This window comes from Streptomyces sp. CRN 30, assembly GCF_034105845.1.
Genome location: NZ_JAVRHI010000215.1, coordinates 1 through 46855, shown reverse-complemented (window position 1 = coordinate 46855; position 46855 = coordinate 1). Strand labels below are relative to the sequence as shown.

38 protein-coding genes, 1 pseudogene and 1 riboswitch are annotated in these 46855 nt (G+C 72.0%); of the genes and pseudogenes, 26 read left to right on the top strand and 13 right to left on the bottom strand.

The genetic code is table 11. The features are described from left to right. Positions 1 to 345: maltotransferase domain-containing protein (locus tag UW392_RS23160; protein WP_320777005.1), on the bottom strand; the 345-nt coding region annotated here is incomplete at its 3' end. 210 nt (positions 346 to 555) lie between these two features. Then, positions 556 to 1758 carry a S8 family peptidase gene (locus tag UW392_RS23155; protein ID WP_320777004.1) on the bottom strand — a complete coding sequence of 401 codons (1203 nt, stop codon included), beginning with the start codon at positions 1756 to 1758 and terminating at the stop codon, positions 556 to 558. Between the two features lie 343 nt (positions 1759 to 2101). Between UW392_RS23155 and glgP the strand changes: the two genes are divergently transcribed. After that, on the top strand, positions 2102 to 4720 hold the full coding sequence (gene glgP / locus UW392_RS23150) for an alpha-glucan family phosphorylase (protein ID WP_320777003.1): 2619 nt from the start codon (positions 2102 to 2104) through the stop codon (positions 4718 to 4720). 64 nt (positions 4721 to 4784) lie between these two features. Here glgP and UW392_RS23145 read toward each other — a convergent pair whose 3' ends face one another. Further along, positions 4785 to 5375 carry a DUF1990 domain-containing protein gene (locus UW392_RS23145; protein ID WP_320777002.1) on the bottom strand — a complete coding sequence of 197 codons (591 nt, stop codon included), beginning with the start codon at positions 5373 to 5375 and terminating at the stop codon, positions 4785 to 4787. A gap of 234 nt (positions 5376 to 5609) precedes the next feature. On the opposite strand from UW392_RS23145, the gene UW392_RS23140 reads away from it, so the two are divergent. Next, complete coding sequence (locus tag UW392_RS23140) at positions 5610 to 6653, top strand: terpene synthase family protein (RefSeq protein ID WP_320777001.1); 1044 nt, start codon at positions 5610 to 5612, stop codon at positions 6651 to 6653. A 10-nt stretch (positions 6654 to 6663) separates the two neighbouring features. Here the strand turns inward: UW392_RS23140 and UW392_RS23135 are convergent, their stop codons facing one another. The 3 genes from UW392_RS23135 to glgX form a co-directional block, all read right to left on the bottom strand. After that, on the bottom strand, positions 6664 to 8532 hold the full coding sequence (locus UW392_RS23135) for an ABC transporter ATP-binding protein (protein WP_320777000.1): 1869 nt from the start codon (positions 8530 to 8532) through the stop codon (positions 6664 to 6666). Next, positions 8529 to 10388, bottom strand: coding sequence for an ABC transporter ATP-binding protein (locus UW392_RS23130; protein WP_320776999.1), 1860 nt, complete (start codon positions 10386 to 10388; stop codon positions 8529 to 8531). The genes UW392_RS23135 and UW392_RS23130 overlap by 4 nt, the downstream gene beginning before the upstream one ends. A 73-nt stretch (positions 10389 to 10461) precedes the next feature. After that, a complete protein-coding gene (gene glgX, locus UW392_RS23125; protein WP_320776998.1) occupies positions 10462 to 12714 on the bottom strand; it encodes a glycogen debranching protein GlgX in 2253 nt (750 codons plus the stop codon). A gap of 280 nt (positions 12715 to 12994) precedes the next feature. Here glgX and UW392_RS23120 point away from each other — a divergent pair, with 280 nt between their 5' ends. From UW392_RS23120 to UW392_RS23090, 7 genes and pseudogenes are all read left to right on the top strand, one after another. Then, positions 12995 to 14221, top strand: a complete 1227-nt coding sequence (locus UW392_RS23120; RefSeq protein WP_320776997.1) for a L,D-transpeptidase — start codon at positions 12995 to 12997, stop codon at positions 14219 to 14221. 114 nt (positions 14222 to 14335) lie between these two features. Beyond that, positions 14336 to 15553 carry a L,D-transpeptidase gene (locus UW392_RS23115; protein WP_414496627.1) on the top strand — a complete coding sequence of 406 codons (1218 nt, stop codon included), beginning with the start codon at positions 14336 to 14338 and terminating at the stop codon, positions 15551 to 15553. Between the two features lie 43 nt (positions 15554 to 15596). Beyond that, positions 15597 to 16364 (top strand): enoyl-CoA hydratase/isomerase family protein, encoded by a 768-nt coding sequence (locus UW392_RS23110; RefSeq protein WP_320776996.1) that lies wholly within the window; start codon positions 15597 to 15599, stop codon positions 16362 to 16364. A 276-nt stretch (positions 16365 to 16640) separates the two neighbouring features. After that, positions 16641 to 17144, top strand: a complete 504-nt coding sequence (locus tag UW392_RS23105) for an ATP-binding protein (protein WP_320776995.1) — start codon at positions 16641 to 16643, stop codon at positions 17142 to 17144. 76 nt (positions 17145 to 17220) lie between these two features. Further along, the gene (locus tag UW392_RS23100) at positions 17221 to 18447 is read left to right on the top strand and encodes a YncE family protein (RefSeq protein ID WP_320776994.1); all 1227 of its coding nucleotides are present in this window, start codon (positions 17221 to 17223) and stop codon (positions 18445 to 18447) included. 116 nt (positions 18448 to 18563) lie between these two features. After that, positions 18564 to 18776 carry an EF-hand domain-containing protein gene (locus UW392_RS23095; RefSeq protein WP_320776993.1) on the top strand — a complete coding sequence of 71 codons (213 nt, stop codon included), beginning with the start codon at positions 18564 to 18566 and terminating at the stop codon, positions 18774 to 18776. A 137-nt stretch (positions 18777 to 18913) separates the two neighbouring features. Next, positions 18914 to 19597 (top strand): annotated as a pseudogene (locus UW392_RS23090) (NADPH-dependent F420 reductase); the annotation flags it as partial. 65 nt (positions 19598 to 19662) lie between these two features. On the opposite strand, the gene UW392_RS23085 reads toward UW392_RS23090, so the two are convergent. The 5 genes from UW392_RS23085 to gcvT form a co-directional block, all read right to left on the bottom strand. Beyond that, the gene (locus tag UW392_RS23085; protein WP_320776992.1) at positions 19663 to 20220 is read right to left on the bottom strand and encodes a glycoside hydrolase family 25 protein; all 558 of its coding nucleotides are present in this window, start codon (positions 20218 to 20220) and stop codon (positions 19663 to 19665) included. A 108-nt stretch (positions 20221 to 20328) separates the two neighbouring features. Continuing rightward, positions 20329 to 21696 carry an L-serine ammonia-lyase gene (locus UW392_RS23080; protein WP_320776991.1) on the bottom strand — a complete coding sequence of 456 codons (1368 nt, stop codon included), beginning with the start codon at positions 21694 to 21696 and terminating at the stop codon, positions 20329 to 20331. 93 nt (positions 21697 to 21789) lie between these two features. Then, positions 21790 to 23055 (bottom strand): serine hydroxymethyltransferase, encoded by a 1266-nt coding sequence (gene glyA / locus UW392_RS23075; protein WP_320776990.1) that lies wholly within the window; start codon positions 23053 to 23055, stop codon positions 21790 to 21792. A 17-nt stretch (positions 23056 to 23072) separates the two neighbouring features. Continuing rightward, a complete protein-coding gene (gcvH, locus tag UW392_RS23070; protein ID WP_320776989.1) occupies positions 23073 to 23450 on the bottom strand; it encodes a glycine cleavage system protein GcvH in 378 nt (125 codons plus the stop codon). A 150-nt stretch (positions 23451 to 23600) separates the two neighbouring features. After that, on the bottom strand, positions 23601 to 24719 hold the full coding sequence (gene gcvT, locus UW392_RS23065; RefSeq protein ID WP_320776988.1) for a glycine cleavage system aminomethyltransferase GcvT: 1119 nt from the start codon (positions 24717 to 24719) through the stop codon (positions 23601 to 23603). Positions 24720 to 24876: 157 nt separating this feature from the next. Beyond that, a riboswitch (glycine riboswitch) is annotated at positions 24877 to 24988 on the bottom strand. A 220-nt stretch (positions 24989 to 25208) separates the two neighbouring features. On the opposite strand from gcvT, the gene UW392_RS23060 reads away from it, so the two are divergent. The 11 genes from UW392_RS23060 to UW392_RS23010 all read left to right on the top strand — a co-directional run bounded on the left by UW392_RS23060 (position 25209) and on the right by UW392_RS23010 (position 37520). Continuing rightward, positions 25209 to 25895 (top strand): AAA family ATPase, encoded by a 687-nt coding sequence (locus UW392_RS23060; protein WP_320776987.1) that lies wholly within the window; start codon positions 25209 to 25211, stop codon positions 25893 to 25895. Between the two features lie 67 nt (positions 25896 to 25962). Continuing rightward, on the top strand, positions 25963 to 26739 hold the full coding sequence (locus tag UW392_RS23055; RefSeq protein WP_320776986.1) for an enhanced serine sensitivity protein SseB: 777 nt from the start codon (positions 25963 to 25965) through the stop codon (positions 26737 to 26739). 260 nt (positions 26740 to 26999) lie between these two features. Further along, complete coding sequence (locus UW392_RS23050) at positions 27000 to 27791, top strand: enhanced serine sensitivity protein SseB C-terminal domain-containing protein (protein ID WP_320776985.1); 792 nt, start codon at positions 27000 to 27002, stop codon at positions 27789 to 27791. 484 nt (positions 27792 to 28275) lie between these two features. Beyond that, positions 28276 to 29274, top strand: a complete 999-nt coding sequence (locus UW392_RS23045) for an ABC transporter permease (RefSeq protein ID WP_320776984.1) — start codon at positions 28276 to 28278, stop codon at positions 29272 to 29274. A gap of 69 nt (positions 29275 to 29343) precedes the next feature. After that, positions 29344 to 31095: an ABC transporter substrate-binding protein gene (locus UW392_RS23040; protein ID WP_320776983.1), complete on the top strand. Its 1752-nt coding sequence runs from the start codon at positions 29344 to 29346 to the stop codon at positions 31093 to 31095. A gap of 69 nt (positions 31096 to 31164) precedes the next feature. Continuing rightward, positions 31165 to 32172 carry an ABC transporter permease gene (locus tag UW392_RS23035; RefSeq protein ID WP_320776982.1) on the top strand — a complete coding sequence of 336 codons (1008 nt, stop codon included), beginning with the start codon at positions 31165 to 31167 and terminating at the stop codon, positions 32170 to 32172. Further along, on the top strand, positions 32169 to 33263 hold the full coding sequence (locus UW392_RS23030; RefSeq protein WP_320776981.1) for an ABC transporter ATP-binding protein: 1095 nt from the start codon (positions 32169 to 32171) through the stop codon (positions 33261 to 33263). Before UW392_RS23035 ends, UW392_RS23030 begins: the two co-directional genes overlap by 4 nt. Beyond that, positions 33260 to 34609 (top strand): dipeptide ABC transporter ATP-binding protein, encoded by a 1350-nt coding sequence (locus tag UW392_RS23025; RefSeq protein WP_414496620.1) that lies wholly within the window; start codon positions 33260 to 33262, stop codon positions 34607 to 34609. Before UW392_RS23030 ends, UW392_RS23025 begins: the two co-directional genes overlap by 4 nt. A gap of 71 nt (positions 34610 to 34680) precedes the next feature. Then, positions 34681 to 35388, top strand: coding sequence for a trimeric intracellular cation channel family protein (locus UW392_RS23020; protein ID WP_320776979.1), 708 nt, complete (start codon positions 34681 to 34683; stop codon positions 35386 to 35388). 26 nt (positions 35389 to 35414) lie between these two features. Continuing rightward, positions 35415 to 36260, top strand: coding sequence for a thioesterase family protein (locus UW392_RS23015; protein WP_320776978.1), 846 nt, complete (start codon positions 35415 to 35417; stop codon positions 36258 to 36260). A gap of 90 nt (positions 36261 to 36350) precedes the next feature. Then, complete coding sequence (locus UW392_RS23010; RefSeq protein ID WP_320776977.1) at positions 36351 to 37520, top strand: cysteine desulfurase family protein; 1170 nt, start codon at positions 36351 to 36353, stop codon at positions 37518 to 37520. A 100-nt stretch (positions 37521 to 37620) separates the two neighbouring features. Here the strand turns inward: UW392_RS23010 and UW392_RS23005 are convergent, their stop codons facing one another. After that, the gene (locus tag UW392_RS23005) at positions 37621 to 38283 is read right to left on the bottom strand and encodes a peptidoglycan recognition family protein (RefSeq protein ID WP_320777006.1); all 663 of its coding nucleotides are present in this window, start codon (positions 38281 to 38283) and stop codon (positions 37621 to 37623) included. Between the two features lie 60 nt (positions 38284 to 38343). On the opposite strand from UW392_RS23005, the gene mnmA reads away from it, so the two are divergent. Further along, positions 38344 to 39480 (top strand): tRNA 2-thiouridine(34) synthase MnmA, encoded by a 1137-nt coding sequence (mnmA, locus tag UW392_RS23000; RefSeq protein ID WP_320776976.1) that lies wholly within the window; start codon positions 38344 to 38346, stop codon positions 39478 to 39480. 3 nt (positions 39481 to 39483) lie between these two features. Here the strand turns inward: mnmA and UW392_RS22995 are convergent, their stop codons facing one another. After that, a complete protein-coding gene (locus tag UW392_RS22995) occupies positions 39484 to 39816 on the bottom strand; it encodes a DUF427 domain-containing protein (RefSeq protein WP_320776975.1) in 333 nt (110 codons plus the stop codon). Between the two features lie 51 nt (positions 39817 to 39867). Between UW392_RS22995 and UW392_RS22990 the strand changes: the two genes are divergently transcribed. From UW392_RS22990 to UW392_RS22970, 5 genes are all read left to right on the top strand, one after another. After that, complete coding sequence (locus UW392_RS22990) at positions 39868 to 40407, top strand: TIGR00730 family Rossman fold protein (protein WP_320776974.1); 540 nt, start codon at positions 39868 to 39870, stop codon at positions 40405 to 40407. A gap of 28 nt (positions 40408 to 40435) precedes the next feature. Further along, the gene (locus UW392_RS22985) at positions 40436 to 41134 is read left to right on the top strand and encodes an SDR family oxidoreductase (protein ID WP_320776973.1); all 699 of its coding nucleotides are present in this window, start codon (positions 40436 to 40438) and stop codon (positions 41132 to 41134) included. 30 nt (positions 41135 to 41164) lie between these two features. Next, positions 41165 to 42199 (top strand): methionine synthase, encoded by a 1035-nt coding sequence (locus UW392_RS22980; RefSeq protein ID WP_320776972.1) that lies wholly within the window; start codon positions 41165 to 41167, stop codon positions 42197 to 42199. A 15-nt stretch (positions 42200 to 42214) separates the two neighbouring features. After that, a complete protein-coding gene (ligA, locus tag UW392_RS22975; protein ID WP_320776971.1) occupies positions 42215 to 44410 on the top strand; it encodes an NAD-dependent DNA ligase LigA in 2196 nt (731 codons plus the stop codon). A gap of 229 nt (positions 44411 to 44639) precedes the next feature. Further along, on the top strand, positions 44640 to 46855 hold a 2216-nt coding region (locus tag UW392_RS22970), incomplete at its 3' end, for a bifunctional diguanylate cyclase/phosphodiesterase (RefSeq protein ID WP_320776970.1).

The window sequence follows — 46855 nt, the reverse complement described above, 5'->3', positions numbered from 1 at the left end:
GGGCAGCGCGACGGTGGCGCCCCAGCGGTCGGTACCGGGCGCCAGCTCCCGCATCGGCGTCCACGGCCCGGTACGCCCCTGGGGATCCGTCAGGACCACGTCCGCGGCGACCGCGTCGTGCCCCTCCCGGAACACCGTCGCGGAGATCTCGAACTCCTCACCCGCCACGGCCTTGGCCGGCCGCCGCCCGTGCTGGACCATCGGCCGGACGTCGAGGACGGGTATCCGGCCGATCAGGGGGAGGGCCGGCTCCGCGGAGGGCGGGCCGGCACTCGCCCGGGGCACACGCGGCCCCGGGGTGGTGCTGGTCGTCGGAGGTGCTGCCGAGTGGTGCGTGGCGGGCATGACCGCTCCTGTCCGCGTCAACGTCGTAACCGGCGAGGGGGTGGGGAGATGGCACCTGGGGGCGTACCGGAGGAGCCTTCCCACCCTATGCGGGTGGGCATTCCGGCACTTTGTTAACTACTCACGCGTATGTCTACACACAAGACCGGCCTCGTCCGTGCGGACGAGACCGGTGTCGCCTACCCCGTAATGCGTGGAAATCCCCAGGCGTTACGGGCTGTTCACCTGGAGCAGTCGATCCGGTGATCCGATGCCGCGAGCCGTTACCTTCCCCGCCACGGCGGCGTTTGCGAGCGCATCGCTCACCTCCGCCGGGGTGTCACCCGGATGGGCGGCTAGGCGGAGCGCGGCAGCGCCCGTGACGTGCGGGGTCGCCATCGACGTACCGGCGTGGGTGGCCTTCGCCGTGTCGCTCGTGTTCCACGCGGAGGTGATCGACACGCCCGGCGCGAAGACGTCCAGGGACGGTCCCCAGTTGGAGAAGGGGGCGCGCCGGTCCCCGTCGTCGGTGGCGCCGACCGTGATCGCCTCCTTGACACGGGCGGGCGAGTAGAGGTCGGCCGCGATGCCGTCGTTGCCGGCCGCCACCGCGAAGGTGACACCCGACGCGATCGAGGTACGGACGGCCGCGTCGAGCTGGGCGTTGGCGAAACCGCCCAGGCTCATGTTGGCCACGGCCGGCTTGCGCGCGTTCCGGGTCACCCAGTCGATGCCCGCGATGACCTGGGCGGTGGTGCCCGAACCGGCGTCGTCGAGGACGCGCACCCCGACCACCCGCGCCTTCTTGGCGACGCCGTACGTGGTGCCCGCGATGATGCCCGCCACATGGGTGCCGTGCCCGTGGCCGTCCTGGGCGGTCGCGTCGTCCTCGACGAAGTCCCAGCCGCTGCTCGCCCGGGAGCCGAAGTCCTCGTGGGTCGCCCGGATGCCGGTGTCGATGACGTACACGGTGACGCCCGCGCCCTCCGGTTCGGGTGCGTCGTAGCTCTCGTCCAGGGGCAGGTCCGGCTGGTCGATCCGGTCGATGCCCCACGAGGGCGGGTTCCTCTGGACGTGGTCGTAGGCCACTCGGGTGTCCTGCGTGACGGAGGCGACGCGGGCGTCCGCCGCGAGCTCCCGTGCCTGCCGCTCCCCGGTCGTCACGGAGTAGCCGTTCAGGACCGAGCTGTAGGTGTGGCCTATTCGCGCTCCGTACGCCTCGGCGACGTCGTGGCCGGCCGCCGAACGGGCCCGGGTCCCGCCCTTGAGCGTCACGATGTAACTGCCGCTCACGGATCCGGGGTCGCCGGTGCCGAGTATCCGCCCCTGGGGCGCGGCGTACGCCGGCGGAGTGACGGCCGAAAGCGCCGCGGCCAGGGCGAGCGCCGTCAGGCCCGCCGCCCGGCGTGGACGCCGGATTCCGGTCTTGGTCATATGGTGAGTTCCCCTCCTCAACTCGGCGTACCGACGGCGCCTTTCACCGGACTCCGGTCAAAACGGCCGGTACGCCACTGGGCAGCCTCTCGTGCGCTGTGGGGCCCCACAAGGCCGGGTGGCGGGGCGGAATCGGCCATATCCCTGGTGAAAGCCGTGTGAAGGTTGCGGCGACATCCGGACGAAAAAAGCACCGGGAAGCTGGCCGGGCGGGAACACGGGGTACGGATGCGCCGTGGTTGTGGAGGCGCTCGCGCCGCTACGGTCGACAGTGACGACGAAGGGGCACACAGCGGTGTGGGCCCCTCGGCCGCGCACGTCCTCCATGAAGGTGGAAGCTTAAGTGAAGGCGATTCGCAGGTTCACCGTACGACCCGTCCTCCCCGCAGCCCTTCACCCGCTCAGCGAACTGGCGCGCAACCTGCGCTGGTCCTGGCACGCGGAGACCCGTGATCTCTTCCAGTCCGTCGATCCCGACCGCTGGACCGCGTCCGGCGGCGACCCCGTACGGCTCCTCGGCAGCGTTCCGGCCGACCGCCTCGCGGAACTCGCCGAGGACCGGCGTTTCCTGCGCCGTCTGGGTGCCGCGGCCGACGACCTGCGGGACTACGTGGGCGGGGACCGCTGGTACCAGGCGCAATCCGGCGGCCTCCCGGCCGCCGTCGCGTACTTCTCCCCCGAGTTCGGCATCACCGCGGCCCTGCCGCAGTACTCCGGCGGTCTCGGCATCCTCGCCGGCGACCACCTGAAGGCGGCCAGCGACCTCGGTGTCCCGCTCATCGGCGTGGGCCTGCTCTACCGGCACGGCTACTTCCGCCAGTCGTTGTCGCGGGACGGCTGGCAGCAGGAGCACTACCCGGTCCTGGACCCCAACGAGCTGCCGCTGGTGCCGCTCAGGGAGGCCGACGGCACACCGGCCCAGGTCTCCCTCGCGCTGCCCGGCGGGCGCAGCCTGCGGGCCCGGATCTGGCAGGCCCAGGTGGGGCGCGTACCGCTGCTGCTCCTCGACTCCGACGTCGAGGAGAACGACCTCGGCGAGCGGGGCGTCACCGACCGGCTGTACGGCGGCGGCAGCGAGCACCGGCTGCTCCAGGAGATGCTGCTCGGCATAGGGGGTGTGCGGGCGGTCCGGACGTACTGCCGGCTCACCGGCCACCCGGAGCCCGAGGTCTTCCACACCAACGAGGGCCACGCGGGCTTCCTCGGCCTGGAGCGCATCGCCGAGCTGCACGACCAGGGGCTGGACTTCGACGCGGGGCTGGAGGCGGTCCGGGCGGGCACGGTCTTCACCACCCACACGCCCGTCCCCGCCGGCATCGACCGCTTCGACCGTGAACTGGTCGCCCGCCACTTCGGCCCCGACGCGGAGCTGCCCCGCATCGACGTGGAACGCATCCTCCGGCTCGGCCTGGAGACCTACCCCGGCGGCGAGCCGAACCTGTTCAACATGGCCGTGATGGGCCTCAGGCTCGGCCAGCGCGCGAACGGCGTGTCGCTGCTGCACGGCCAGGTCAGCCGGGAGATGTTCGCGGGACTGTGGCCGGGCTTCGACGCGGACGAGGTGCCCATCACCTCCGTCACCAACGGCGTCCACGCCCCCACCTGGGTGGCCCCCGAGGTGTTCCGCCTCGGCGCGCGGCAGATCGGCGCGCAGCGCACCGAGGACGCCCTCACGGTCGGCGGCTCGGAACGCTGGGACTCCGTCGCCGACATCCCCGACCAGGAGATCTGGGAACTCAGGCGCTCCCTGCGCGAACAGCTCGTGGAGGAGACCCGGCGGCGGCTGTACGCGTCCTGGCGGCAGCGCGGCGCGGGTACGGCCGAGCTCGGCTGGATCGACGGGGTGCTCGACCCCGACGTGCTGACCATCGGCTTCGCGCGCCGCGTGCCCTCGTACAAGCGCCTCACCCTGATGCTGCGCGACCGCGACCGGCTGCTGGACCTGCTGCTCGACTCCGAGCGGCCGGTGCAGATCGTGGTGGCGGGCAAGGCCCACCCGGCGGACGACGGCGGCAAGCGGCTGGTGCAGGAGCTGGTCCGGTTCGCGGACGACCCGCGCGTACGCCACCGGCTGGTCTTCCTGCCGGACTACGGCATGGCGATGGCCCAGAAGCTGTACCCGGGCTGCGACGTCTGGCTGAACAACCCGCTGCGGCCGCTGGAGGCGTGCGGGACGAGCGGGATGAAGGCGGCCCTCAACGGCTGTCTGAACCTGTCGGTCCTGGACGGCTGGTGGGACGAATGGTTCCGGCCCGACTTCGGCTGGGCGATCCCCACCGCGGACGGCCAGGCCACCGACGAGGACCGCCGGGACGACCTGGAGGCCTCCGCCCTGTACGACCTGCTGGAGAAGCGGGTCGCGCCGCGCTTCTACGAGCGCGGCCAGGGCGGGCTGCCCGACCGCTGGATCGAGATGGTCCGCCAGACGCTGACCCACCTCGGTCCCAAGGTGCTGGCCGGGCGGATGGTGCGCGAGTACGTGGAGCGCCTGTACGCGCCCGCGGCCCGCTCCCACCGCGCGCTCACCCCGGACGCGGCCCGCGACCTGGCCGAGTGGAAGGGCCGGGTGCGCGACGCCTGGCACGACGTCACGGTCGACCACGTCGAGACCTCCGCGGTGACCACCACGGCGGAACTGGGCACCACCCTGTCGCTGCGGGTCCTCGTGGGGCTCGGCGGGCTGGCCCCCGACGACGTCGAGGTGCAGGCGGTGTCGGGCCGGGTGGACGGGGAGGACCGCATCGCGGACGCCGAGTGCGTGCCGCTGAAGCCGACGGGCGGCCCGGACACGGAGGGCCGGTGGGTGTACGAGGGCCCGCTGTCCCTGGACCGCACCGGACCGTTCGGGTACACCGTGCGCGTGCTGCCGGCCCACCCGCTGCTGGCCTCGGCCGCGGAGCTCGGGCTGCTGGCGGTGCCGTCGGAGGAGTCGGGGGAGGGCGCGGGCGTGCTCCTGCGCTGAGCCGGGACGGCGGGGGCGCACCGCGCCGCGGTGCGCCCCCGCCGTGCCCGCCGTGTCCGGGGCGTCAGTCCTGGATCTCCGCGCACAGCCCGCGCAGCACCGTCCCGCACCGTCGCGCGTACGCGTGCTGCAGTCCCCGGGTCGCCGCCCCGCCCGCCCGGGCGTACCACTTGGCCGCACGGCTGAACGCCGTCACCGTCAGCCAGACCGTCCCGTCCCCTGTACGGGTGACCACGAAGGCCTCCTCGCCGCACTCGGGGTGACCCTGGAGGGTGCCGTAGGCCCATCCGCGGCGACGCGGCTCGTCCAGCGTCCAGACCACCCGGCACGGGGCCTTGATCAGGCCGGCGAGGGTGACCGTGATGTCCACCCCGGGAGCGGCCTCGGGGGCGGCGGCCTCGACGCCCACGCCGATCGCCCGGTGCAGCTCCCAGGTCAGCACGGCCCGGGAGGCGCGTTCGAAGACGTCCTCGCCCTCGCCGATGCGGGTGCGTACCTCCAGGGGGTGGAAGCCGGGCGGGCAGTGGCCGGACAGGGTCGCGCCGACCTGCTCGTAGGTGAAGGGGCCGTCGGGGAAGGGGCCGTCCGGGGAGGGGGTGGGTGCGGGGGCGTCGTCGAAGGGGCCGTGTGGGGGTCGGCCATCCGTGTGGGGCATGGGGCCAAAGCCTAGGGCGGTACCCCGAGTTGTACGAGTGCCGGACTGACGTACGGCCAGGACGCAAGGGGACCAAAGGGGACAGAGGTACCGCATCGGCGTGGGCGGGGGTACGTCACGGCGTGCTGAGCCGCGCCCGCGCCCCGTGCGCCGCGTCGGCCGCCCTGCTGGTCACCGGGGCGGACTGGCAGGCTCGGAGCCTGTGGACAGACCCCGGCGAGCAGGGGAAGAACGATGATCACCCGGCCCATCCGCGAGACCTCACCGGCCGCCGCGACGCGCATCCGCATCGGCACCCTCCCGCACCCCGGCCGGGCGAGACTGCACCCCGCGCACGCCGCGCTGACCGAGGCCGAGGACACCTGGCTCGCGCACGCCGTGCCCTTCACCGGCGGACCACGCAGGGAGACGTTCCTCGCGCGGCGGATCCCCCGCTGGGTGTGCTGGTGCTACCCCACCGCCCGCCCCACCGCGCTGACCTCCATCAGCCGCCTGTACACCCTGCTGTCCGCCTTCGCGGACCCGGCGGCGCAGGAGTGGGAGGCCCACGACGACCTGCTGCGGATGCTCGACGGCACCGGCGACGACACCAGCCCGTACGCCACCGCGTACAAGGACGCCCGGGCCGAGCTGACCGGGGCGATGACGGCCGGGCTGCGCCGCCGGCACGCGCGCGCCCACCGGCGCTGGGCCGAGGCCCTCGTCATGGAGAGCTCCCTGCGGGCCGGCGGGCACACCGTCCACCCCGACGTGTGCTTCCCGCTGCGCCGCCTGTGCACCGGCGGCGAGACGGTCCTGCTGCCCCTCGAGCACGGTCTCGGCATCGACCTGACGGAGCTGATGGAGCGGGACGCCGACCTGGCCGGCCTGTGGCGCGTCGCGGGCACGCACATGGTGCTGGTCGACGACCTGTTCGGCCTGCGCGGGGAGCTCCGCACCGGCGACGGCCTCAACCTGCTGCTGTCCCTGATGCGGCACCAGGGCCTGACGGTCCAGGCCGCCGTCGACGTCCTGCTGCGCCGCGTCGCGGACGCCGACGACGAGTACACCCGCGCCTGCCGGACCCTGCGCGCCCGCTACCGGCACCATGGGCTCGGCGGTGACCTGGACCGGTACCTGGAGGCGGTGGGCCACCTGATCGCAGGGAACCTGGCCTGGCACTACGAGTCCCGCCACCACCACGGCCCCGGCCACACCTGGGACGGCCGCCCGCCGGTGGAGCTGGTCCTGCACCCGGACCGGACCGAGTTCGTGTACGGGGCCGGGCGGGAGGAGTAGCCGGGACGGATCAGGCGAGGCTGTCCTGCCAGGCCCGGTGCAGGTCGGCGAAGCGGCCGGTGCCCGCGATCAGGTCGGCCGGGGAGCCGTCCTCGACGATCCGTCCGTGCTCCATCACCAGGACCCGGTCGGCTATACCGACGGTGGAGAGCCGGTGGGCGATCACGACCGCCGTGCGTCCCTTGAGCACGGTCAGCATCGCGCGCTGCACGTCCCGTTCACCGGGTATGTCCAGCGAGCTGGTCGCCTCGTCGAGGATCAGCACGGCCGGGTCGGCCAGCAGCGCCCGCGCGAACGCCACCAGCTGGCGCTGCCCGGCGGAGATCCGGCCGCCCCGCTTGCGCACGTCGGTGTCGTAGCCGTCGGGCAGCTCGCTGATGAACGCGTGCGCGCCGATCGCCCGGGCCGCCTCCTCGATCTCCTCAGCGGTCGCGTCGGGGCGGCCGATGGCGATGTTCTCGGCGACCGTGCCCGAGAACAGGAACGCCTCCTGGGTGACCATGACCACGCCGCGCCGCAGCTCGGACACGGCGAGGTCGCGCAGGTCGACGCCGTCGAGCAGTACCCGGCCGTCCGTGGGGTCGTAGAAGCGGGCGAGCAGCTTGGCCAGGGTGGACTTCCCGGCGCCGGTCGAGCCGACGACCGCGACCGTCTGCCCGGCGGGGAGGGTGAGGTCGAAGCGGGGGAGGATCTCGCCGCCGGTGCGGTAGGCGAAGCGGACGCCGTCGAAGACGACCTCGCGGCCCGGGTGCTCGGACGCGAGGGCCGGGAGGGCCAGGGGCACCTCGGGCTCCGGCACCGACGGTGCCTGCGCCAGCAGCCCGGCGATCTTCTCCAGCGAGGCCGCCGCCGACTGGTACGAGTTCAGGAACATGCCGAGCCGGTCGATCGGGTCGTAGAGCCGGCGCAGGTACAGCACCGCGGCCGCCAGCACCCCGAGGGCCAGCGCGTCGTCCGCCACCCGGTAGGCGCCCCACAGCACGATGGCCGCGACCGCGGTGTTGGCGACCAGCCGGGAGCCGACCACATAGCGGGCCATCTCCAGGATCGCGTCGCCGTTGGTGCGCTCGTGGCGGTGGTTCAGCTTCCCGAACTCGGCGTCGTTGGCGGCCTCGCGGCGGAAGGCGCGCACCGGGCGGATGCCGTTCATCGTCTCCACGAACTTCACGATGACGGCGGCGATGGCGGTCGAGCGCAGCCGGTACACGCGGACCGCGCGCCGCTGGTAGAGCCGTACCAGCAGATAGAGCGGGACGAGGGAGGCCAGCGCGGCCGCACCCAGGCCGAGGTCCAGCCAGAGCAGCATGACCGTGATGTAGACGAACGACAGGATGACGGTGACGAGTTCCTGCAGTCCCTCGTCCAGCAGTTCGCGCAGCGACTCCACGTCGGTGGTGGAGCGGGAGATCAGCCGCCCCGAGGTGTACCGGTCGTGGAAGTCGACGCTCAGCGCCTGCGCGTGGCGGAAGATCCGGCCGCGCAGGTCGAGCAGCACGTCCTGGCTGACCCGGCCGGCGACGCGGATGAACAGGTACTGCAGCCCGCCGGAGGCCAGCGCGCACAGCAGGTAGGCGACGGCCACCAGGACCAGCGGGCCGTGGTCGTCGCGGCGCAGCGCGGGCACGGCGCTGTCGATGGCGTACGCGACGAGCAACGGGCCCGCCTGGACCGCCGCCTGCTGGACCAGCAGCACGGTCGTCGTCACGGCGACGCGGCCCTTCATCGGGGCCAGCAGCGAGCGCAGCAGCGCGGCCGTGGCGCCCGGGGGTGTGGGCAGCACATCGCTGTCGAAGGGGTCGCCGGTGCCGTGCGCCGCCCGGGTGTCGTCCGGGTCGTCGTGGCCGGTGGCGGCCGGCGCCGGTGTCGTGGGCGTCGTCATCGGTGGGCTTCCTCCATGGCGCCGGCGCCGGCGACGGACGTGCCGGGCGGCCCGTCGGCGGCGTGGTCCGCGCCCGACATGAGCCAGGCGTACTCGGCGTTGGTGCGCAGCAGTTCGTGGTGGGTGCCGACGGCGGTGATGCGGCCGCCGGAGAGCAGGGCGACGCGGTCGGCGAGCAGCACCGTGGACGGGCGGTGGGCCACGATCAGGGCGGTGGTGTCGGCGAGCACCCGGCGCAGGGCGGTCTCGACGGCGGCCTCGGTGTGCACGTCCAGCGCGGACAGCGGGTCGTCCAGGACGAGGAAACGGGGCCGGCCGACGACCGCCCGCGCCAGCGCGAGCCGCTGCCGCTGGCCGCCGGACAGGCTCAGCCCCTGCTCGCCGACCTGGGTGTCGGTGCCCTCGGGCAGCGTGTGCGCGAAGTCGGCCTGGGCGACGGCCAGCGCCCGGTCCAGCTCCGCCCGGCCGGCCTCGCCGGCGGCGCCCATCAGCACGTTCTCGCCGACGCCGGCGGAGAAGAGGGTCGGCTCCTCGAAGGCGACGGCGACCTTGGCTCGCAGCTCCTCGCGGGACATCGCCGTGATGTCCTCGCCGTCGAGCGTGATCCGGCCCTCGGTCACCTCGTGCAGCCGGGGGATCAGCGCGGTGAGCGTGGTCTTGCCGGTGCCGGTGGCGCCGACCAGGGCCATCGACTCACCGTGGCGTATGTGCAGGTCGATGCGGTCCAGCACGTACGGCGCGTCCCGCGGGGCGTCGGGGTAGCGGAACCGCACGGCGTGGAAGCGCAGCCCGTCGTCCCCGTGGCGCGCGTCCTTCCGGTGGGCCGCGGCGGTGGGCGCGGCCGGGGCGGGGGCCGTGCCCGACTCCGGCTCGGCGTCCATCACCTCGAAGTACCGCTCCGTGGCGGTCGCCGCCTCCTGCGTCATCGCGAGCAGGAAGCCGATGGAGTCCACGGGCCAGCGCAGGGCGAGGGCCGTGGACAGGAAGGCCACCAGCGTGCCCGCCGACAGGGCGCCGTCGGACACCCGCACGGTGCCCAGCACCAGGGCCGCGCCGATGGCGAGCTCGGGCAGCGTGACGATCACGGCCCATATCGTGGCGAGCAGCCGTGCCTTGTGCAGCTCGGTGCCGCGCAGCGTCCGGGACAGCTCCTTGAAGGCCCGCGCCTGGCTGCGGTGGCGGCCGAACCCCTTGATGATCCTGATGCCGAGGACGCTCTCCTCGACGACCGTCGTCAGATCGCCGACCTGGTCCTGGGCGCGCCGCGCGACCTGGGCGTAGCGCTTCTCGAAGACGATGCAGGTGATCATCACCGGGACGGCCGGGATCAGGATCACCAGGCCGAGCGTCCAGTCCATGAGCAGCATGATGATCACGCCGACCACGATGGTCACCCCGTTGACCAGCAGGAACGTCAGGGGGAAGGCGAGGAACATGCGCAGCAGCATCAGGTCCGTGGTGGAGCGCGACAGCAGCTGTCCCGACGCCCAGCGGTCGTGGAAGGCGATCGGCACGCGCTGGAGGTGCCGGTACAGGGACGCCCGCATCCCCGCCTCCACACCGGCCAGCGGCCGCGCCACCAGCCACCGCCGCAGCCCGAAGAGCCCCGCCTCGGCGAGCCCGAGCAGCAGCAGGTACAGCGCCCCGAGCCACACGCCCCGCGGGTCGCGCTCGGCGACCGGCCCGTCCACCAGCCACTTGAGGACGAGCGGGATCACCAGCCCGATGCAGGACGCGAGGACCGCCACGGCGGCGGCGGTGAGGAGTCTGGCGCGTACCGGCCGCACGTACGGCCACAGGCGCAGCAGGGTACGGACGGTGGAGCGGTCGTCGGCGAGTGCGGGTGTCGTGGGCATCAGGGGGGAGCCTACGGACCGGCACCGACACTGCCCACCGAGTTTTCGTTCGACGGGAGCGGCGGGACGGAGCTCAGCCGGCGACCCTGAGCAGCAGCACCGACCGGGCCGGCACCGTGATCGCCGCCCCCGCCGGGTGCGTCCCGTCCGGCGCCCGGGACTGGTCCTCCCGCGAGGTGTCGACGACCACCTCGTACCGCTCCGCCCACGGCGCCCCCGGCAGCAGGAACCGCACCGGGCGCTCCCCGGCGTGCAGGACGGCGAGGAAACTGTCGTCCAGCACCTTCTCGCCCCGCTCGTCCCGTCCGGGTATGTCGCGGCCGGAGAGGTACATGCCCAGCGTCGCGGCCGGCGCGTACCAGTCCTGTTCCGTCATCTCCGCGCCCCGGGCCGTGAACCACGCCAGGTCCCGCAGCCCGTCCGAGGAGTGCGGCCGGCCGGAGAAGAACGCCCGCCGGCGCAGCACCGGGTGTGCGTGGCGGAGCGCGAGGAGGCGGGAGGTCAGGTCGAGCAGCGCCTTCCAGCCGGGATCCTCGAGCAGCGACCAGTCCACCCAGCCGGTCTCGTTGTCCTGGCAGTAGGCGTTGTTGTTGCCGCCCTGGGTGCGGCCCATCTCGTCGCCCGCGACCAGCATCGGCACGCCCGTCGACAGCAGCAGCGTCGTCAGCAGGTTCCGCAGCTGCCGCCGCCGCACCGCGGTGACGTGCCGGTCGTCGGTCTCGCCCTCCACGCCGCAGTTCCAGGACCGGTTGTCGTCCGTGCCGTCCCGGTTGCCCTCGCCGTTCGCCTCGTTGTGCTTGCGCTCGTAGCTCACCAGGTCGCGCAGGGTGAAACCGTCGTGCGCGGTGACGAAGTTGACCGACGCGTACGGGCGCCGGCCGCCCCACGCGTACAGGTCGCTCGACCCCGACAGCCGGTACCCCATCTCCCGTACGTCCGGCAGCGCGCCCCGCCAGAAGTCCCGTACCGCGTCCCGGTAGCGGTCGTTCCACTCCGTCCACAGCGGCGGGAAGGCGCCCACCTGGTAGCCGCCCGCGCCCACGTCCCAGGGCTCCGCGATCAGTTTGACCCGTCGCAGCACCGGATCCTGGGCGATCACCGCGAGGAACGGGGAGAGCATGTCGACGTCGTGCATCGAGCGGGCCAGCGCGGCGGCCAGGTCGAAGCGGAAGCCGTCCACGCCCATCTCCGTCACCCAGTAGCGCAGCGAGTCCGTGATGAGGCGCAGCACGTGCGGCTGCACCACGTGCAGGGTGTTGCCACAGCCGGTGTAGTCCGCGTACCGGCGGGGGTCCGCCTGGAGGCGGTAGTAGCCGCGGTTGTCGATCCCGCGCAGCGACAGCATCGGCCCGAACTCGCCCGCCTCGGCGGTGTGGTTGTAGACCACGTCGAGGATGACCTCGATGCCGGCCGCGTGCAGTGCCCGCACCATCCGCCGGAACTCGCCGACCTGCTGCCCGGCCGTCCCCGAGGCCGCGTACGCCGCGTGCGGGGCGAAGTAGCCGATCGAGTTGTACCCCCAGTGGTTGCGCAGGCCCCTCCGCAGCAGGTGGTCCTCGTGGGCGAACTGGTGCACCGGCAGCAGCTCCACGGCCGTCACGCCCAGCTTCACGAGGTGTTCGATCGCGGCCGGGTGCGCGAGCCCCGCGTACGTGCCGCGCAGCTCCTCGGGCACCCCGGGGTGGCGTGCGGTGAAGCCGCGCACGTGCAGCTCGTAGATGACCGAGTCCGCCCACGGCGTCTTCGGGCGCCGGTCGTCGGTCCACTCGTCGTCGGGCGCGTCGTCGTGGACCACGACGCCCTTCGGCACGTGCGGCGCCGAGTCCCGGTCGTCGCGCACCGTGTCCGCCACGTGCTGCTCGGGCCAGTCCCGCACGTGCCCGTACACCTCCGGCGGCAGCGCGAACTCCCCGTCCATCGCACGCGCGTACGGGTCGAGGAGCAGCTTCGCCGGGTTCCAGCGGGCGCCGGTCCACGGGTCCCAGCGGCCGTGCACGCGGTAGCCGTACTGCTGCCCGGGCTCCACCCCGGGCACGAAGCCGTGCCAGATCTCGTGCGTCAGTTCGGTCAGCGGCAGCCGCCGTTCCGCGCCGTCCGCGGCGAACAGGCACAGCTCCACGGCCTCCGCCCCGCCCGCCCACAGCGCGAAGTTGGTGCCCGCGACCCCGTCCGCGCCCACCCGGTACCGCGCCCCGAGCGGGGTGGGCGCACCCGGCCGGACGGGCACCGGGGCGGCCGTGCTCCGCGCACCGTCCGGCACGGCGGCCGGGTGCGCGGCCGGTCCGGGCTGCTCCCGGACCGCCTCCTGCTCGGGCGGGCTCGACACCTGAGGGCCTCCTGCGGCTCGGGCGGCACGGCACGGACACAAGGGCGGGCGGCGGTACGTCCCGGTGCGCCGTCCGTCTCCGGTACGCCGTCGCCGGTGCCGCAGGGGTGACCCGCCCGGTCCCGCGGGCGTACGACGCTCTCACCCCTGACGACCCCGGCGCGCCCCTCCGGCTCGCTCGCGGACGCGGCCCGCCGTCGTGTCGTCCTCCCCAGTGTTCTGCCCAGGGCGTGGCTCGCACTCACGTTTCCCGGGGGCACACGCCGTCGTTGGGCCGCACGTGAAGCATCTGCACACGCGCGCGGGGCGCGCCGGGGCCGTGCTGGCCGCCGTACTGACATGGGCAGGACTCCTGGCGGGGGCCGCCGGCTGCGTGCCGGACGGAATCGTCGGCGAGCCGGGGGCGCCGCGGGACAGCATCCGTGTCACACCCGGGGACGGCAGCGAGGGCGTCCGCGCCGGCGCGCGGTTCGAGGTGCGGGTGCCGGACGGCCGGCTGGAGTCCGTGAAGGTCGTCCGGTCCCAGGATGCCCAGGAGACACCCGTGCCGGGGACCTTCTCCGTGGACCGGGCGTCCTGGCGCCCCACCGGCTCCGGCAGGCTGGCACTGGCCGCCCGGTACACCGTGGACGCGGTCGCCCTGGACGGGCACGGGCGCCGCTCGGCACGGCACACCACCTTCACGACGTACGTGCCCGACCAGCGCTTCGTCGCCTACGTCGTACCGGAACAACGGTCCACCGTCGGCACCGGAATGATCGTCTCCCTGCAGTTCAGCCGGCGCATCGCCGACCGGGCCGCCGTCGAACGGGCCGTCCGCGTCACCGCCCGGCCCGCCGTCGACATCCGGCCGCACTGGTTCGGCGCGGGCCGCCTGGACTTCCGGCCCGCGCACTACTGGAGGCCGGGCACCCGCGTCACCGTCGGGCTGCGGCTGCGCGACGTCGAGGGCGCGCCCGGTGTGTACGGGCTGCAGCACCGGACGTTCTCGTTCACCGTCGGCCGCCACCAGACCAGCCTCGTCGACGCGGCCGCCCACACCATGAGGGTGCGGCGCGGCGACGGGCTCCTCGCCACCCTGCCCATCACGGCGGGGGCGCCGAGGACCACCACGTACAACGGGAAGATGGTCGTCACCGAACTGCTCGAGATGACCCGGATGAACGGCGCCACGGTCGGCTTCAAGCGGGCCGACGGCAAGGGCGAGTACGACATCCCGGACGTCCCGCACGCCATGCGGCTCACCGGCTCCGGCACCTTCCTGCACGGCAACTACTGGGCCCCGGACGTCTTCGGCAACGCCAATGTCAGCCATGGCTGTGTCGGCCTGCGCGATGTGAAGGGCGGCAGTTCCGGCACCCCGGCGGGCTGGTTCTTCGACCGCAGCCTCGTCGGGGACGTCGTCGAAGTCGTCAACAGCAATGACAAAAAGGTCGCTCCAGACAACGGGCTCGGAGGGTGGAACATGGGGTGGAAGCAGTGGAAAGCGGGTGGCGCGGTGACGTAACCCGATATAGCACTGACACAGGGGTGGACACCAAGGGGGCGGCACGGGGCGGGAACGCGCCGTGGACGCGTGGGCGTACGGACCTGAACGGGCCGTGCGAGGGGAGGCGCGAACGTGAACGGGCGACCGATGGGGGCGGGGGCGGCTGGCGCGCGGGCACCGGGGGACCGGGTGGCGCGGGCGCGCGGGCGGGGGATACGGGGCGCCCTGGCGCTGGTACTGGGCGTGCTGCTGCTCGCGGCGACCGCGTGCTCAGGGGACGACGCGCCCAAGACCTCGAAGGCCGTGGTGACGATAGCCCCGAAGAACGGCGCGGGCGCGGTGGACACCACCGGCGCCGTGGAGGTCACCGCCGCCGAGGGCAGGCTGACCAGGGTCGAGGTGAAGGACTCCGAGGGCAACGAGGTCGAGGGACGGATCACCGGCGAGGGCACCGCCTGGACGCCGTCCGGCCACCTCAGGTCGGCCACCGAGTACACCGTCCACGCCGTGGCCGAGGACACCGACGGCCGCGAGGCCACGGAGCGGTCCGCCTTCACCACGCTGAAGCCCGAGAAGACCTTCGAGGGCGCCTCCGTGCCCGAGGACGGGGCCACGGTCGGGGTCGGCATGCCGTTCTCGCTCACCTTCGACCAGGGCATCACCGAACCCGGTGACGTGCAGCGGGCGATCACGGTGAAGACCGAGCCGGAGGTCGAGGTCGTGGGCCACTGGTTCGGCGAGAACCGCATCGACTTCCGCCCCGAGCGCTACTGGAAGCCCGGGACGAAGGTGACCGTGGACCTGAACCTGGACGGCGTCGAGGGCCGCTCCGGCGTCTACGGGAAGCAGACGGAGCGGATCTCCTTCACGATCGGCCGCAGCCAGATCTCCACCGCCGACGTCAGCACCAAGGAGATGATCGTCGAGCGGGACGGCAAGGTCCTCAAGACCCTCCCCGTCACCACGGGTGCGCCGGGCTACGAGACCTGGAACGGTCAGATGGTCATCAGTGAGCGCTACGAGGTGACCCGGATGAACGGAGCCACGGTCGGCTACGCGGGCCAGTACGACATACCGGACGTCCCGCACGCCATGCGCCTGACCACCTCCGGCACCTTCATCCACGGCAACTACTGGAGCGGCGCCTTCGGTTACTACAACGCCAGCCACGGCTGCATAGGCCTGCGCGACGTGCGGGGCGGCTACGACCCCACGACCGCGGCCGCCTGGTTCTACGACAACTCGATGATCGGCGACGTGGTGGTCGTGAAGAACTCCAACGACGCGACCGTCGCCCCCGACAACGGGTACAACGGATGGAACATGCGCTGGGAGGACTGGAAGGCGTGATCCATCGGGGTCCGCTGTCGTTAGTGGCCGTTAACCTGCCCCCATGACTGTGCATCTCGAAGTCGCCGAGGGCGTCGGCACCCTCCGTCTCGACCGGCCGCCGATGAACGCGCTGGACATCGCCACCCAGGACCGCCTGAAGGAGCTCGCCGAGGAGGCCGCGCGCCGCGACGACGTGCGCGCGGTCGTGCTCCACGGCAACGAGAAGGTGTTCGCGGCCGGCGCGGACATCAAGGAGATGCAGGCCATGGACCACGCGGCGATGGTCGCGCGCTCCCGGACCCTGCAGGACTCCTTCAGTGCCGTGGCCCGCATCCCCAAGCCGGTCGTCGCCGCCGTCAACGGCTACGCGCTGGGCGGCGGCTGCGAACTGGCGCTCTGCGCCGACCACCGCGTCGCCGCGGAGAACGCCAGGCTGGGGCAGCCGGAGATCAAGCTGGGCCTGATCCCGGGCGCGGGCGGCACCCAGCGGCTGGCGCGGCTGATCGGTCCGTCGAAGGCCAAGGACCTCGTCTTCACCGGCCGCGTCGTCGACGCCGCCGAGGCGCTCGCCCTCGGCCTGGTCGACCGGGTCGTCCCCGCCGGGGAGGTGTACGCGCGGGCGCACGCGTGGGCGGCCGAACTGGCGCGGGGACCCGCGCTCGCGCTGCGCGCGGCCAAGGAGGCGATCGACGCCGGCCTGGAGACGGACCTGGAGGCCGGGCTCACGATCGAACGCAACGCCTTCGCCGGCCTGTTCGCGACGGAGGACCGGGAGCGCGGCATGCGCAGCTTCGTGGAGGAGGGCCCGGGCAAGGCGAAGTTCGTGTGAGGCCGCGGGCTCCCGGGCTCGCGTTGACGCCCCGTCATACTCGTAATCCCCCGATAGGGCGGTTTATAGGTACCTTAAGCCAGTCTTAAGGAATGATGGCGCCGCGCCGGGCCCGGCCGTCGGACGGCAAGCTGTCGCCCCAGCTCACCGATGCTTTTATGAGATGTTTCCTGCCTGCGGCATATGCCTGCGCAGCCCCTCGGAACGGATGGTTCCGAGGGAGCCATTCCTCCGGAACGGCCCCGGGTCGTGCCCCGGGCGGCCATGATGGGGGGCATGGCGGGGCTGGAAGGTATCGAACAGCCGCGGCAGCACGGACGTGCGACCGCGGCGCGCTGGTCGCCTGCGGTCGAGGACGAACAGGCGCTGAAAGCCCTGGAACTGCTCGGGGACCCCACGGAGAGCGAGGTCCCGTTGCCGTCCCGCCCCGAATCCGCGGCCACCGCACGACGCCTCGCCCAGGTCGTGCTGCTGCGCCAGTGGGGCCTCGGTCCCAGGATGACCGAGGACGCGGTCCTCCTCGTCTCCGAACTCGTCGGCAACGCCGTCCGCCACACCGGCGCCCGTGTCTTCGGCCTCCGGATGCGCCACCGTCGCGGCTGGATCCGCGTCGAGGTCCGCGACCCCTCCCGCGGCCTGCCCTGTCTGATGCCGGTGCAGGAGCTGGACGTCAGCGGCCGCGGCCTCTTCCTCGTCGACAAGCTCTCCGACCGCTGGGGCGTCGACCTGCTGCCCCGCGGCAAGACGACGTGGTTCGAGATGCGCGTGGCGGACCGGTAGCGGCGCCTGAGCGAGCCGCGACCCGTACACGGCGCACACGGATCAATCGCCGCATCACGGTACGGAACGGTCTTGAATGGTGCGGGTGACCCCGCTCGCGCCTTCCGCGCCCTCTGCCGCCACCCCCGGGCGCACCCTCCTCCGGCGCGCCCTGATCGCCGCCACCGCCCTCACCGCCCTCGCCGCCTGCGGCACCGGGGCCGACGACCGTGCCGGGGAGTCCCGCACGACCGCCCGGGCCGCCCGTGAGTCCGGGCGGGCCCCGGCCGTGCGCGGCCTGCCCGGCATGCCGCCCGTCCTTGATCCGCGGGACGTCTACGCCGCCGACCGCCCGAACCGGCTCTCCCCGGTGGTCCGGGACTTCCCGTCCCGCGTCTACGTCCCCAACTCCGAGTCCGACACCGTCTCCGTCATCGACCCGAGGACGTACGAGGTGATCGAGACGATCCGGGTCGGCCGCCAGCCCCAGCACGTCGTGCCCTCCTGGGACCTGAAGACCCTCTGGGTCAACAACAACCGCGGCCACACCCTCACCCCCATCGACCCGCGGACGGGCCGGGCCGGGAAGCCGGTCGAGGTCCACGACCCGTACAACCTCTACTTCACCCCGCACGGGAAGTACGCCGTCGTGATGGCCTCCCTCGACCGCGAGCTGGTCTTCCGCGATGCGCACACCATGGAGGAGGTCAGGACGGAGCCGGTCGCCTGCTACGGCGTCAACCACGCCGACTTCTCCCTCGACGGCCGGTACTTCGTCGTCTCCTGCGAGTTCAGCGGCGAACTGCTCAAGGTGGACACCGAGCGGATGAAGGTGGTCGCCAAGCAGCGGCTGCCCTTCGAGGGCGCCATGCCGCAGGACGTGAAGCTCTCCCCGGACGGCAAGCGGTTCTACATCGCCGACATGATGGCCCACGGCATGTGGGTCCTCGACGGCGAGACGTTCGCCACGCCGGAGCTGCTGCCCACCGGCAAGGGCTGCCACGGCCTGTACGTCAGCCGTGACTCCCGCGAGATGTACGTCTCCAACCGCGGCGAGGGCAGCGTCTCCGTCTTCGACTTCCGCCGCAACAGGCTGACCAAGAAGTGGCGCCTGCCCGACGGCGGCAGCCCCGACATGGGCGGCGTCTCCGCCGACGGCAAGGTCCTGTGGCTGTCCGGCCGGTACGACGCCGAGGTGTACGCGATCGACACCCGCACCGGGAGGCAGCTGGCCCGCATCCCCGTCGGCAACGGCCCGCACGGCCTCGCGGTCTACCCGCAGCCGGGCCGCTACTCGCTCGGCCACACCGGGGTCTTCCGCTAGGGCGTTTCCGACGCCCTGAGGGGACGGCGCCGGCCACGAGCGTGGGCCGCTCCGCGGGCGGTTAACCTGGCCGGCGTCAGTTACGACAGCAGGAGCACGAGACGAGGGGCGGTCCGGTGGCGGACATCGAGGAAGCGCGCGCACATTTCGGGCGGATCGACAAGGACGGTGACGGGTTCATCACCGCGGCCGAGTTCAAGACCGCCCTGGCCCAGCAGGGCGACTGGAACGTCACCGAGTCGGTGGCCGAGGCCCTCATAGCCTCCCGCGACATCGACGGCGACAAGCTGCTGTCGTTCGACGAGTTCTGGATCCACCTGAACAAGTGAGCCGCAACCGGAGGGGCACCCACCGCGCAGTGCGGGGGTGCCCCTCCGGAATACCTGCCCGCTTCCGGGAGTTGGTGCTGCCCAGGGACGGCGCCCGAAGGTAGAAAAAGGGGACCGAAGGGCGTTCCAGGCAGACACCCATCCGAAAGGGTCAGTCAATGAAGATCGGCATCATCGGAGCGGGCAACATCGGCGGCAACCTCACCCGGCGGCTCACGGCACTCGGCCACGACGTCTCCGTCGCCAACTCGCGGGGGCCGCACACCCTCACCGAGCTCGCCCGGGAGACGGGCGCGACCCCCGTCCCCGTCGAGGAGGCGGCGCGCGGCGCCGACGTGGTCGTCGTCACCGTCCCGCTGAAGGCGGTCGCCGACCTGCCGTCCGGGCTCCTGACCGGGGCGGCGGAGGACGTGGCCGTGATCGACACGAACAACTACTACCCGAAGCAGCGGGACGGCAGGATCGCCGCGATCGAGGACGAGGGCCTGACGGAGAGCCAGTACGTCGCCCAGCGGATCGGCCACACGGTCGTCAAGGCGTTCAACGGCACCTACGCCCAGGACATCCTGGACCGCCACCGCCCCGAGGGCGCCCCCGACCGCCTGGCCCTCCCGGTGGCCGGCGACGACGAGGCGGCGAAGGCCCGGGTCCGCGCCCTGATCCACGAACTGGGCTTCGACACCGTCGACGCCGGCCCCCTGGACGAGTCCTGGCGCCAGCAGCCCGACACCCCGGTCTACGGCCTCCGGGAGGGCGTCGAGGCCGTCACCAAGGCACTGGCGGAGGCGTCACCGGAACGGAAGCCGGAGTTCCGGGGGTAAGTCCGCCCGGGGCCGGTGGTCCGGTCCTGTCTGTGGTCCTGTGGTCCGGTGGGCCGGTGCGCCGCTCAGGCGGCCCCGGCCCACTGCCGCAGGGCCGCCTCGCTGGAGAACTGGCCCACGTTCTTGTCCACCGGGTCGTCCGTGTACTGGTGGAAGAGCCACTTCGCCTGGACGCGCGGCTTGCCGGCGCCCACGTAATCGGCGATCCAGAGGCCGTCGCCGGCGTACGAGGTGGTGTCGACGTTCAGCCAGAAGTCACGGTTGCAGTAGAGCACGCACTTGTTGCCCGGCCGGAGTCTCTTCACCTCGCGGATGAAGCGGTCCTTCTCCGCGTTGCTCGCGCGGGTGCCGCTGCTCGTGGTCTCCCAGTCGCAGGCGAGGACGTCACCCGCCCGCTCCGGGGCCTTGGAGACGAAGTACGCGGCCTGGGCGTCGATGTTGCCGGGCCACAGGAAGTGGTAGAAGCCGACGACGCAGTCGGCGTCGCGGGCGGTCTTCGTCTGGGCGGTGAGCTTGGGGTTGACGTACGACCGGCCCTCCGTCGCCTTGACGAAGACGAAGTGGAGGCCGTCGGTGCCGTAGGAGTGGGACTGGTACGAGCTGACATCTATGCCGCGGAGCATGCGGGGGGAACTCCTCTGCGCAGTGCAATGGGGGGATGTGTACGTTGTCGTACGTGTGAGCGCCCCCGAATCATTCAAAGTCGCGCGGCGCTTCTCCCGGCCGCTCCGTCAGCACTCGATGATGTTGACCGCCAGCCCGCCCCGCGCCGTCTCCTTGTACTTCACCGACATGTCCGCGCCCGTGTCCTTCATGGTCTTGATGACCTTGTCGAGGGACACCTTGTGGGAGCCGTCGCCGCGCATCGCCATGCGGGCCGCCGTGACCGCCTTGACCGCGGCCATGCCGTTGCGCTCGATGCACGGGATCTGGACCAGACCGCCGACCGGATCGCAGGTCAGGCCGAGGTTGTGCTCCATGCCGATCTCGGCGGCGTTCTCGACCTGTTCCGGTGTGCCGCCGAGGACCTCGGCCAGCGCGCCCGCCGCCATCGAGCAGGCCGAGCCGACCTCGCCCTGGCAGCCGACCTCCGCGCCGGATATCGAGGCGTTCTCCTTGAACAGCATGCCGATCGCGCCGGCGGCCAGCAGGAAGCGGACCACGCCGTCCTCGTCCGCGCCCGGCACGAAGTTCATGTAGTAGTGCAGGACCGCGGGGATGATGCCCGCGGCGCCGTTGGTCGGGGCCGTGACGACCCGGCCGCCCGCCGCGTTCTCCTCGTTCACGGCCATCGCGTACAGGGTGATCCACTCCATGGAGCGGGCCGGCGCGTCGCCCTCGGCGCGCAGCTGGCGGGCCGTGACGGCCGCCCGGCGGCGGACCCTGAGGCCGCCCGGCAGGATGCCCTCGCGGGACATGCCGCGGGCCACGCACTCCCGCATCACCCGCCAGATCTCCAGCAGCCCCGCGCGTATCTCCTCCTCGGTGCGCCAGGCGCGCTCGTTCTCCAGCATGAGGGAGGAGATGGACAGGCCCGTCTCCTTCGTCAGCCGCAGCAGCTCGTCGCCCGTGCGGAAGGGGTACTTCAGGGCCGTGTCGTCGAGCTTGATGCGGTCCGCGCCCACCGCGTCCTCGTCGACGACGAAGCCGCCGCCCACGGAGTAGTACGTCTTCGCCAGCAGCTCGGCGCCCTGCGCGTCGTACGCCCACAGGGTCATGCCGTTGGCGTGGTAGGGCAGCGTCTCGCGGCGGTGCAGGACGAGGTCGTCGTCGTACGTGAAGGCGATCTCGTGGTCACCCAGCAGGGTGAGCCGGCCCGACTCCTTGATCCGCTCCACCCGGTCGTCCGCCGTCTCCACGTCCACCGTGCGCGGCGAGTCGCCCGTGAGGCCCAGCAGCACCGCCTTGGGGGTGCCGTGGCCGTGGCCGGTCGCGCCGAGGGAGCCGTACAGCTCCGCGCGGACCCGGGCGGTGGAGGCCAGCAGCTCCTCGTTCCGCAGGCGGCGGGCGAACATGCGTGCGGCGCGCATCGGGCCGACCGTGTGCGAGCTCGACGGGCCGATGCCGACCGAGAACAGGTCGAAGACCGAGATGGCCACGGGGACTCCTCATGCGGGGGTGGTGCGAGGGAAAGGGACGGGGCGCCGTGCTCCCTTGTGAGTCGTCACGGCGCCCCGGAGGGAACAGCGGTACTACTTGCCCAGGTCGGGGTAGAGCGGGTGCTTCTCCGCGAGCGCGGTCACCCGGGCCCGCAGCGCCTCGGCGTCGTAGGACGGCTTCAGCGCCTCCGCGATCACGTCCGCGACCTCGGTGAAGTCCTCGGCCGTGAAGCCGCGGGTGGCGAGGGCGGGCGTGCCGATCCGCAGGCCGGAGGTGACCATCGGCGGGCGCGGGTCGTTCGGCACGGCGTTGCGGTTGACCGTGATGCCGACCTCGTGGAGGCGGTCCTCGGCCTGCTGCCCGTCCAGCTCGCTCTCGCGCAGGTCGACCAGGACGAGGTGGACGTCCGTCCCGCCGGACAGCACGTTCACGCCGGCCTCGCGGGCGTCCGGGGCGGTCAGCCGCTCGGCGAGGGCGCGGGCGCCGTCCACCGTGCGCTGCTGGCGCTCCTTGAACTCCTCGGTGGCCGCGACCTTGAAGGAGACCGCCTTCGCGGCGATCACGTGCTCCAGGGGGCCGCCCTGGAAGCCCGGGAAGACGGAGGAGTTCAGCTTCTTCGCGAACTCCTTCCTCGCCAGGATGATGCCGCCGCGCGGGCCGCCCAGCGTCTTGTGCGTCGTGGAGGTCACCACGTCCGCGTACGGCACCGGGTTCGGGTGCAGGCCCGCCGCGACCAGACCGGCGAAGTGCGCCATGTCCACCCACAGGTACGCCTCGACCTCGTCGGCGATCCGGCGGAACTCGGCGAAGTCGAGCTGCCGCGGGTACGCCGACCAGCCCGCGATGATCACCTTGGGGCGGTGCTCCTTGGCGAGCCGCTCGACCTCGGCCAGGTCGACCAGGCCGGTCGCGGGGTCGACGTGGTAGGCGACCACGTCGAACTGCTTGCCGGAGAAGTTCAGCCGCATCCCGTGCGTCAGGTGGCCGCCGTGCGCCAGGTCCAGGCCGAGGATGGTGTCACCGGGCTGGGCCAGCGCGAAGAGCGCCGCCTGGTTGGCGGAGGCACCGGAGTGGGGCTGCACGTTGGCGTACTCGGCGCCGAACAGCTCCTTGACCCGGTCGATGGCGATCTGCTCGGCGACGTCGACGTGCTCGCAGCCGCCGTAGTAGCGGCGGCCCGGGTAGCCCTCGGCGTACTTGTTGGTCAGCACCGAGCCCTGGGCCTCCATGACGGCCACCGGAGCGAAGTTCTCCGAGGCGATCATCTCCAGGGTGGACTGCTGGCGGCGCAGCTCGGCGTCGACGGCGGCGGCGACGTCCGGGTCCAGTTCGTGCAGGGGCGTGTTCAGAAGCGACATGTGTCGGAAACGACCTCTCAGCCGGCGGAGAATGCGGCGTACTCGTCGGCGGAGAGCAGGTCCTTCGGCTCCTCCGTGACGCGTACCTTGAACAGCCAGCCGCCCTCGAAGGGGGCGGAGTTCACCAGCGACGGGTCGCCGACCACGTCGTCGTTGATCTCGGTGACCTCACCGGTGACCGGGGCGTAGAGATCGCTGACGGACTTGGTGGACTCCAGTTCGCCGCAGGTCTCGCCCGCGGTCACCGTGGAGCCCACCTCCGGGAGCTGGGCGTAGACGACGTCACCGAGCGCGTTGGCCGCGAACTCGGTGATGCCGATCGTCGAGACGCCGTCCTCGGCGTCCGACAGCCACTCGTGCTCCTTGCTGTAGCGAAGCTGCTGGGGGTTGCTCATGGCTGGAATTCTCCTGTACGCGGGGGAGTGATGCGGAATGGGGGACTGCTGAAAACGCTCGTGAGCAGGGAAAACGTGCGCGGTGTCACATACGTCACGTGCGGTGCGCGCCACTGTCGGTGCGGCCCGGTGGCCGCACCGACGGTCCGGCTACTTCTGGCGACGGTAGAACGGCAGCGCCACGACCTCGTACGGTTCGTGGGTGCCCCGGATGTCGACACCGACCCCCGGTGTGCCGGGCGCGGCGTGCGCGGCGTCCACGTACGCCATGGCGATCGGCCGGCCGAGGGTGGGGGACGGCGCCCCGGAGGTGACCTCGCCGATCACGGCGCCGTCCGCGACGACCGCGTACCCGGCGCGCGGGACCCGGCGGCCCTCGGCGACCAGGCCGACGAGCACCCGCGGCGGGTTCTGCTCGGCCCGGGCGGCGGCCTCCTCGAGGGCGGCGCGCCCCACGAAGTCACCCTCCTTGCCGAACTTCACGACCCGCCCGAGTCCCGCGTCGAACGGGGTGAGCGCGGTGGACAGCTCGTGCCCGTACAGCGGCATGCCCGCCTCCAGGCGCAGCGTGTCCCGGCAGGACAGGCCGCAGGGGGTGAGGCCCGCGGCGGCGCCCGCGTCGGTGAGCGCCTGCCACAGCTTCTCCGCGTCGGCGGGAGCGACGAACAGCTCGAAGCCGTCCTCGCCGGTGTACCCGGTGCGGGCGATCAGCGCGGGGACGCCCGCGACGGTGCCGGGCAGGCCCGCGTAGTACTTCAGGCCGTCCAGGTCGGCGTCGGTCAGGGAGGCCAGGATCCCCGGGGACTCCGGGCCCTGCACGGCGAGGAGCGCGTACGCGTCGCGGTCGTCGCGCACCTCGGCGTCGAAGCCCGCGGACCGCTCGGTGAGCGCGTCCAGCACGACCTGCGCGTTGGAGGCGTTGGCGACGACCATGAACTCGGTCTCGTCCAGCCGGTAGACGATCAGGTCGTCGAGGATGCCGCCGTCCTCGCGGCAGATCATGGTGTAGCGGGCCCGGCCGGTCCTCACGGCACCGATGGCGCCGACCAGCGCGTGGTCCAGCAGGGCGGCGGCCCCCGGGCCGGTCACCGTGATCTCACCCATGTGCGAGAGGTCGAACAGACCGGCCCGGGTGCGCACGGCGAGGTGCTCGTCGCGCTCGGAGCCGTACCGCAGGGGCATGTCCCAGCCGGCGAAGTCGGTCATCGTGGCGCCGAGCGCGCGATGCACGGCATCGAGCGCGGTACGGCGGAGGGGGCTGCTGCTCATCGGGGGTGCTCCAAGGGCATGACGGGCGAGGTCGTTCCTCCCCATCTGTCATCGAAACCTGAGAGGTTCGCCCCGACCTCCCGACGGCTGTCGGTCACGGTCGGCGGCTTGCACCTTGGGTGGAGCCACCGCGGAGCGGCTCGCTTTTCAGATGTGCCTCGCCCGCGCGGTAACTGGGCCTGAGAGATTCAAGGGAGGGACTTGCTCCTTCGGCGCCCCGGTGGCAGCGGCGGACAGCGGCTGACCGGGAACTCTCCCGCGCGGATTCAAGCGGCCGGTATGCAGTTGGCGGGCACATCATTGCACGCATCGGCGCGCCGCGGCAGAGGGGTCCCCGCCGGGCCGGAAAGTGGAATCCGCACAGCCTCTGGACAGGATCCGCCACGCGTCACAGCGTCCTGTAGCAGGGCTGTGGCAGGACAGAAACGGAAAAGGAAACACCGGGCATTACCTTCTCTTTACACTCGACGGGGATGGGTCGCCATACCCATGGGGAGGACGATCACGGTGAACAGGACCACGGCGTGCGCCACGACCTCCGGCCTGGCGCTGCCCGAGCAGCCGGCCGGCCGGGCCCGGGCCGCGCGCGGCCCGTACCCCCAGGTGGTCGTCCGCGACCTGAGGGAACGCTCGGGCCGCAGCCCCCACGACCTCTCCTTCGGCACCCACGACCTCGTCGTCGTCACGGGCCTCCCCGGCAGCGGCAAGTCGACCCTCATGCGGCGCGCGGTGCGGGGCCCGCGCATCGACTCCCAGGACACCCGTGACCGCTTCGACGCCCGGCTGGCCGGATTACTGCCGTACGCCGTCTACCGGCCGCTGGTACGGCTCGCCCACTACGCGGGCCTGCACCGGGCCCTGCGCTCCGGCAGCGGCGTCGTCGTGCACGACTGCGGCACCCAGGCCTGGGTGCGCGGCTGGCTCGCCCGGGAGGCCCGCCGCCGGGGCGGCACGCTGCACCTGCTGCTCCTCGACGTCTCGCCCGGCCAGGCCCGCGACGGCCAGCGGGAGCGCGGACGCGGGGTCTCCCGCTACGCCTTCGCCCGCCACCTCGCGGCGACGTCCCGGCTGCTGCGCACGGTGGAGCAGGGGCGCCTGCCGGAGGGCTGCGGCTCCGCGGTGGTGCTGGACCGGGAGGCGGCGGAGGTGCTGACGCGGATCGACTTCACGATCTGAGCGCCACGGCCATTAGGGTTTTGACCCTCAGCAGCGGTACGCGGTACGAGCAGGCGGTAGGCGGCAGATGGACTTCCCGGCGGACTTCCCGGCACAGGCGCACCCCCAGGGCCACGGCGGATGGCCCGGCAACGAACTGGAGGAGGTGCTCTCGGCGTCGCTCGGCCGGCCGGGCGCCGGCGGCCGGATCGTCGAGGTCCTCGCCCGCAGCTTCCTGTGGATCCCGCTGCCGGAGGGCGGCGGCCCCGACAGCGGCCCCCTCGACCTGCCCACGCTGCAGCTGGAGGGACAGGTGTACGTGCCGGTCTTCAGCTCGGAGCAGCAGTTCCGGCAGGTGGTCGGCACCCACATGTCGTTCACGGTCGCGCCCGCCGTGGAGTTCGCCCGCGGACTGCCGCCGCAGGCCGGCCTCGTGGTGAACCCGGACGGCGTGGTCGCCGTACCGCTGCCGCCGGCCGCGGTGGCCGAGCTGTGCCGGGCCGGGCGGACCGAGCTGGACGGCGACGCGGGCGGGGCGCGGGTGCGCCTGTTCGAGCCGGACTGGCAGGACGAACCGGTGGACTTCCTCGCCGCGGCCTCGGCCGAGTTCGCGGCGACCGGCGTGGTGCTCTCCGCCCGCCGCTGTCTGGCCGCGATCGAGACCGCCGATCCGGTGATGTTCATCGGTGTCGAACTGGCCCCCTGGGACACGGACCATGCCGTCCCGCTCGACGCGGTGGGCCGCGCGATGGGCCGGGCCGCGGTGCGGTACCCGGTGAACATGATCTTCCTCGACGTGGCGCAGGACCCGGTGGTCGACTGGCTGCGCGAGCGGGTGCGGCCCTTCTACCAGCAGGGGTACTGAACCTCGCCGACGGCCGCACGCCGGTGGGCGGACACCTCCCGCGGCGTGCGTCAAGTCGCTGTCGGAAGGGACGATTACCCTGGTTCCATGGCCCGGTGGGACGAGGCCGTGCGCCGGAGCCGGGGAGCCCGGGACCGTTCCCGGGCGTTGCAGAATGGCTCGGCCGGGAGGTCGGCGGGCCCGGCGGAGCGCCGGACGCGTCACCGCGACCGGGTCCGGTTCGATTTTGACGTGATGGTGTGGCGAAGGGGCGGTAGAGGGTGAGCGCGTCGGGCACGGCCGCGGCCGGGCAGGTCGAGCACATGCTGCGCCAGGTGACGCCCGGGCGTTACGACGCCTATGAGGCGCTCCTGCGCGCCCTCGCGGCCCCCGCCTCCGGCCAGGTCTGGATGCTGCTCTGGCACGGGCAGGCCGGCTCCCCGGACGCCCAGTACGGGAACATGGAGGTGGACGGATACGGCTACGCGCCCTGCGTCACCTCCGCCCAGGAGCTGTCCGCCAGCGGCTGGAACCGCTCCTACGAGGTGGTCGACGGCCTCGACGTCGCCCGCACCCTCTACCCCGACCACTACGGCCTGTGGCTGAACCCGCACGCGCCGGGCGGCGGCGTCGGCATCCCCTGGCTCGACCTGCGCCGCATCGCCACCGGCCTGGACCGCCAGCCCTCGGGCCCGCTCCGGCTCTCCGAGCCCGGCATCCAGATCCCGCAGTTCTACGCCCTGCTCACGCAGAACGCCCACCGCACCATGGCGGTCCGCTCGCTGCGCCGGGCCTGGGTGCAGCCCGCGCTCGGCGCGCCGTACCTGGCCATCGGGCTCGACGTGTACGACACCTCGCCGGCCGCGGTGGACTCCGTGCGGGCGATGATGCAGCAGTCCATCGGCGCCGTGCCGGACGGGCTGCCCGTCTCGACCGTCGCGATGTCCGACGGTGACGACCCGGTGGCGATGTGGCTGCGCGCCAACGCCCGCCCGTTCTACGACCGTGAGGCCCACGCGGCCCCCGCCCAGGCCCCGGCCGGCGGGGGGTACGGCTACCCGGGCGGGTACTGATCCGTCCGCGGTCCGTACGACCGGGACGACCGGGACGACCGGGTTCGTCCGGCGTACGCACCTGACGCTTTCTCACTCTTCGACACGCCTCCACAACGCCTCCACAAGAGTGGGGGTGCTTTGGTCATGCGATGTCCGCATCTACGCGGGTAAATGACCGCCGCGCCCCCTTGCGCCCCAAGTGCCCCGTGTCCGACCCCCGTTGAACGGCGTCCGGATAACGGAACACCTCGAAAGGCATCACGGTTGTGCATACTTTCTCCGTCACGTCTGGCGGGTGATCGTGACGGCGTTGAAGACTCGCCACAATCATGCGTGGGGTCCTTCGAGCCCCGGCGCGAGTCTCGGGGGAGACATCGACTGCGCAGGCGCACCCCTTCATCACGGGGTGTCATCCAGGACCCTGCGCGGCAACACAGCGAATCAGGCCGTACAGCGGCGTGCGTAAGCCGGTGAACCACCGGCGAGAAGGGGCAAGGCACTTGTGACGGCACCGATCGAGACCACGGGATCGCAGGCCGAGGCCCAGCCCGAGGCCGTCCTGGCGGGCGTCGAGGCCAAGAAGATCGAGGGCCGGTCCCTCGGGCAGATCGCCTGGACCCGCTTCAAGCGCGACAAGCTGGCGATGGCGGGTGGCATCGTTGTCGTGCTGCTCATCGTCATCGCCGCCCTCTCCCGTCCGCTCCAGGCACTGCTGGGCCTCGACCCGAACGAGTTCCACCAGGACCTCATCGACCCCAACACCACGCTTCCGCTGGGCGGCTTCGGCGGCATGAGCTGGGAGCACCCGCTCGGAGTGGAGCCGAAGTTCGGGCGCGACATCCTCGCGCGCATCCTGGAGGGCTCCTGGGTCTCCCTCGTCGTGGCCTTCGGCGCGACGCTCCTGTCCAACGCGATCGGCGTCGTGCTGGGCCTGGTCGCCGGCTACTACGGCGGCCGGGTCGACTCGATCATCAGCCGCCTGATGGACACCTTCCTCGCCTTCCCGCTGCTGCTCTTCGCGATCGCCATCTCGGCGACCCTGCAGGGCGGCGCGTTCGGGCTCGAGGGACTGCCGCTGCACATCGGGGTGCTGATCTTCGTCATCGGCTTCTTCAACTGGCCCTACATGGGCCGCATCGTCCGCGGCCAGACGATGGCCCTGCGCCAGCGCGAGTTCGTGGACGCCTCCCTGGGTCTCGGAGCCAAGGGTCCGTACATTCTCTTCAAGGAACTGCTGCCCAACCTGGTCGCGCCGATCATCGTCTACTCGACGCTGCTGATCCCGACCAACATCCTCTTCGAGGCCTCGCTGAGCTTCCTCGGTGTCGGCATCCAGCCGCCGCAGGCCTCGTGGGGCGGCATGCTCAACCAGGCGGTCGACTTCTTCGAGGTCAACCCGCAGTTCATGATCGTTCCTGGTCTCGCCATCTTCATCACCGTCCTGGCCTTCAACCTCCTGGGTGACGGCCTGAGGGACGCCCTCGACCCCCGCAGCCGCTGACGTCTGCGGTCGCGGCCGGGTGCCGCGTCCAGCCCACGTGTTCAACCGACGAAGAGGAACCCACCCACCATGCGAAGGTCAGTAATCGCCGTCGCCGCGGCCATAGGCAGCGCCAGCCTCGTGCTGTCCGGCTGCAGCAAGGCCGAGGAGAACGGGGACAGCGAGACGAAGGCGGCGGGGGCCGACGCGGCCACCAAGGACGTCGTCAACGCCTCCACCGAGAAGGGGGGCACGGTCACCTACGCGATGTCCGACGTGCCGGACTCCTTCGACCCGGGCAACACGTACTACGGCTACATGCTCAACTTCAGCCGTCTCTACGCGCGTGCGCTGATGACGTACAAGCCGGGCGCCGGCAACGCGGGCAACGAGCTGGTCCCGGACCTCGCCGAGAGCGCGGGCGTGCCCAGCGACGGCGGTAAGACCTGGACGTACAAGCTGCGCAAGGGCCTCACCTACGAGGACGGCACCGCGATCACGTCCAAGGACGTCAAGTACGCCGTCGAGCGCTCCAACTTCGCGCGTGACGTGCTGTCCCTCGGCCCCAACTACTTCCAGGTCCTGATGGAGGACGGGGACAAGTACAAGGGCCCGTACAAGGACAAGAGCGACAAGGGCCTGGAGTCCATCGAGACGCCGGACGACACCACGATCGTCTTCAAGCTCAACAAGCCGTTCCAGGAGTTCGACTACGTCGCGGCGATGCCGCAGACGGCTCCGGTGCCCAAGGCCAAGGACACGGGCATCGAGTACGAGAAGAAGATCGTCTCTTCCGGCTCGTACAAGTTCGAGAGCTACGAGCAGGGCAAGCAGGCCGTCCTCGTCCGCAACGACAAGTGGGACGAGAAGACGGACCCGATCCGGAAGCAGTACCCGGACAAGATCGTCGTCAAGCTGAAGCAGAACCCGGAGACGATCGACAAGGACCTTCAGTCCGGCGCGATCATCGCCGATCTGGCCGGCACCGGTGTCCAGGCGTCGACCCAGGCGCAGATCCTGAACGACGCGGACGCCAAGGCCAACACCGACAACCCGTACGGCAGCCGGCTCGTCTACATGGCGGTCAACACCAAGGTGAAGCCGTTCGACAACGTCGCCTGCCGCAAGGCCGTGCAGTACGCCGTCGACAAGGTCTCCGTGCAGACCGCGATGGGCGGCCCGGTCCGTGGTGACATCGCCACCACCGTGCTCCCGCCGGACGTCACCGGCTACCAGAAGGCCGACACGTACGCCTCCGAGGGCAACAAGGGCGACGTCGCCAAGGCCAAGGAGCAGCTGAAGGCCTGCGGCGAGGACACCATCAAGACCAGCATCACCGCGCGCACCGACCGTCCGGGCGAGGTCGACGCGGCCACCGCGATCGTGGACTCGCTGAAGAAGGTCGGCATCGAGGCGTCGATCAAGCAGTACCCGTCGGGCAAGTACTTCACCGACTACGCGGGCGTGCAGAAGTTCACCGAGGACAACAACGTCGGCCTGATGATGATGCAGTGGAGCTCCGACTGGCCCAGCGGCTACGGCTTCCTGAACAACATCCTGAACGGTGCCGCGATCGGCGCGTCCGGCAATACCAACCTCTCCTACGTCGACAACAAGGAGCTCAACGAGCTCCTCGACAAGTCGATCCAGACCGAGGACCAGGCCGAGCGCGAGAAGCTCTACGCCCAGATCGACAAGAAGGCGATGGACGAGGCCGTCATCGTCCCGCTGACCTACCTCAAGAACCTGCTGTACCGCTCGCCGTACGCCACCAACGTGGTCTCCACGTCCGGCTACACCGGTCAGTACGACTACCTCAACATCGGTACCACCAAGAAGTAGCCCTGGAAGGCAGGTGAAGGCATTGGCGCCCGCGGGTCGCACAACCCGCGGGCGCCGGCGCCGGTCCCCGTGATCTCGTACATCATCCGCCGGGCGATCGCGGCAGTCGTACTGCTGCTGGTCGTCACCGCGGTCACCTTCGGCATCTTCTTCCTGCTGCCGAAACTGGCCGGCCAGACGCCCGACCAGCTGGCCGCGCAGTACATCGGGAAGAGCCCCTCGCCCGAGGACATCGCGGCCGTCAAGGCCAACCTCGGGCTGGACAAGCCGGTCTACCAGCAGTACTTCGAGTTCATCAAGGGGATCGTCTCCGGCGCCACCTATGACCTCGGGCCGACCACCACGCAGTGCAACATGCCGTGCTTCGGCTACTCCTTCAAGCAGCACATCGAGGTCTGGCCGCAGCTCGTCGACCGCCTCCCGGTGACCCTCTCGCTCGCCGCCGGTGCCGCCGTGCTGTGGCTGGTCTCCGGTGTCGCCGCCGGTGTGGTCTCCGCCCTGAAGCCCGGCTCGATCTTCGACCGCTCCGCGATGGGCGTGGCGCTCGCCGGCGTCTCGCTCCCCATGTTCTTCACCGGTCAGCTCGCCCTGCTGGTCTTCAGCTACCAGCTGGAGATCTTCGGCCGCACCTACGTGCCGCTGACCGAGAACCCGTCCCAATGGGCGAACACCCTGTTCCTGCCCTGGTGCTCGCTGGCCCTGCTCTACTCCGCCATCTACGCGCGCCTCACCCGGTCCGGCATGCTCGAGACCATGAACGAGGACTTCATCCGCACCGCGCGGGCCAAGGGCCTGGGCGAGCGGAAGGTCGTCGTCAAGCACGGTCTGCGCGCCGCGCTCACCCCGATTGTTACGGTCTTCGGCATGGACATCGGCCTTCTCCTCGGCGGCGCGGTGATCACCGAATCGGTGTTCTCGCTGCCCGGCATCGGCCAGTACGCCGTCCAGGCGATCACCGACAACGACCTGCCGCCGATCCTGGGCGTCACGCTGCTGGCCGCCTTCTTCGTCGTGCTCTGCAACCTGGTGGTGGACGTGCTGTACGCCACCGTCGACCCGCGCGTGAGGCTCTCGTGACCGACCAGACCAAGACCGGGGCCGCGGTGAGCGAGCCCGAGCGCACCGAGGCCGACCCCAAGGCGTTCCTCGACGTGCGCGACCTGAAGGTGCACTTCCCGACCGACGACGGCCTGGTCAAGTCCGTCGACGGGCTCTCCTTCCAGCTGGAGAAGGGCAAGACCCTCGGCATCGTGGGCGAGTCCGGCTCCGGCAAGTCGGTGACCTCGCTGGCGGTCATGGGCCTGCACCGGCTCGGCGCGCGCGGCAAGAACGTGCAGATGTCCGGTGAGATCTGGCTCGACGGCAAGGAGCTCGTCGGGGCCGACCCCGACGAGGTGCGCAAGCTGCGCGGCCGCGAGATGGCGATGATCTTCCAGGACCCGCTGTCCGCCATGCACCCGTACTACACGGTCGGCAACCAGATCGTGGAGGCCTACCGGGTCCACCACGACGTGGACAAGAAGACGGCCCGCAAGCGTGCCGTCGAGCTCCTGGACCGCGTGGGCATCCCGGAGCCGGCCAAGCGGGTGAACAGCTACCCGCACGAGTTCTCCGGCGGTATGCGCCAGCGCGCCATGATCGCGATGGCGCTGGTCAACAACCCCGAACTGCTGATCGCGGACGAGCCGACCACCGCGCTCGACGTGACGGTGCAGGCGCAGATCCTGGACCTCGTCCGGGACCTGCAGAAGGAGTTCGGCTCCGCGGTCATCATCATCACCCATGACCTCGGCGTGGTCGCCGAGATCGCCGACGACATCCTGGTGATGTACGGCGGACGGTGTGTGGAGCGCGGACCCGTCGACCAGATCTTCGAGGGCCCGCAGCACCCGTACACCTGGGGCCTGCTCGGCTCGATGCCGCGCATCGACCGTGCCCAGACCGACCGGCTCATCCCGGTCAAGGGCTCGCCGCCCAGCCTCATCAACGTCCCCTCGGGCTGCGCCTTCAACCCGCGCTGCCCGTACGCCGACGTGCCCAAGGGCAACATCACCCGCACGGAGCGCCCCGAACTGCGTGAGGTCGGCAGCCGGCACTTCACCGCCTGCCACATGCCGCAGGAGGACCGCACGCGGATCTGGAACGAAGAGATTGTGCCGAAGCTGTGAGTGACACCGACACCCGGACAGGGACGACGGCCGTGACCGACACCGACGAGAAACCGCTGCTCAAGGTCGAGGGCCTGGTCAAGCACTTCCCCATCAAGAAGGGCCTGCTGCAGCGGCAGGTCGGGGCGGTCAAGGCCGTGGACGGCATCGACTTCGAGGTGCGCCGCGGCGAGACCCTCGGTGTCGTCGGCGAGTCCGGCTGCGGCAAGTCGACCATGGGCCGGCTGATCACCCGCCTCCTGGAGCCGTCGGGCGGCAAGGTCGAGTTCGACGGCACCGACATCACGCACCTGGACACGGGTGGCATGCGGCCGCTCCGCCGCGACATCCAGATGATCTTCCAGGACCCGTACGGCTCGCTGAACCCCCGGCACACCATCGGCTCCATCGTCTCCGCGCCGTTCAAGCTGCAGAACGTGGAGCCCGAGGGCGGGGTCAAGAAGGAGGTCCAGCGCCTCCTGGAGCTGGTGGGCCTGAGCCCGGAGCACTACAACCGGTACCCGCACGAGTTCTCCGGCGGCCAGCGCCAGCGCATCGGCATCGCCCGCGCGCTGGCCCTCAAGCCCCGCATGGTCGTGGCCGACGAGCCGGTCTCCGCACTCGACGTGTCCATCCAGGCGCAGGTCGTGAACCTGATGGACGACCTCCAGGACGAGCTCGGCCTGACGTACGTGATCATCGCGCACGACCTCTCCGTGGTCCGGCACGTCTCGGACCGCATCGCGGTGATGTACCTCGGCAAGATCGTCGAGCTGGCCGACCGCCACTCGCTGTACGACGCGCCGATGCACCCGTACACCAAGGCGCTGATGTCGGCGGTGCCGATCCCGGACCCGAAGCGGCGGCACCAGAAGAGCGAGCGCATCCTGCTCAAGGGTGACGTGCCCTCGCCCATCGCGCCGCCGAGCGGCTGCCGCTTCCACACGCGGTGCTGGAAGGCGACGGAGATCTGCAGGACCACCGAGCCGCCGCTCCTGGAGCTGAAGCCGGGACAGCGGGTGGCCTGCCACCACCCGGAGAACTTCGCGGACCAGGCCCCGCAGGACACCGTGCTGCTGTCGGCCGCGAAGGAGGCGGCGGAGCTGGTGCCGGAGGCGGCGTCCGCGAAGCCCGCCGCCGCCGAGAAGACCCCGGAGCCCGCCGCCGAGAAGACCCCGGAGCCTGCCGCCGGGAAGACCCCGGAGCCCGCCGCCGAGAAGACCCCGGAGCCTGCCGTGCAGGAGACCCCGGAGCCTTCTGCCGAGGTGACGCCGGAGGCTGCCGCCGCGAAGGAGACTTCCGAGTCCTCCGCGAAGGAGATCCCCGGGTCCTCCGAGAAGAAGGCCCCGGAGTCGGACGGCAAGTGATAGCGCGGGTGTGACGGAGCCCCCACCTTGGTTCTCAAGGTGGGGGCTTTCGCTTGGGTGAGAATGGCAGGGTGTTCCAGTCAATCTTCAGCCCTTCGGTCCAGCACACGATCGACCTGATCGGCATCTTCGTGTTCGCCGTCTCCGGTGCGCTGCTGGCCGTGCGCAAGAACTTCGACGTGTTCGGCCTCGCCGTCATCGCGGAGGTCACCGCGCTGGGCGGGGGACTCTTCCGGGACCTGGTCATCGGGGCCGTACCGCCCGCCGCCTTCACCGACCTCGGCTACTTCCTCACCCCGCTGTTCGCCGCCGGCCTGGTCTTCTTCCTCCACCCGGAGGTGCAGCGGATCGAGACGGCCGTGAACGTGTTCGACGCGGCGGGGCTCGGGCTGTTCTGTGTGGTGGGCACGGTGAAGGCGTACGAGTACGGGCTGAACCTGCCCGCGTCGGCCGCGCTGGGCCTCGCCACGGCGGTCGGCGGCGGCGTGCTCCGTGACGTGCTCGCCAACGATGTGCCCTCGCTGCTCCGCTGGGACCGTGACCTGTACGCCGTGCCCGCGATGGTCGGCGCCGCGATGGTCGCCGTCTGCATCCGCTTCGACGCGCTGAACGCCGTCACCTCCGGCCTCGCCGTGGTCACCGCCTTCGTGCTGCGGCTGCTCGCGATGCGCTACCACTGGCGGGCGCCGCGCGCGTGGAACCGCAGGTCGACGGCGGTCGAGGTGGCGGAGACGGAGGACCGGGACGGCAAGGTGCCGCACTATGAAGCTACCGCTTAGTAACAATTTCGTTGTACGGTACCGCCATGGTTCAGGCACCCCAGGCGACCATCGGCGACAGCGAGTTCGACCGTGACACCGCCCTCATCCGACGTGACGAGGGCGTCTACGACATCGACCTCTCCGCCGGGTGGACGATCTTCGACGCCGTCAACGGCGGCTACCTCCTCGCCGTGCTCGGCCGCGCCCTCGCGGACGCCCTGCCGCATGCCGACCCGTTCACCGTCACCGCGCACTACCTGACCGCCTCCCGGCCGGGCCCCGCGGTGGTCCGCGCGGATGTCGTCCGCACCGGCCGCACCCTCTCCACCGGCCAGGCCTCCCTCTTCCAGCGCGACGAGGACGGCCGCGAGGTGGAGCGCATCCGCGTCCTCGCCTCCTACGGCGACCTGGACACCCTGCCCGACGACGTCCGCACCACGGCGGAGCCGCCCGCCATGCCGCCCGTCGAGCAGTGCTTCGGCGCAGAGGACGGGCCCGCCCCGGTCCCCGGCAGCTCCGCGATCGCCGACCGGCTGCTGCTCAGGCTCGACCCCTCGACGCTCGGCTGGGCACTCGGCGCACCCTCCGGGAAGGGCGAGATGCGGGCCTGGTTCGGCCTCGCGGACGGCCGCGACCCCGACCCCCTCGCGCTGCTGCTCGCGGTGGACGCGCTGCCGCCCACGGCCTTCGAGCTGGGCCTGTCCGGATGGGTCCCCACGGTCGAGCTCACGGTGCACGTACGGTGCCGCCCGGCGCCCGGCCCGCTGCGGGTGTCGGTCACCACGCGCAACCTCGCCGGCGGCTTCCTGGAGGAGGACGCCGAGGTCTGGGACAGCGCGGACCGGCTGGTCGCCCAGTCGCGGCAGCTGGCGCGGGTGCGGCTGGGCTGAGCCGGCGCGGCTCCCTGCGCACATCCGTCGGCCGCACGGCGCCATGTCGGTCGAGGGCGGTCCGGGGCGCCGCCGTAGAATCGGGAAATCATGGCTTACCTCGACCACGCGGCGACCACCCCGATGCTCCCCGAGGCGGTGCAGGAGCTGACCGCCTGGCTCGGCGTCACCGGCAACGCCTCCTCGCTGCACGCGGCCGGCCGCAGGGCCCGCCGGACCGTCGAGGAGGCCCGCGAGACCCTCGCCGAGGCCCTCGGCGCCCGCCCCAGCGAGGTGGTGTTCACCTCAGGCGGCACCGAGGCCGACAACCTCGCAGTCAAGGGCCTGTACTGGTCCCGGCGGGCCGCCGACCCCGCCCGCACCCGGGTGCTCGCCAGCCCCGTCGAGCACCACGCCGTGCTGGACGCCGTGGACTGGCTCGGTGAGCACGAGGGCGCCACCGTCGAGTACCTGCCCGTCGACCCCCACGGCCGGGTCCACCCCGAGGCCCTGCGCGCGGCCATCGCCCGCGACCCCGACGACGTCGCCCTCGCCACCGTCATGTGGGCCAACAACGAGATCGGCACCGTGATGCCGGTCCGCGAACTGGCCGACGTGGCCGCGGAGTACGGCGTACCGCTGCACGCCGACGCCGTCCAGGCCTTCGGCCAGCTGCCCGTCGACTTCGGTGCCTCGGGGCTCGCCGCCATGACCGTGACCGCCCACAAGGTCGGCGGGCCGTACGGCATCGGCGCGCTGCTGCTGGGCCGGGAGCACGGCCCGGTGCCGGTGCTGCACGGCGGGGGCCAGGAGCGCGACGTCCGCTCCGGCACCCTGGACGTCCCCGCCGTGGCCTCCTTCGCCGTGGCCGGGCGGCTCGCCGCCGAGCGGCGGGAGTGGTTCGCGCGGGAGATCGGCGGCCTGCGCGACGAACTGGTCGACGCGGTCCGCGCGGCCGTCCCGGACGCGATCCTGGGCGGCGACCCGGCCCCCGGGGGGCGCCTCCCGGCCAACGCCCACTTCATGTTCCCCGGCTGCGAGGGCGACTCCCTCCTGCTGCTCCTCGACGCCCAGGGCATCGAGTGCTCGACCGGCTCCGCGTGCTCGGCGGGCATCGCCCAGCCCAGCCACGTCCTGCTGGCCGCCGGCGCCGACCCCGACCTGGCCCGCGGCACGCTCCGCTTCTCCCTCGGCCACACCTCCACGCGCGAGGACGTGGAGGCGGTGGCGAAGGCGATCGGCCCGGCGGTGGAACGGGCGCGCACGGCGGGGCTCGTCTAGGGCCTGTTGCGAAAGTCCCGCCGCCCGGCCCGCCCTTCGGGCGGACGACGGGACTTTCGCAACAGGCATAGGAGCCCGGCCGGGGACCGGACACAGGCACTCAGGCCTGTTCCGTGCGCGCCTCCCGCACCAGCCGCAGGTAGCGGTCCCAGTCGAAGTGCGTGCCGGGGCACGTGTGGTCCGAACCGGGCACCTCCACGTGCCCGATGATGTGCTCGCGGTCGACAGGAATGTCGTACCGCGCGCAGATCCGGGCCGTGAGCTGCGCGGACGCCGCGTACATCTCGTCCGTGAAGGCCGCCGGGTCCTCCACGACGCCCTCGTGCTCGATGCCGACGCTGCGTTCGTTGTAGTCGCGGTTGCCCGCGTGGTACGCGACGTCCAGCTCGCGGATCATCTGGGTGATGTGACCGTCCTTGCGGACGATGTAGTGCGCGGCCGCACGGTGCGCCGGGTTCTGGAACACCCGTACGGCACTGTCGAAGCTGCCCTGGGTGATGTGGATGACCACCATGTCTATGGAGTAGTCGTCGGGCCGGTCCGCGGCCCGGTAGTTGGCCGAGGAGGCCGCCACCCAGCGGACCCCCGCGAAGTCGACGTCGCCCTCCGTGCGCGGCTTCTGCGCGCCCGGCGCCTGCCAGTACAGCTTCACCAGGTCCTCGCGCGCGAGGACGACCGCACCGGCGGCCGCCGCCCCGCCGATCAGCAGGGCGCGCCGGCCGAACCGCCGGTCACCGTTCTTGGAAGCTCTTCTCTCCCCCACGTGGGCCTCAACGGACACGGGCGCCCTCCGGTTCCCGGCGCCCCGTACTCTTGAGGGGCTATGACTGAGACCTCGCCGCGCACCCGCCCCCTCCGCGTCCTCGCCGCCATGTCGGGCGGGGTGGACTCCGCCGTCGCCGCCGCCCGCGCCGCGGAAGCGGGTCACGACGTGACCGGCGTGCACCTCGCGCTCTCCGCGAACCCGCAGTCCTTCCGCACCGGGGCGCGCGGCTGCTGCACCATCGAGGACTCCCGTGACGCCCGCCGCGCCGCGGACGTGATCGGCATCCCGTTCTACGTGTGGGACCTCGCCGAGCGCTTCCGCGAGGACGTGGTGGAGGACTTCGTCGCCGAGTACGAGGCGGGGCGCACCCCGAACCCGTGCCTGCGCTGCAACGAGAAGATCAAGTTCGCCGCGCTCCTCGACAAGGCGCTGGCCCTGGGCTTCGACGCGGTCTGCACCGGCCACTACGCGCAGGTCGTCACGCTGGACGACGGCACGCGCGAGCTGCACCGCGCCTCCGACATGGCCAAGGACCAGTCCTACGTCCTCGGCGTGCTGGACGAGAGGCAGCTCGCCCACGCGCTGTTCCCGCTCGGCGACACGGTCACCACCAAGGAGGAGATCCGCGCCGAGGCCGAGCGCCGGGGCCTCGCGGTCGCCAAGAAGCCCGACTCCCACGACATCTGCTTCATCGCCGACGGCGACACCCAGGGCTTCCTGGCCCGCCGCCTCGGCAAGGCCGAGGGCGACATCGTCGACGAGTCCGGCACCACCATCGGCACCCACGAGGGCGCGTACGGCTACACGATCGGCCAGCGCAAGGGCCTGCGCATCGGCACCCCGGCCCCCGACGGCAAGCCGCGCTACGTCCTGGACATCTCCCCGGTCGACAACACGGTGACGGTGGGCCCGGCGGCCTCCCTGGACGTCACCGCCCTGACCGCGATCAAGCCCCGCTGGTGCGGCACGGCCCCCTCCGGCCCCGGCACCTACACCGCCCAGCTCCGCGCCCACGGCGGCGAGACCGAGGTCACGGCGGAGCTGGTCGCCGGCGAGCTGCGGGTGTCCTTCACGGAGCCGGTGCGGGGCGTGGCGCCCGGCCAGGCGATCGTGCTGTACGACGGGACGCGGGTGGTGGGGTCGGCGACGATCGCGTCCACCACGCGCGCGCGTGCTGCCGTCGGCGCGGGCTGAGCCCTAGGCCGACACCTCGGCGTCGTAGAAGCACAGGTGCCCCTTCAACTCGGCGACCTCCTCCTTCGGCTCGGGGTACGCCCACACGAGGTCCGCGGCGTCCGGCAGCGACCAGTAGGACGCCGTGCCCTTGAACGGGCAGTAGGTGGTGGTGTCGGAGGCCGTCAGCAGGTCCGTGCGGACGTCCTCCGCGGGGAGGTAGTAGCGCACGGGACAGCCCGTCTCCCGCAGGACCAGGGGGCGGGTGCTGTCCGCGAGGACCGTGCCGTCGCGCACCACGCGGACGTGCTCGGTACCGCGCTCGATGGTGATCTCGTGTCCGTGTCGAGTGGTCATGGCAGGGGAAGCACCGCGAAGCCCGTGCTTCTTCCCCGTACTGTGCTGCCCATGAACATCTGTGTCTTCCTCTCCGCCGCCGACCTCGACGAGCGCTACACCCGCCCCGCGCGCGAGCTCGCGGAGCTCATCGGCAAGGGCGGGCACTCCCTGGTGTGGGGCGGTTCCAATGTGGGGCTCATGAAGGTCGTCGCGGACGGGGTGGAGGAGGCGGGCGGGCGCCTGGTGGGCGTCTCCGTCGAGTTCCTCTCGGACCGGGTGCGGCCGGGGGTCGACGAGATGGTCGTCGCGAAGGACCTCGCCGAGCGCAAGCGGCTGCTGCTGGAGAAGGCCGACGCGGTGATCATCATGGTCGGCGGCACGGGCACGCTCGACGAGGCGACCGAGATCCTGGAGCTGAAGAAGCACGGACACACGGAGATGCCGGTGGTGCTGCTGAACACGGCCGGCTTCTACGACGGCCTCAAGGAGCAGTTCCGGCGCATGGAGGCCGAGGGCTTCCTGCCGCGGCCCCTCACCGAGCTGGTCCTCTTCGCGGAGGAGCCGGTGGGGGCACTGGCCCACCTGGAGGAGAGCCAGGGCATCGAGTGAGCCGCAGTGGTGCGCCGGTGATGCGAGCATGGCGGGCATGGCTACACATGTGATCACCGGAGCCGGTTCCGGCATCGGCGCGGCCGTCGCCCGCCGTCTGCACGCGCGCGGGGACGAGATCTGGCTGCACGCGCGCGACGCGGGCCGCGCCAAGGAGCTGGCGGCCGAGTTCCCCGGCGCGAGGACCCTGGTGGGGGACCTCGCGGACCCCGACAGGCTCTCCTGGGCCTTCTCCCACCAGACGCTGCCCGAGCGGGTCGACTCGCTCATCCACAGCGCGGGCGTCATCGAGCTCGGCCGCATCGGGGAGCTGACTCCCAAGTCCTGGCACCACCAGCTGAACGTGAACCTGATCGCGCCGGCCGAGCTCACCCGCCACCTCCTGCCCCAGCTCCGCACGGCCCGCGGCCAGGTCGTCTTCGTCAACTCGGGCTCCGGGCTGCGCGCCTTCGGCGACTGGGGCGCGTACGCCGCCTCCAAGCACGGTCTGAAGGCCCTGGCGGACTCCCTGCGCCACGAGGAGCACGGCAACGGCGTCCGGGTCACCTCCGTCTACCCGGGGCGCACCGCGAGCCCCATGCAGGCCAAGGTGCATCAGCAGGAGGGCAGGGAGTACGACCCCGCCGAGTGGATCGACCCGGAGTCGGTCGCCACCACCGTCGTGATGTCCCTGGACCTGCCCCGGGACGCCGAGGTGAACGACCTGACGGTGCGTCCGGGGCGCTGACGCGCGCGCGGGGTTACGTACCCTTCGGGGGTGAGTTCCACAGCAGCGAATGAGAACAGCGGGGTCCGGTTCGGGCCCGCCACCGGTGTCGGGTCCATGCCCGGCGGCGACGCGCGTGAGGCCGCCCGGACCGTGACCGGCACCTTCGAGGGGCCGGAGACCGGGATGCCGTACCTGCCCGAGCTGCCCGCGCGCGGACCCGGCGCCGACATGATCGGGCGGAGCGCGGGGATGCTCGTCGAGCTGTACGCGCGCGTGGAGCCCAGCGGCTGGCGGCTCGGGGACCGGCCGGGCCGGGACACCAGAAGGGCGGCGTCCTGGCTCGGCGAGGACCTCGACGCGCTGGAGGAGTTCACGCAGGGGTACGAGGGGCCGCTGAAGGTGCAGGCCGTCGGACCCTGGACCCTCGCCGCGGCCCTGGAGCTGCGCAACGGCGAGGCCGTCCTGTCCGACCCGGGCGCCTGCCGGGACCTCGCCGCCTCGCTCGCCGAGGGGCTGCGCCTGCACCTCGCCGAGGTGCGGCGGCGCGTCCCCGGCGCGCAGGTCGTCCTCCAGCTCGACGAGCCCTCCCTCACCGCCGTCCTGCGCGGACAGGTGCGGACCGCCAGCGGCTACCGCACGCACCGCGCCGTGGACCGGCAGGTCGTCGAGGCCGCCCTCCGGGACGTCGTGGGGGTGCACGGTGGCGGCCCCGTCGTGGTCCACTCGTGCGCACCGGACGTCCCGTTCGCGCTGCTGCGCCGGGCGGGCGCGAGTGCGATCTCCTTCGACTTCTCCCTGCTCACCGAGCGTGACGACGAGGTGATCGGGGAGGCGGTGGAGAGCGGCACCCGGCTCCTCGCCGGTGTCGTGCCGGGCACCGACGGCCCGTTGTCGGACCCTGCGGGTAGCGTCATGGGGGTCAGGACGCTGTGGCGCAGGCTGGGGCTGTCTCCGGGGCTTCTCGCGGACGCGGTCACGGTCACTCCGTCGTGCGGACTCGCGGGAGCCTCCCCCGAGTACGCGCGCCGGGCGCTCGCCCACTGCGTCCGGGCGGCGAGATCCCTCGCGGACAACCCAGAGTAACGGGAGGACGACACGGTGGCCGGCGACAAGCAAGCGGAGTCCACAGCGGTACCCGCCGAGGCACGGCAGCGGCACGCACAGCTCTCCGAGCAGGTCGAGGAGCACCGCTTCCGGTACTACGTGAAGGACGCACCCGTCATCAGCGACGCGGACTTCGACGGCCTCCTGCGCTCCCTGGAGGAGCTGGAGCAGGAGTACCCGGAGCTGCGCACGCCCGACTCGCCGACCCAGAAGGTCGCCGGGTCGTACGAGACGGAGTTCACCGCGGTCCAGCACCGCGAGCGCATGCTGTCCCTGGACAACACGTTCAACGACGAGGACCTGGCCGCCTGGGCCGACCGCATCGCCAGGGAGCTGGGCTCCCAGACGTACCACTTCCTGTGCGAGCCCAAGGTCGACGGCCTCGCCGTGAACCTCACCTACGAGAAGGGCCGCCTCACGCGCGCGGCGACCCGCGGCGACGGCCGCACCGGCGAGGACATCACGCCCAACGTCCGCACCATCGCGGAGATCCCGGACCGTCTCAAGGGGGACCGGGTCCCCGACCTCGTGGAGATCCGCGGTGAGGTCTACTTCCCGATGGAGAAGTTCGAGGAGCTGAACGCCCGCCTGGTGGAGGCCGGTGACAAGCCCTTCGCCAACCCGCGCAACGCGGCGGCCGGTTCACTGCGGCAGAAGGACCCCCGCGTCACCGCCACCCGACCCCTGCACATGGTGGTCCACGGCATCGGCGCCCTGGAGGGCTTCACCGGCCTCACCCGCCTCTCCGAGGCGTACGACATGCTGCGCTCCTGGGGCCTGCCGACCGCCCGGCACAACCGGGTGGTGGACGGCCTCGACGGCGTCCGGGAGTTCATCGCGTACTTCGGCGAGCACCGCCACTCCGTGGAGCACGAGATCGACGGCGCCGTCATCAAGCTCGACGAGATCCCCCTCCAGGGCCGCCTCGGCTCCACCTCGCGCGCCCCGCGCTGGGCCATCGCCTACAAGTACGCGCCGGAGGAGGTCAACACCAGGCTGGTCAACATCCGCGTCGGTGTCGGCCGCACCGGCCGCGTCACGCCGTACGCGCAGGTCGAGCCGGTCACGGTGGCGGGCTCCGAGGTCGAGTTCGCCACGCTGCACAACCAGGACGTGGTCAAGGCCAAGGGCGTCCTCATCGGCGACACGGTGGTGCTGCGCAAGGCCGGGGACGTCATCCCGGAGATCCTCGGCCCGGTCGCCGACCTGCGCGACGGCAGCGAGCGGGAGTTCGTGATGCCGTCGGAGTGCCCCGAGTGCGGCACGCCGCTCAGGCCCATGAAGGAGGGCGACGTCGACCTGCGCTGCCCCAACGCCCGCAGCTGCCCCGCCCAGTTGCGCGAGCGGCTGTTCTACCTCGCCGGGCGCAAGTCCCTGGACATCGAGCAGTTCGGGTACGTGGCCGCCGCGGCGCTCACCAAGCCGCTGGAGCCGGCCGAGCCGCCGCTCCTGGACGAGGGCGACCTCTTCGACCTCACCGTCGAGCAGCTGCTCCCCATCAAGGCGTACGTCCTCGACCAGGACAGCGGACTGCCCAAGCGGAACCCGGAGACGGGCGAGGAGAAGATCGCCACGGTCTTCGCCAACCAGCAGGGCGAGCCGCGGAAGAACGCCCTCGCGATGCTGGAGAACATCGCGGCCGCGAAGGACCGCCCGCTGGCCCGGATCCTGACAGGGCTGTCGATCCGGCACGTCGGTCCGGTCGCGGCCGAGGCGCTGGCCCGCGAGTTCCGTTCCGTGGACCGCATCCAGCAGGCCACGGAGGAGGAGCTCACCGCCGTCGACGGCGTGGGCGCGATCGTCGCCCGGGCGCTCAAGGAGTGGTTCGCGGAGGAGTGGCACCAGGAGATCCTGCGCAAGTGGAAGGCGGCCGGGGTCCGCATGGAGGACGAGGGCTCCGGCGAGGACGAGGGGCCCCGTCCGCTCGAAGGACTCACCGTCGTGGTCACCGGCACGCTGGAACACCACACACGGGACGGGGCGAAGGAAGCCCTGCAGAGCCGCGGCGCGAAAGTGACTGGTTCCGTTTCCAAGAGGACTTCCTTCGTCGTTGTGGGTGACAATCCGGGATCGAAATATGACAAGGCCATGCAGCTCAAGGTGCCCGTGCTGAACGAGGAGGGCTTCGCCGTCCTGCTCGAGGAGGGGCCGGAAGCGGCCGCGGAAGTCGCACTTCCGACCGAGGAGTAGCGGTTGAAGGCCACCCGATCGGCGCATACCAGATGCATACGGGTGGCCGGGTCGCATTCGGGCAACCGTCGGCGACCGCTGCCCGTGGAAGCCTTCTGCGGCCTACTGTTGAGGTGTGCGCCTGCCGTGCCCAGACGCGTGGTGGGTTTTCAGACGCGGTGCCGTTGAAGGTCTGTCGGGAGCAACGGGCCGCGCTGCGTGGGCACCGCCGGCTGTGAGAGGGACGGGAATGGAACCGACCGAGAGCGCCGCCCCGGACCCGCGGCTGCGCCTGCGCCGGCTGTCCGGAGCATGGCTGAGCAGCCGACGGGCAGGGGCAGGGCGGCCGTCGGGGCGGGCGGCCGCGGACGTGCGCGGCGGGCTCACGGGCCACGACCCCGCTCATGGCCGCCTGGTGGACCGTGACACCGAGGACACCGAACGGCACCTGACCTGGCCCGTGTTGCCCGCCGCCGTCGTCGGGGTGGCGGGCGCGGTGCTGGGCGCCGGCTTCTACCGCGCGTTCAGCGGCCAGCACGCCCTTTTCCCGTCCGGTACGGCCGGCTGGGCGCTGGCCGTGCTGGCCGGTGTCATCGTCGGCCACCTCGTCGCCCTGGGCCGCTCCCGCTGGTGGGGCGGCACCGGTTCCGGCGCCGCCCTGGTCCTCGCCGTCCTGCTGCTGTACGGCTGGGTGCCGGCCGGCATGGTCAGCCTCACCGTCGTCGTCCTGGTCGGCGTCGCCCGCCGGGGCCACTGGCGGCAGGGCGTGCTGCACGGCGCGGTGGACATCCTCGGCATCGGCGCCGGGGCCCTGGTGCTCGGCGCCTTCGGCCGCGTCCCCTCCGTCGAGTCGCCCTGGAACCCCGAGACCTGGAACCTCTACGCGGCGCCCCAGGTGGTGCTGGTCGCCGCCGCCTACCTGCTGGTCACCCGCGGACTGCTCTGGTACCTGCACGCCCCGCGCGGCGGCGGGGTGCCCACCATCGCCCGCACGGCGCTGGTCCGGCAGGGGATCGTGGCGGCCGCGCTGCTCGGCATCGCACCGCTCGTCTGCGTGGTGGCCGTGGCGCAGCCCATCCTGCTGCCGCTGTTCGCCATCCCCCTCTTCGCGCTCGACTCCACGCTGCACTTCGCCCGCGTCCGCGCCGAGGAGCAGCTGCGCGACCCGCTCACCGGGCTGCCCAACCGGCAGTGGCTGCTGGAGCGCACCTGGACGGCGCTCGACAACGCGGAGCGGATCGGTGCGCGGTCGGCCCTGATGCTGATCGACATGGACCGTTTCCGCTCCGTCAACGACACCCTCGGGCACCTCGCGGGCGACCGGCTGCTGCTCCAGATCGCCGACCGGCTGCGGGTGGCGCTGCCGCGCGGGGCGGAGGCCGCGCGGCTGGGCGGCGACGAGTTCGCCGTGCTGCTGCCGGTCGCCGACTCCACCACGTCCGCCAGCCGGGTCGCCCGCAACCTCGTCTCCGCGCTCGGCTCACCGCTCGACCTCGACGGGCTCACCCTCGTCATGGAGGCCAGCGCCGGACTCGCCGTCTTCCCCGACCACGCGCTCGACGCGGAGGGGCTGCTGCGCCGGGCCGACGTGGCGATGTACCAGGCCAAGCGCGACCGCACCGGGGTGGAGGTGTACGAGTCCAAGCGCGACTCGAACACCCCGGACCGCCTCGGACTGCTGGGTGACCTCAGGCGCGCCCTCGACGCGCACGAGGTGGAGCTCCACTACCAGCCCAAGGTCCGCTTCGACGGGCAGGTGGCCGGCCTTGAGGCGCTGGTGCGGTGGGTGCACCCGGAGCGGGGCAGGGTGCCGCCGGACGAGTTCATAGCGATAGCCGAGTCCTCCGGGCTGATGCCGCACCTGACGGAGTACGTGCTGGAGACGGCCCTCGGCCAGGTCGCCAAGTGGCGCGCCCAGGGGCTGCACGTCCCCGTCGCGGTGAACGTCTCGCCGCGCGACGTGCACACCCCCGGCTTCGCGGGCGCGGTCGCCGGACGGCTCGCCCGGCACGGCGTCCCGGCGGGCTCGCTGCAGCTGGAGATCACCGAGCACGTCCTCCTGGAGGACCCGCAGCGGGCCGCGGACACCCTGGCCGGCCTGACCGGGCACGGCGTGAAGATGTCCCTGGACGACTTCGGCACGGGCTACTCCTCCCTGGTGCACCTGCGGCGGCTCCCGGTGAGCGAGCTCAAGATCGACCGCTCGTTCGTGGCCCGGCTGGCCATCGACAACGAGGACGCGGAGATCGTCCGCTGCACCGTCGACCTCGCGCACTCCCTGGGGCTGCTGGTGGTCGCCGAGGGCGTCGAGGACGACGAGACCTGGGAGCGCCTGCGCGACCTCGGCTGCGACGCGGTCCAGGGCTGGCTCGTGGCCGCCGCGATGCCGCCCGAGGAGACCACGGCATGGCTGCGGGCCCGCGGCTCCCGCGGGTGGCAGCGCCCGGCCGCCGCCCTGCCGGCGGC

Bases quoted from the DNA above. Each gene is read 5' to 3' on its own strand.
- UW392_RS23155 (WP_320777004.1), bottom strand. From the start codon at position 1,758: ATGACCAAGACCGGAATCCGGCGTCCACGCCGGGCGGCGGGCCTGACG.
- UW392_RS23145 (WP_320777002.1), bottom strand. From the start codon at position 5,375: ATGCCCCACACGGATGGCCGACCCCCACACGGCCCCTTCGACGACGCC.
- UW392_RS23140 (WP_320777001.1), top strand. From the start codon at position 5,610: ATGATCACCCGGCCCATCCGCGAGACCTCACCGGCCGCCGCGACGCGC.
- UW392_RS23135 (WP_320777000.1), bottom strand. From the start codon at position 8,532: ATGACGACGCCCACGACACCGGCGCCGGCCGCCACCGGCCACGACGAC.
- UW392_RS23130 (WP_320776999.1), bottom strand. From the start codon at position 10,388: ATGCCCACGACACCCGCACTCGCCGACGACCGCTCCACCGTCCGTACC.
- UW392_RS23110 (WP_320776996.1), top strand. From the start codon at position 15,597: ATGACTGTGCATCTCGAAGTCGCCGAGGGCGTCGGCACCCTCCGTCTC.
- UW392_RS23105 (WP_320776995.1), top strand. From the start codon at position 16,641: ATGGCGGGGCTGGAAGGTATCGAACAGCCGCGGCAGCACGGACGTGCG.
- UW392_RS23100 (WP_320776994.1), top strand. From the start codon at position 17,221: ATGGTGCGGGTGACCCCGCTCGCGCCTTCCGCGCCCTCTGCCGCCACC.
- UW392_RS23085 (WP_320776992.1), bottom strand. From the start codon at position 20,220: ATGCTCCGCGGCATAGATGTCAGCTCGTACCAGTCCCACTCCTACGGC.
- glyA (WP_320776990.1), bottom strand. From the start codon at position 23,055: ATGTCGCTTCTGAACACGCCCCTGCACGAACTGGACCCGGACGTCGCC.
- gcvH (WP_320776989.1), bottom strand. From the start codon at position 23,450: ATGAGCAACCCCCAGCAGCTTCGCTACAGCAAGGAGCACGAGTGGCTG.
- gcvT (WP_320776988.1), bottom strand. From the start codon at position 24,719: ATGAGCAGCAGCCCCCTCCGCCGTACCGCGCTCGATGCCGTGCATCGC.
- UW392_RS23060 (WP_320776987.1), top strand. From the start codon at position 25,209: ATGGGGAGGACGATCACGGTGAACAGGACCACGGCGTGCGCCACGACC.
- UW392_RS23055 (WP_320776986.1), top strand. From the start codon at position 25,963: ATGGACTTCCCGGCGGACTTCCCGGCACAGGCGCACCCCCAGGGCCAC.
- UW392_RS23040 (WP_320776983.1), top strand. From the start codon at position 29,344: ATGCGAAGGTCAGTAATCGCCGTCGCCGCGGCCATAGGCAGCGCCAGC.
- UW392_RS23015 (WP_320776978.1), top strand. From the start codon at position 35,415: ATGGTTCAGGCACCCCAGGCGACCATCGGCGACAGCGAGTTCGACCGT.
- UW392_RS23010 (WP_320776977.1), top strand. From the start codon at position 36,351: ATGGCTTACCTCGACCACGCGGCGACCACCCCGATGCTCCCCGAGGCG.
- mnmA (WP_320776976.1), top strand. From the start codon at position 38,344: ATGACTGAGACCTCGCCGCGCACCCGCCCCCTCCGCGTCCTCGCCGCC.
- UW392_RS22995 (WP_320776975.1), bottom strand. From the start codon at position 39,816: ATGACCACTCGACACGGACACGAGATCACCATCGAGCGCGGTACCGAG.
- UW392_RS22990 (WP_320776974.1), top strand. From the start codon at position 39,868: ATGAACATCTGTGTCTTCCTCTCCGCCGCCGACCTCGACGAGCGCTAC.
- UW392_RS22985 (WP_320776973.1), top strand. From the start codon at position 40,436: ATGGCGGGCATGGCTACACATGTGATCACCGGAGCCGGTTCCGGCATC.